Here is a 43,185-nt window from a genome sequence, read left to right on the forward strand (position 1 = left end):
GTGCCGAGAAGCGCAGGGCCTGGGGTGAGCGCGTGCCGAAGGACACGCGCATCGTTGTCTGACTCACCGTGGATGTTCGAGCGGAGTTCACCCGCAGGGGGAACGTAGAGAGTTCCACGGTGCACCCCAGGACCGAGCATCGCAGGCTGCCCCCTCGTACGAAGTGCGAGGGGGACACGGGCAGCGGGGCCGCCTTCTCTTTGGTGACTTTCTCTTGGCGGCCCAAGAGAAAGTTACTCCGCCGCCGGGCGGACATCCCGGCTCCCGCCCTCAACCAAGGCACGCGGCAACCACGACCAAGACCAAAAACTCAAGGCCGAAGCAAAGCAGCAAACTCCAAAGCCGCCCGACTCCGAGAAGCCCCCTTGCGCCACAAAATCCCCGCATGCCGCACCATCCCCGGCGAATGCAGATTGATGGCATGCAAATCCGCCGCCTGCAAGGCAGCGCGCTCCGGAGCGATGCTCGCCAGATCCCCCCACCGGCACACATCGAGCAACCCCTCCACCGACTCCATCTCCACCCGCACCACCGGCACCACCCCAACGGCACGCAGGCTCTCATCGATCAGGCGCCGCGTAGTGAACGCCCGCGGCAACATGGCCAGCGGCACCCCCGCCAGGTCCTTCAAGGCCAGCGTGCGGCGCCGCGCCAGGGGATGCGCCCGGTTCACCACCAGCTGCAGCCGCTCCTCGAACAAGGGCTCGGTCTCGATCTCCTCACGCTCGGTGGGATAGAAGGCGATGCCCACATCAAGCTGCCCCTCCACCAGTTGCTCCTCGATGGGCCCGGCACGCAGGTCGCGCACCACCACGTTGACACCGGGGTAGGCGCTGCTGAACGCCGCCACGGCCGCCGGTACCAGGGTGTGCAGAAAGGTGGGGATCACCCCCACGGTCAGGGAGCCCGATTGCAGCGCCCCCATGTCGGCCAGGGCCATGCGGCCGGCCTCGATCTCCTGCAACGCGCGCGCGGCGTAGGTGCGAAAGGCCAAACCGGCCTGCGATAGCTTGAGTCCGCGGCCCAAGCGGTCGAACAGGGCCACGCCCAGCTCTTGCTCCAGTTGGCGCAGGCCGTGCGACAGCGTGGACTGCGTGACGAACAGGTTCTGCGCCGACTGCGTCAGGTGCTCGGTGCGCGCGATGTCGAGGAAATAGCGGAGCTGGCGGATTTCCATGGGGTGGCCTTCGTGGGACGGAACAGGAATCCATCGATGGTATCGAACAATGCATTGCAAATGAATCATTGGATTTGCAGACGGGCAGAAACTAACCTTTGGCCTGTACCGTTTTCCGCTTACCGACCGAAGGCCTTCCCCATGCACAACCACCCCGGTGGTTTCACCATTGAGCGCATTGAAGCGCGCATCCTGGACATCCCCACCATCCGGCCGCACAAGCTGTCGTTTGGCGCCATCAGCCGGCAGAGCCCGGTCATCGTGCAGCTGTGGCTGGCCGACGGCGCCTGCGGCTTCGGCGAGGCGGCCACCATCGGCGGCCCCTCGTGGAACGAGGAATCGCCCGAGAGCATCCACCACGCCATCACCCAGTACCTGGCACCTGCCCTGCGCGGCCAAGGCGCGGGTGGCTTCGAGGCGGCACTGGCGCGCATGGACAAGGCCTGCAAGGGCAATGCCTTCGCCAAGAGCGCCGTGGAGATGGCCCTGGTCGACGCCGTGAGCCGCACGCTGAGCCTGCCGGCCTGGCAACTGCTGGGCGGCAAGGTGCACGCCAGCCTGCCACTGGCCTGGACCCTGGCCAGCGGCAACGTGGAGCGCGACCTGGAGGAGGCCCAGCTGCGCCTGGAGCAGCGCCGCCACCACATCTTCAAGATGAAGATCGGCGCCAATGCCCCGGCCGACGACGTGGCCCATGTGACCCAGATCGCCCGGGGCCTGGCGGGCCGCGCCACGCTGACGGTGGACGTGAACCAGGCCTGGGACGGCAACACCGCGCGCCGCTACCTGCCGCAGCTGGTGGAAGCCGGCGTGACGCTGATCGAGCAGCCGGTGGCCCACTGGAACGTGGAGGCCCTCAAGGGCTTGACCGCCACGCTGGGGCGCGATGCGCTCATCATGGCCGACGAGACCGTGTGCACCCCGCAGGACGCCATGGCCCTCGCGCGTGGCCAGGCCTGCCACGTGTTCTCGCTCAAGGTCGCCAAGCACGGCGGCCTGCTGCGCACGCGCAAGGTGGCGGCGGTGGCCGAGGCGGCCGACATCGGCTGGTACGGCGGCACCATGCTGGAGACCTCGCTGGGCAGCGCCGCATCGGCCCATGTGTTCTCCACCCTGGGCCACCAGCACCATGGCTGCGAGCTGTTCGGCCCGCAACTGCTGGTGGATGACATCGTGGAAAACCAGATGCCTATCACCGACTTCGCGCTGCAGTTGCCCGATGGCCCGGGCTTTGGCGTGGAGGTCTCGCTCGCGCAGCTCGACCGCTTCGACCGCGCAAACGCAGGCAAGGCACCCGTGCACATCGACCTGGGCCGCCAGGCCACCACCGTTTAAGCAAGCAAACAAGGAGACCCCCGCATGCTGTTCCTCGTCCGCATGGATGTGCACATTCCCCACGACCTGCCCGCCGAGCAGGCCAACGAGATCAAGGCCCGCGAAAAGGCCTACTCCCAGGACCTGCAGCGCGACGGCCGCTGGCCCCATATCTGGCGCGTGGTGGGCGAGTACGCCAACTACAGCATCTTCGACGTGGCCTCCAACGACGAGCTGCACCAGCTGCTGCAGGGTCTGCCACTGTTCCCATTCATGAAGATCTCCGTGACGCCACTGGCAAAGCACCCCTCGGCCATCTGACCGCCATCCCCCAAAAGAGTACCGGAGACAAGACGAATGAAGCGACAAACCCTGTTGGCCCTGCTGGCCGCTACCACCGCGCTGGCGGTGCTGCCCACAGCGCATGCCCAGGCCCCGGGCGCCAACTGGCCGAAAAAGCCCATCCGCTGGGTCGTGCCCTTCCCGCCCGGTGGCGCCATGGACGCGATTGCCCGCACCCTGGGCGAGAAGGTCGGCCAGGCGCTGGGCCAGCCCTTCGTGGTGGAGAACAAAGCCGGCGCGGGCGGCAACATCGGCGCCGAGTTCGTGTCCAAGCAGCCGGCCGACGGCTACACGCTGATGATCACCTCCATCGGCATGGCCACCAACAAGCCGCTGTACGGCAAGCTGGCCTACGACCCCATCAAGGACTTCGCCCCCGTGAGCCTGCTGGCCGTGGTGCCCAACGTGCTGGTCACCAATGCCACCCAGCCCGATGTGAAGACCGCAGCCGACGTGATCGCCGCTGCACGCAAGGCGCCGGGCAAGCTCACCTATGGCTCGGCCGGCAACGGCACCTCGATCCATTTGGCGGGCGAGGTTTTCAACTCGCTCGCGCAGACCGACATGCTGCACATCCCCTACAAGGGCAGCGGCCCGGCCGTGGCCGACCTGCTGGGCGGGCAGATCCACTACATGTTCGACAGCATCACCTCGGCGCGGCCGCACCTGCAGTCGGGCAAGCTGCGCGCGCTGGGCGTGACCACGGCCAAGCGCTCGGCCACCCTGCCCAATGTGCCCACGCTGGCCGAGGCCGGCCTGCCGGGCTACGAGGTCTCGCCCTGGTTCGCGGTGTTCATGCCGGCGGGCACGCCGGCGCCCATCGTCAACAAGCTCAACGCCGCCCTGCGCGATGCGATGAAGCAGCCCGACGTGGTGGCGCGCTTCGAGACCATCGGCGCCGAGCCCGTGGGCTCCACGCCCGCCGAACTGACCACGCACCTGGCCAGGGAGTCCGATCGCTGGGCGAAGCTGATTGCAGAGCGCCACATCAAGCTCGACTGACCGGGCATCCCCTTTTCTTCCCCACGAACCACCCCACAGAGGAGACAAGAACATGGCAGAACTCACCCAGGCCCAGTTGCTCGAACTGGTCAACACCAAGAAGATCGCCCCCGGCAACCCGCGCGTGCGCCAGCTCACCGAGCGCATCGTCACCGACCTGTTCAAGAACATCGACGAGCTCGATGTCACCCCCGACGAGTTCTGGGCCGCCACCGCCTGGCTCACGCGCCTGGGCGCTGCCGGACAGACCGGTTTGATCACGGCGGGCCTGGGCTTTGACCGCCTGCTCGACATCCGCGCCGACGAGGCCGACCAGAAGGCCGGGCGCGAAGGCGGCACGCCGCGTGCCATCGAAGGCCCTCTGTTCGTGGCCGGTGCCCCCACGGCCAAGGTCGAGGTGCGCGTGGACGAGGGCGAGCCCAAGGGCGAAGTCTTCGTGATGGAGGGCCAGGTGCTGGACCTCGATGGCAAGCCTGTGCCCCATGCCATGGTGGATGTATGGCATGCCAATGAGAAAGGCGGCTATTCGCACTTCTTCCCAGGCATGCAGCCCTACGAGCTGCGCCGGCGCATCGAGACCGATGCCAAGGGCTTCTACCGCTTTCGCAGCTTTCTGCCACCGGGCTATGCGATTCCGCCGACCGGCCCCGTTGCCGAACTGTTCGCCGCCCTGGGCCGCCATGGCCAGCGCCCGGCGCACATCCACTTCCTGGTGGCAGCACCGGGCATGCGCACGTTGACCACGCAGGTGAACATTCCGGGCGACAGCTATATCGATGATGACTTCGCCTTTGCCACGCGCGACGGGTTGATCGTTGCGCTGGAGCGCAACGTGGCGCCTGCAGGCTATGAGTCGCTGGGCGTCACCGCGCCGTTCACGCGCTCGGTGTTCAACTTCGTGCTGCCCAGGGCGGCCAGCGAAGACGAGGCACTGCCGCTGACGCGCATGGAGCGGGTGGCTACGCCGGGCTGATACGCCAGCGCCCCAACGCCAAGCTGCCTCCAAAAGGGGCGGCTTTTTTGGCGTTGGCGCTGGGCTTCAACTGCCCCGCGCCGCTGCAGGAAAAACCCCGTGGCGCCGGCAGGCGCAATGGCGCACCATACCCGCACCATCCGCCAAAAGGCAGCCCGGCTGCCGCAAAGCGGAATGCTGGAGACTCCCTTGGCCAATCCCCTCTCGCTGCTGCGCTTCAATGCCGACACCGGCCATATCTGGCTCGATGAGCAGCGCATGCTGCTGCTCCATGCCCGCGCCCTGGCGGCGCTGCGCAAGGAACTGTTCGACTCGCTGGGCGTGGAACGCGCGCGCGGCCTGCTCATCCGCATGGGCTTTGCCTCGGGCCAGCGCGATGGCGAGCTGGCCGTCAAGCAGCGGCGCGCCGGTCTCAAGACGCACGATGCCTTTCTGCTCGGGCCGCAGCTGCACTCCATCGAAGGCGTGGTGTCGGTCGAGAAGGTGCAGCTCGACATCAACCTGGCCCAGGGCCACTTCTATGGCGAGTTCCTGTGGACCAACTCCTGGGAGGACGAGGTCAACATCAGTGACTTCGGCTTTGGCGACGACCCGGCCTGCTGGACGCAGATCGGCTACGCCTCGGGCTACACCAGCACCTTCATGGGCCAACTCGTGGTCTACAAGGAGGTGGAATGCCGCAGCCAGGGCGATGCGCTGTGCCGCATCGTGGGCCAGCCGGCAGAGCGCTGGAACGACGATGCCTACGTGGCCTACTTCCAGCCCCAGCCCTTCGCCGCGCAGTTGATCGACTACCAGATCGGCCTGGACCAGCTGCGCAGCGTGCAGGCGCGCCGGCGCTACGACAGCAAGCTGGTGGGCGTGTCGCCGGGGTTCCGCGAGGCCTTCGAGCTGCTCAGCCGCGCGGCCGACAACGCCATCACCGTGCTGCTGCTGGGCGAGACCGGCGTGGGCAAGGAGGTCTTTGCGCGCTGGCTGCACGAGAACGGGCCGCGCGCCAAAGGGCCGTTCATCGCCGTCAACTGCGCGGCCATTCCGCACGAGCTGATCGAGGCCGAGCTGTTCGGCGTGGAGAAAGGCGCCTACACCGGCGCCCACCTGGCGCGGGCCGGGCGCTTCGAGCGGGCGCACGGCGGCACGCTGTTCCTCGACGAGATCGGCGACCTGCCACTGGCCGCCCAGGTCAAACTGCTGCGCGCCCTGCAGACCGGCGAGTTGGAGCGCCTGGGCGCCGAGAACAGCACGCCCTTCGACGTGCGCATCGTCGCCGCCACCAACGTGAACCTGCAGCAGGCCATGCAGGCCGGGCGCTTTCGGGCCGACCTGTTCTACCGCCTGAACACCTTTCCCATCACCATACCGCCGCTGCGCGAGCGCACGGCCGACATCCCGGCCCTGGTGGACCGCTTCGTCGAGCGCTACGGCGAGCTGTACCGCAAGAAGGTGCTGGGCCTGACCGACAAGGCCATGCGCGCGGTGCTGGGCCACCCCTGGCCCGGCAACATCCGCGAACTGGAGAACGTGATGGAGCGCGCGGTGCTGCTGGCGCCGGACAAGGGTTTCATCGAGGCATCGCACCTGTCGGGCGTCGCGCCCCCCGCCCAGGGCGGGCAGCTCGACGGGCGCGGTGCGGTAACCCGCGGCGCGCCCAGCGATGCCATCGACGGCATCTGCACCGAGGTGCTGGACCGCAACGTGGACCTGGCCCAGCTGGAGCAGCGCCTCTTGCAGACGGCCTTGCAGCGTGCGGGCGGCAACCTCTCGCAGGCAGCGCGCCTTCTGGGCATCACGCGGCCGCAGCTGGCCTATCGCCTCAAGAAAGAAGGCGTGCCGGCGGCCTGATCCGCGCGCGGGCCCTGGCGTTCCCGGGCCTGGCGCCCGCCCCTTCCCACCTGTCTCCCGCAGCCTGCGCCGCCTGCCGCGCAGGGGCAGCCACGCCCGTTCGCCACTTCACCATTTGATCAAGCTGCACTGCAGCATTTGATGATTTGAGGCTTCAGGAAAACCCTGGCAACGGGGTGACGGCATGGGGCCATCCCATGCAAATCAAGGGCTTGCGTGCGCTGGCACAGCGTTTGCCCTTTCTACACCGCCCGGGCCCTTGGCCCCTACTCGATTGGTGTAGTGAACAAATGAACCCCACCCACGGTGCAACTCCATCGGCATCGGCCACCACGCTGACCGGCCTGCCCTGCTATGTGCGCGTGACCGGCACGCTGGAGCAGCGCTTCGTCGAATTCGAGTTCGCCATCGGCGACCCCGAGTTCGCGGTGGAGCTGGTTCTGCTGTTCCCCCAGTTCCACGCGTTCTGCGCCCAGCACCAGGCCATCCACCTCGACGCCGAAGAAGGTGCGCGGCTGGACTACGAACGCCTGAAGTGGCGCTTCGGCGCGCCCGGCATCGACCACTGAGATTTGCTTTCTTTCCGATTTCCCAACCCCACCACGACCAGGAGACAACACGATGCATGTCGACATCCAGACCACCAGCGTCAAGCCGATACGGCAGACCTTCTCGTTCATAGCGCGCCGCCTGGGCGCGGACAAACCGGCCTCGCGCTACCAGGAGGCCACCATCGACATGCAGCCCGAGGCCCACTTCCACTACCGCCCGCTGTGGGAGCCCGAGCGCGCGCTGTACGACAAGCGTCGCACGGCCATCGTGATGGAAGACTGGTACGCCTTCAAGGACCCGCGCCACTTCTACTACGGCGTGTATGTGATGGCCCGCGCCAAGCAGCAGGACGCCACCGAGAAGCAGTACGAGTTCGTGGAAAAGCGCCAGCTGCTCGGCCAGCTCGACGCCGCCACTCGCCAGCGCATCCAGGCCGCGCTGGTGCCGCTGCGCCACTACGAGTGGGGCGCCAACATGAACAACTGCACCATCACCGCCTACGGCTGGGGCGCGGCCATCACCCAGGCCACCATGTTCGCCACCATGGACCGCCTGGGCATTGCCCAGTACCTGACCCGTGTGGGCCTGATGCTCGATGCCAACGGCGACGCCGCGCTGGCGCAAGCCAAGGAGGACTGGCTGCACGCACCGGCTTGGCAGGGCGTGCGCCGCCTGTTGGAAAACCTGTTCGTCACCAAGGACTGGTTCGAGGTGTTCGTGGCGCAGAACCTGGTGTTCGACGGCCTGCTGTACCCACTGGTCTACCGCCACCTGGAGGCCGACCTCAACCCGGCCACGGGCAATGCCCTGTCCATGCTCACCAGCTTCATGAACGACTGGTACGACGAGACCACCCGCTGGGTGGACGCCACCGTGAAGACCGCCGTCGAGGAATCGCCCGCCAATGCGCAGCAACTGAGCGCCTGGGCCGCCACCTGGCGTGGCGAGATCCTGCGCGCGCTGGCACCGCTGGCCACGGCCGGCCTGGGTGCGGAAGCCGGCGCCGCGGCACTGGCGCAGGCCGATGCCGCCCTGGTCGCCCGCATGGCCAAGCTGGGCATCGCTGCCTGAACCCTCCCGACGAAAGACCTTCATGACCACCACCAACACCGCCCTGCAGGACCGCCCCAGCGTCTTCATCGCGCTGCAGGCCAACGACGAAACGCGCTTCATCATCGACGCCATCCTGGCCGACAACCCGCTGGCCACGGCCGCGGAGTTTCCGGCCATGGTGAAGATCGACGCGCCCGGCCAGATCGTCATCCACCGCGAATCGGTGCAGGACCGCATGGGCCGCGACTGGGACGTGCAGGAGCTGCACCTGAACCTGATCTCGCTGTCCGGAAACATCGACGAGACGGACGACGCCTTTCGCCTCACGCGCGGCGAGACCGCCTGACGCAGCCCCCATTTATTTCCAGGAGACACCATGAGCCAGAACAACAACCACAACGCCAGCGCCCGCCGCCTGGGCATCAAGGAAAAGTACGCACTGATGACGCGCGGCCTGGGCTGGGACACCACCTACCAGTCCATGGACGATGTGTTCCCCTTCGACCAATTCGAGGGCATCAAGATCCACGACTGGGACAAATGGGAAGACCCGTTTCGCCTGACGATGGACGCGTACTGGAAGTTCCAGGGCGAGAAGGAGAAAAAGCTCTACGCGATCATCGACGCCTTCGCGCAGAACAATGGCCAGTTCAACGTCACCGATGCGCGCTACGTCAACACCCTGAAGCTGTTCCTCACGGGCGTGTCGCCGCTGGAGTACGCGGCGCACCGCGGCTACGCCATGGCCGGGCGCTCGCTGCGCGGCGTGGGCGCGCGCATCGCCGCGCAGATGCAGTCCATCGACGAGCTGCGCCACGCGCAGACGCAGGTGCACACCATCAGCCACTACAACAAGTATTTCAACGGGCTGCACGACTTCCACCACATGCACGACCGGCTGTGGTACCTGTCGGTGCCCAAGTCCTACTTCGACGACGCGATGACGGCGGGGCCCTTCGAGTTCATCACCGCGATCTCGTTCTCGTTCGAGTATGTGCTCACCAACCTGCTGTTCATGCCCTTCATGAGCGGCGCGGCCTACAACGGCGACATGGCGACCGTGACCTTCGGCTTCTCGGCCCAGTCGGACGAGTCGCGCCACATGACGCTGGGCCTGGAGGTGGTGAAGTTCATGCTGGAGCAGGACCCGGACAACCTGCCCATCATCCAGAAGTGGGTGGACAAGTGGTTCTGGCGTGGCTACCGCCTGCTGACCCTGGTAGGCATGATGATGGACTACATGCTGCCCAAGCGCGTGATGAGCTGGGCCGAGGCCTGGGAGATGTACTTCGAGAAGAACGGCGGCGCGCTGTTCGAGGACCTGGCGCGCTACGGCGTGAAGCTGCCCAAGTACGCCGACGTGGCAAAGCTCGAAAAGGAGCACATCACCCACCAGGCCTGGGGCATCTTCTACAACTACACCCACGCCGCGGGCATCCACACCTGGATCCCCACCGACGAAGAGATGGACTGGCTGTCTGCCAAGTACCCCAACACCTTCGACAAGTACTACCGCCCGCGCCTGGTGCACCTGCGCGAGCAGGAGCAGGCCGGCAAGCGCTGGGTGAACAACAGCCTGCCCATGCTGTGCCAGATCTGCCAGATCCCGATGGCCTTCACCGAGATGGACAACCCGACCCAGATCGCAGCGCGCAAGTCCACTTACCACGGCATGAAGTACCACTTCTGCTCCGACGGCTGCAAGGACGTGTTCGACGGCGAGCCCGAGAAGTTCCGCCAGGCCTGGCTGCCCGTGCACCAGATCTACCAGGGCAACTGCTTCCGCGAAGGCACCGACCCCACCCAGCCCGGCTTCAACCCGCTGGCCGAAGTGCTGGCCTGGTACCACCTGGATACCAGCGCCGACACCGGCGAATACAACGCCAGCCCCGACCGCGCCAACTGGGAACGCTGGACCGGCCGCAGCCACCTGCCCGCAGAAGGCGCACCGACATCCCCTGCCAAGGCGGCCTGACCCCGAACGAACGAAAGGAGATACAACATGCCTGTCATCGCACTGCAGCCCGGCTACGAGGGCACAGCCGCCGACGCCGAAGACAAGTTCCACGGCAACCGCCTGCTCTACATCGGCTGGGAAGACCACCTGCTGTTCTGCTCGCCCGTGTGCCTGCCCCTGCCCGCGGCCATGCCCTTCGGGGCCCTGGTGAGCGAGGTGCTGCCCGGCGTCTACGGCAGCCACCCGGACTTTGCGCGCATCGACTGGGGCCGGGCCGAATGGCGCGACTCGGGCAAGCCCTTCACGCCCGACCCGGCGCGCTCGCTGGCCGACAACGGCCTGGTGCACAAGTCCTTCATCCAGCTGCGCACGCCGGGCCTGGCCGGCATCGCGGGCTCGGGTTCGTGAGGCGGCCATGGGCTACCAGATCACGATAGAGCCGCTGGGCCAGACGGTGGAGATCGCCGAGGGCCAGACGGTACTGGACGCCTGCCTGCGCGCAGGCGTGTGGATCCCCCACGCCTGCTGCCACGGCCTGTGCGCCACCTGCAAGGTGCAGGTGCTGGACGGCGAGTTCGAGCACGGCGAGGCCTCGCCCTTCGCACTGATGGACTTCGAGCGCGACGAGAACAAGGTGCTGGCCTGCTGCGCCACGCCGCAATCTGACCTGGTGATCGAGGCCGAGGTGGACGAAGACCCCGACGCCCGCTACCTGCCCCTGCAGGACTTCCTGGGCCAGGTGGTGCGCCGAGAGATGCTCACGCCCACCATCCTGGGCCTGTGGCTGCAGCCGGACCGGGCCATCGCGTTCCAGGCCGGCCAGTACGTGATGCTGCAGGTGCCGGGGGTGCAGGGCGCGCGTGCCTTCTCCATCGCCAGTGCGCCGGGCGATGCGCTGATCGAGCTGCACATCCGCAAGGTGGACGGCGGGCCTGCGACCACCTGGCTGCACGAGCATGCGGTGGTGGGCGAACGCCTGGACCTCTCGGGCCCCTTCGGCCGCTTTTTCGTGCGCAAGTCGGCCACGCGCCAGGCGATCTTCCTGGCGGGCGGCTCGGGCCTGTCCAGCCCCAAGTCCATGGTGCTGGACCTGCTGGCCGAGGGCGTGGACTACCCGATCACCTTGTTCCATGGCGCACGCACGCGGCAGGAGCTGTACTTTGCCGAGCTGTTCGAGGCCCTGGCCACAGCGCACGCCAACTTCCGCTACGTGCCCGTGCTGTCGGCCAACGACGACGCTGCATGGACCGGCGCCACCGGCTATGTGCATCAGGCGCTGCAGCAGCACCTGGGCAACGACTTCCGGGGCAGCAAGGCCTACCTGTGCGGGCCGCCGCCCATGATCGAAGGCTGCATCGCCACGCTGATGCAGGGCCGCCTGTTCGAGCCCGACATCTACACCGAGAAATTCTTCACCGCAGCCGACGCGGGCGCGCCCGCACGCCGTAGCCCGCTGTTCAAGAGCCTCTGAACACCCAACGATTTCATTTCTCTACCCCACCACAAGGAGACAACCCCATGGCCGAATTCACCCAATCGCAACTGCTGGAGCAGGTCAACTCCCGCCAGATCGCCCCCGGCAACGCCCGAGTGCGCCAGCTCACCGAGCGCATCGTCACCGACCTGTTCAAGACCATCGACGAACTCGATGTCACCCCCGACGAATTCTGGGCCGCCACGGGCTGGCTCAACCGACTGGGCGCTGCCGGCCAGGCGGGCCTGATCACCGCCGGCCTGGGCTTCGATCGCCTGATCGATATCCGCGCCGATGAGGCCGATGCCCGCGCCGGCCGCGCGGGCGGCACGCCGCGCGCCATCGAGGGCCCGCTGTTTGTGGCCGGTGCCCCCACGTCCAAGGTGGAGGTGCGCGTGGACGAGGGCGAGCCGCGTGGCGAGATCTTCGTCATGGAAGGCCAGGTGCTGGACCTCGATGGCAAGCCGGTTCCCAATGCCATGGTGGATGTCTGGCATGCCAATGAGAAGGGCGGCTATTCGCACTTCATGCCGGGCATGCAGCCCTATGAGCTGCGCCGGCGCATCGAGACCGATGCCAAGGGCTTCTACCGCTTTCGCAGCTTCTTGCCTCCGGGCTATGCGATCCCGCCCGTGGGGCCAGTGCACGAGCTGTTTGCCTTGCTGGGCCGCCATGGCCAGCGGCCGGCGCATATTCACTTCCTGGTGGCGGCACCCGGCATGCGCACGCTGACCACCCAGGTGAACATTCCGGGCGACAGCTACATCGACGATGACTTCGCGTTTGCCACGCGCGATGGGCTGATCGTTGCGCTGGAGCGCAATGTGGCGCCCAAGGGCTATGAGTCGCTGGGCATCACCGCGCCGTTCACGCGTTCGGTGTTCAACTTCGTGCTGCCCAGGGCGGCCAACGAGGATGAGGCGCTGCCGCTGACGCGCATGGAGCGCGTTGCTACGCCGGGCTGACCGGTTGACCTCAGCGTGTCGCGCGAGGACCAGTGTGCACACGCAACCAGGCTGCGAAGGCGTCTTCAGTCCACTCCCCAGAGGCCACGGCCAGCATGGCCACTGTGGCCTCGGCCTGGGTGGCCTGCAGCCGCAGGCCGTTCAGGTACAGAAACAAACCCACGGCCAGAAACGCTGCACGTTTGTTTCCATCCACGAAAGGGTGGTTCTTCGCCAGCCCCACGCCGTAACTGGCCGCCAGCATCGCCGCGTCGGGCGGCTCGGCTGCATCTGCATAAGCCACGATGTTCTGCGGGCGCATCAAGGCGGATTCCAGCAATCCCTCGTTGCGCATACCTTCCCGGCCACCATGGGTGGCAAGGCTTTCCCCGTGCAGAAGCATCAAGGCCTGTTTGCTAACCCAGCGCCAATTCATTTGGCGAGCTGGTGGAAGGTGTCCTTGAAGTCCTGCATGAACTCACGCCCCGCCTTGATTTCCTCTTCCAGGGTTGGGTCGTAGGGGGTCAGAGCGTATCCATCGGGAGTCTCGGTCAAAAAGATGGATTCGCCTTTGCTGAGCTTGAGCCTCGCCAGCGCCTCTTTGGGCAGCACCACCCCGACGGAATTACCGATCTGGGTTAGCTTGAGCATGTGCATGGCGGTTCTTTCAGTTATTACAGATGTAATACTAAAACAGGCCGTGCATAGAGTCAAATAGCTACGAAACGGCCTTCAGACCCAGCGCCGCCATCTCGCCCGACACCCCCTCCCACGCCACATCGAACGCCGGCGCGCTGCGCTCGGGTGGCACGGCGTTGGCGCGCAAGGCCCAGTGGGCGCCGGCGACCACGCTGTCGATCACGGGCACGCCCACCTGGGACTGCACGGCCGCGGCCATGCCGGCCAGGCCGGCGCCGCCCAGGATGACGGACTGCACGCCCATCTGGCGCACCACGTCGCGGCAGGCCTGGGCCAGCAACGCGCGCGCGGCCACAGGGTCGGCCGCGAGCTGGGCGCCCGTGGGCGCCACGGTGTGGATGCCGGCCAGCGCATGGGCATGGCCCAAGGCCTGGGCCAGGCGCTGCAGCATGGGGCCCCAGCGCTCGCCGCCGGTCACGATGGCATAGCGGCCGTGGCGCGCGGCCTCGATGAAGGAGGCCTCGGCCAGGCCGGTGACGGGCACGGGGCTGCTCTCGCGCAGCGCCATCAGGCCCGGGTCGCCGAAGCAGCCGATCAGCACGGCGCTGGGCGGCGATGCCTCGGTGGAGACGTCCAGCGCCCAGGCGTCGAGCGCGGCATGCGCGGCCACGGCGTAGCTGGCCTCGCAGGCGATGTAGGGTGCACCAAAGCGCGCGGTGGCGGTGCGCACGGCCACGTGCGAGCCTGCGGCAGCCTGCACATGTTGCTGCAGCAGCGCGCTGACCTTGGGCGAGGTGTTGGGGTTGATGACGAGCAGGTGGCGCATGGACTCAGGCCCCCAGCAAGGTGGCCAGGTCCGGCACCTCGCTTGCGGGCGGGGTGAATTCCAGCTGCGTCTCGATGCGCGCCAGATGGTCGAGCATACGGCGCGCGGCCTCCTGGGGATCGCGCAGGCGGATGGCGTCGATCAGTGCGCGGTGCTCGCGGCAGCCGCAGGCAGTCGCCTCCTCGCGCTCGCGCGCGTGGCTGGGGCTGTAGGTCATGAGGATCAGCGAGGTGCGCGACACCAGTTCGCGCAGGATGCGCCCCAGCGTCTGGTGCCCGGCCGCCTGCGCGATGTGCAGGTGGAAGTCGCCCGACAGGCGGATGGCGCGGCGCATGTCGCCGCCGGCGCGGGCGGCCTCCTCTTCGTCCACGCAGGCGCGCAGCGCGGCGATGTGCGCATCGGTGGCGTTGGCGATGAACAGCTCCACCAGGCGCGGCTCGATCAGGCGGCGTGCCTCGAAGACCTCCAGCGCCTCCTCGGGCGTGGGCTGGGCGATGGAAGCGCCGCGGTTGGGCGTGAGCGTGACCACCTGCTCGTTGGCCAGGCGCACCAGCACCGGCCGCACGCGTGTGCGCGAGACACCGAAGGCCGCCGCGAGCTTGTCCTCCACCAGCTTGGTGCCCGGGGGCAGGCGGTGGTCGAGGATGGCCGAGACCATGCGCTCGTACATGTCGTTGTCGCTGAGCAGGCCAGTGGAGGGCAGCTCGGCTTCTGCCGGCGCAGCAGCAACGGCAGCGCGCGCGCGGCGTCGAGGGGTGGGGGCGGCAGTCATGGGTTCGTCGGTACGCTGGCGCATGGAGGCTGTCTCATGGCGGCTAGTGGGCCCGCCCCTTCTTGCGCTGGCCCAGGGCCCAGACCAGGGCTAGGGTGATGCCCATGACCACGAAGGAGACCACGGTGGTCAGCGTGCCCAGCGCGTAGATCGAGGGCGTGGTCACCGTGCTGGTCAGGCCCTGCAACTCCAGCGGCAAGGTGTTCACATCGCCAATGGCCTGCGAGGTGCGGGCGATCTCGTCCCAGCTGAGCGTGAAGCCGAACATGCCGATGCCCACGACCGAGGGCGCGATGAGCGGCAGCACCACGTGGGCAAAGCCCTGCCAGGGCGTGGCGCCCAGGTCGCGTGCGGCCTCTTCGTACGATGGGCTGAAACGGTTGAACACCGCGAACATGATGAGCAGGCCGAAGGGCAGCGTCCAGGTCAGGTGCGCGCCCAGGGCCGAGGTGAACAGGCCCAGGGAGGTGCCATAACCCTCCAGCGTGCTTTCCATGCCCAGCCATTCAAGGGCAGACTTGATGGCGGTATCGACCAGGCGGAACTCCAGCCCGATGCCCAGCGAGACGATGATGGACGGCATGATGAGGCTGGCCACGACGATGAAGAACAGCGTGTTGCCGCCCGCCAGCCGCTTGCGAAAGGCCAGGCCGGCCAGCACCGACAGCACCACCGTGCACAACATCACCGCCACGCCCAGGCCGAGCGAGCGCCACAGCGCCGCGCCGATGTCCACCACGCCCAGGCCCTCGGCCAGTTTGCCGAACCAGTGCAGCGACACGCCGCGCATGGGAAAGGTCAGCCCGCCCTCGGGGCCCTGGAAGCTCAGGATGAAGATGACGAACATGGGCCCGTACATGAACAGCACGAACAGGCTGAACACGATGGCCAGAATCCAGAAACTGGCCGGGCGGGATTCGCGGATGCGGGCTTTCATGCGGTTGTCCTGTCGGTGTTGGCAGCGTGGTTCAAAGCTCTTTGCGGATGTCGACCAGGCGCGTCAGCCCCCAGATGATCATCAGCACCACCGCGAGCAGGATCACGGCATTGGCCGCCGCCAGCGGGAACTGCAGGTACGAGGTCTGCACCTGGATGATCTTGCCGATGGAGGCGATCTGCTGGCCACCCATCACCCCGATGGTCACGAAGTCGCCCATGACGATGGTGATCACGAAGATCGACCCGATGATGATGCCGGTGCGCGACAGCGGCACGATCACGTTCCACAGCGTCTGCCAGCCGCTGGCACCGCTGTCGCTGGCGGCCTCGATGAGGCTGCGGTCGATGCGCATCATGCTGTTGAAGATGGGCACGATCATGAACATGGTGTACAGGTGCACGAAGGCCAGCACCACCGAGAAGTCCGAGAACAGCAGCCACTCCACCGGCTGGTCCACCAGGCCGGCACCCATCAAGCCCTGGTTGACCAAGCCATTGCGCCCCAGCAGCGGCACCCACGAGATCATGCGGATCACGTTCGAGGTCCAGAACGGGATGGTGCACAGCACGAACAGCAGCGTCTGCATGCCCGAAGAGCGCACATGGAAGGCCAGGAAATAGGCCACGGTGAAGCCGATCACCAGCGTGATCAGCCACACAAGAAAACTGAACTTGAGCGTGGACCAGTAGGTCTTGAGCGTGACGCACAGCCCTTCCGACGCATCGCCACAGCCCGCAAAAATGGAGATGTAGTTCTTGAACGTGAAGCCCGGCAGCAGCTCGTACTCATTGAAGTCCCAGAAGCTGACCATCACGATCAGCGCCAGCGGCACCAGGAAGAACAGCGCAAACACCAGCGAGAACGGCGCGGCCTGCCACCAGGCGGCAATGCCGCGCCCCGGAACGGCGCTGGCAGGCAAGGTCGGTGTGTTGGGTGTGCTCATGGTGTTTGCAAATCAGATATCCATCGCTTCGGGCGGCGTCCGTCGAAACCGGCGCTGCCGAAGACCAGTGCTCCCGCGCAAGGGCCGCCCCGCCGCGCTGGGAGCGTCCCCCTCCCGAACCGCGCAGCGGTTCGAGAGAGGGGTGAAGGCGCGCAGCGCCTCAGGGGGTGCCTTCTATGCCGCGACGAACTCGTTCCACTTCTGGACCATGTAGTTGTTCTCGTCCATCAGCGCATTCCAGCAGGCAATGCCGCCCATGCGCGACTCGTAGCTGCCGCCGTCGCGCACCGCGCCGGACTTGGCCAGCACGTCGCCGTTGGGGCTCTTGATGTCCTGCGTCGCGGGCTTGCCTTCCATCCAGTAGGCCCACTCGTAGGCTTCCATCTTGGACTTGGCGGTGTCCAGCACGGCGCTGTAGTAGCCCTGGCGGTTCAGGTAGGCGCCGGCCCAGCCGTCCAGGAACCAGTTGATGAACTCATAAGCGCCATCGAGCTTGCGGCCCGACAGGGTGGCCGGCAGGCCAAAGCCGGCGGCCCAGGCGCGGTAGCCTTCCTTGAGCGGCTGGAAGTTGCAGGCGATGCCCTTGGTGCGCACGGCCGTGACGGCGGGGCTCCACATCGACTGGATCACCACCTCGCCCGACGCCATGAGGTTGACCGACTCGTTGAAGTCCTTCCACAGCGCGCGGAACTGGCCCTGCTTCTTGGCCTCGATCAGGGTCTTGATCGTGAGATCGATCTCCTTCTTGGTCATGTTGCCCTTGTCGGGGTACTTGTACAGGCCCAGGGACTCGACCACCATGGCAGCGTCCATGATGCCGATCGAAGGAATGTTCAGGATCGCGGCCTTGCCCTTGAACTCGGCGTTGAGCAGCTCGGCCCAGGAGTTGATGGGGCGCTTGATCAGGTCGGGGCGGATGCCCAGCGTGTCGGCGTTGTACACGGTGGGGATCAGCGACATGAACTGCGTGGGCGCGGTCGCGAACTTCTTGGACTTCTCGCCCTCCAGGTAGATCACCTTCTTGGGCGCGGTGCCCTGGTCGCCCACGGGCTTGCCGCCCACCATGCCGGTGGTGAACAGCGTGGTGATCTTGTCGGCGTTCTTGATGCGCTTGGTGTCGATGCCCTTCAGGTTGCCCGTGGGCACGATCTTCTTGAGCGAGAAGTACTCGGTGTCGATCAGATCGAAGCTGTTGGGCGCGGTCACGGCGCGCTTGGTCACATCGTCCGTGGTCACGGCCACGTACTGGATCTCGATGCCGGTGTCGGCCTTGAACTTTTCGGCAATCGCCTTGTCCTGGTTCACGGCCGTGCCCAGGTAGCGCAGCACGATCTTTTCCTGCGCATGCACGGCCGGAAACACGCCAGCGGCTAGGATACCCGCCGTGCCTTTGAGCAGCGAGCGGCGCTGCACACCGCCGGTGGTGTCGGATGCGGCAACAGCGGGGGAATCAGCACGAGAGTCGTCGGACATGGGAAAGCTCCTTGGGTTTGCGGGTGGAGGGTTGGGAAACAGACAACAACAACGGACAAAGAAAACAGGTCAGGCAGGCACCGCCTGCGCGGTGGCGGTGGCCACCGCCGGTGCAGCGGCTGGCGCCGCAGCGGGCCGGGTCAGCGGGTGGGCCTGCTCGGGCGTCCAGTGCAGTTGCACGCCCTGTCCTACTTCGTAGGGCTGGGCGGCAAAAGCGGCCTCGGACACCATCACCGAATAGGCGGCCGTGGCATTGGCCGACAGGGCCACGCCCTGCTTTTGCAGGCCCAGCAGCACATAGGTGCCCTGGTATTCCACATCGGTCACCACGGCCTGCATGTGCTGGGCGCCCCAGGGCAGCGGCATGCCCTGCGGCAGCACCTGCAGGTGGTCGGTGCGCACGCCGACCTTGCCATCGGGCGTGTCGATCACGTTGTGGCCGCCCATGAAGCGCGCCACAAATTCGCTGGCCGGGCGGTTGTAGACCTCATGGGGCGAGCCCACCTGCTCGATCACGCCGTGGTTCATCACCACCATGGTGTCGGCCAGGGCCATGGCCTCTTCCTGTGAATGGGTCACGTGGATGAAGGTCAGGCCCAGCTCCTTCTGCCAGCGGCGCAGCTCGGCGCGCATCTGGATGCGCAGGAACGGGTCCAGCGCGGACAGCGGCTCATCGAGCAGCAGCACGCGCGGCTGGGTGATGAGGGCGCGCGCCAGCGCCACGCGCTGCTGCTGCCCGCCCGAGAGCTCGGCCGGCTTGCGCTCGGCCAGGTGGCCCATGGCCACGCGCTCCAGCAGGTCACGCGCCTTGGCCTGGCGCTCGGCCTTGGCCACGCCCTTCATCTTGAGACTGAAGGCCACGTTGTCCAGCGCCGACAGGTGCGGGAACAGCGCAAAGCTCTGGAACATCATGGCCGTGCCGCGCGCGGCGGCGGGCAGGTCGGTGATGTTGCGGTTCTCGAGCAATATGTCGCCACTGGTCACCGACTCATGCCCCGCGATCATGCGCAAGGTGGTGCTCTTGCCGCAGCCCGAAGGGCCCAGCAGGCAGCAGTAGCTGCCGCTGGCGATGCGCAGGTTGATCGCATCCACGGCGGGCTTGCCGCTGGCATAGCGCTTGGTGAGCGCCACGATCTCGATGGCGGCCGGTGGCTGGGCAGGCGTGGTGTCTTGCATGCCTGGGCATACGCAAACCACGTGCCAGGTTTTGCGCACAATGTTTGGTGCAGTTTGTATACAAAATGCACCGTTGCTGTGCGCAAGCCCGCCCGGAGCGGGTGCAGGCGGCACCAAAATCGACCGCAGCGCCCGTCGCGCAAGCACCACATACGCCATTCGGCACCAACGCCGTTCCTCGGACAAGTGTCCTGCCGGTCCGGTCGCTGGCTATACTGCCTGTTCACGGAAACATTTCTTTACGTCCGCCCGCCCCGCGTTCCCCACCCTCCCCGCAGGATGACGAACCTCGACCCTCGCTCCATGATCGCCCTGGCGGGGTTCATGTCCGCCCTGATGGCCATCGTGCTGGCCTGCATGCGGCGCTACTATCCACCCCACATCCGGGGCATCGGCGCCTGGGCGGCGGCCCCCGTGTTCTGGCTCGCCTCCACCGCCCTGTTCAGCTCGCGCGGCCTGGTGCCCGACTGGCTAGGCCTGGTGGGTGCCAACACCCTGCTGGTGCTGGGCACCATGACCTACTACATGGGCACGCGCGCCTTCCTGGGGCACCGCCACACCTGGCGCATCTGGAGTGGCGTGCTGCTGCTGTGCCTGGGCGTCTTCACCTGGCTGTCTTACGGCTGGCCCAACTACGAGGCCCGGCTGACCTTCTTCACGCTGGTGATGTCGTGCATCTACGGCGCACAGCTGCGCTTTTTGCTGCGCTTTGGCGGCAGCAACTTTCCGGTGCGGCTGGTGGAGGTGGTGCTGGTGCTGCACCTGGCAACCCTGCTGATGCGCCTGGGCTCCATCTTTGCCGGGCATACAGGCGCCAACCTCATGGAGCCGTCGATCTACCAGAACCTGTACATCGGCGCCTACGCACTCACGGTGCTCATGCTCTCCATCGGCGCGCTGCTGATGGCTACCGACCGGCTGCGCACCGAGCTCGAGCACCTGGCCACGCACGACTCGCTGACCCCGGCGCTCAACCGGCGCGCGCTGCTGCAGCGCTGCGAGGAGGAGATCGAGCGCGCACGCCGCTACGGCGGCGGCCCCTCGCTGATGATGCTGGACCTGGACCACTTCAAGGCCGTGAACGACAGCTGCGGCCACCAGCACGGCGACGCCGTGCTGGTGCACTTCGTGGGCCGCACCCTGGCCGTGCTGCGCACGCCCGACCGCATGGGCCGCTATGGCGGCGAGGAGTTCATGGTGCTGCTGCCCGGTACCGACGCGGCGGCCGCACTCAACGTGGCGCGGCGCATCCACGCCACGCTGGCCGTGGGCCATGCGCTCGACTGCAAGGTGAGCATCGGCCTCACGCAATGGACCGGGCCCGAGGACACGCTGGATGCCATGCTCGCGCGTGCGGACGCGGCGCTGTACCGCGCCAAGGCGCAAGGCCGCAACCAGACCGTGGTCGGATAGCGCCTCAGGCCCGCTCCACCAGGCGTGCCGCCAACGCCAGCACGGGCGCATCGACCATGCGGCCATCGAGCCGGAACACGGCACCTCCATGGATGGGCGCTGCCTCCAAAACGCGCCTGGCCCATGCCAACTCGTCCGGCCCGGGCGCAAACGCCGCCTCCACCGGCGCCACCTGGGCGGGGTGGATGCACAGCTTGCCGCCAAAGCCCATGCGCCGGCTGCGTGCCGTGTCTTCGGCCAGCCGCGCCAGGTCGTCCGTGGCCGTGGTCACGCCATCCACCGGCGCGGCCAGCCCGGCGCGGCGCGAGGCGCGCACCAGCGCCAGGCGCACGGGCAGCAGCTCCGCCTCGTCGGGGCCGCATTCCATGCCCAGATCGACCTGGAAGTCGAGGTGGCCAAAGGCCAGTCGCACCACTTGCGGGGCCCGGGCCAGGGTGTCAAGCGCATCCAGCCCGGCATTCGATTCGACCAGCGGCACCAGCAGCCCCTCTGGGCCGAGGCCGCTGGCCACGGCCCGAAGCACCGCGGCTGATTCGGCCTTGGCCACCATGGCCCCCGCCAGGCCCTGGGCCACGCAGGCGGCCACCGCGGCCACGTCGTCGGCATGCCAGGGGGTGCCCGCGGCATTGGTGCGCACCAGCAGACGAGCGCACTCGTCCGGCTCCAGGCCCTGCACGGCGGACAGCAAAGCGGTGCGCGCCGCAGCCTTGTCATCGGGTGCGACTGCATCCTCCAGGTCCACGACCACCGCGCCCGCACCACTGGCCAGGGCCTTGGCAATGCGCTCGGGCCGCGTGGCGGGGACGAACAGGAAGGTGGTGGCGCGGGCAATGGCGCCTTGCACTGAAGGCACGCCCATCAGATGGCCTTGCTGGCGCGCAGTGCGGCCACTTGTTCGTCATTGCGCCCCAGGGCGCGCAGGATGGCCTCGGTGTGCTCGCCCACGGCGGGAATCGGGTCCATGCGGTAGTCAAAGCTGCTGTGCGCACCGGGGGGCAGCAGGGCGTCCAGCGGACCTTCGGGCGTTTCCACCTGCTGCACCCGGCCGCGCGCCTGCAGTTGCGGGTGGGCCCAGACCTCGGCCATGGTGTTCATGCGCGCGTTGGCAATGCGCGCCGCCTCCAGCCGCTCGATGACCCCGGCGGCGGTGAGCGTGCCGAACACCTCGAGGATCAGCGCCTTGAGTTCGGCGCGGTGCTCGTTGCGCCGGGCATTGCTGTCGAAGCGTGGATCATCGGCCAGTCCCGGCTGCAGCAGCACATGCTCGCAGAACAGCTTCCACTCGCGCTCGTTCTGCAGACCCAGCATCACCGTGCCGCCGTCGCCGGCCACGAAGGGGCCATAGGGGTAGATGGTGGCGTGCGAGGCCGCATTGCGCGGCGGCGGCGTAGCGCCGCCATAGGCGTAGTACATGGGAAAGCCCATCCACTCGGCCAGCGATTCGAGCATGGAGACGTCGATGCGCGAGCCCTGCCCCGTCTTCTCGCGCTGCATCAGCGCGGCCAGCACGCTGGTATAGGCATACATGCCCGCCGCAATGTCGGCAATCGAGTTGCCCGACTTGCAGGGCTCCTCGGGCGTACCCGTCACCGAGAGGTAGCCCGCCTCGCTCTGGATCAGCAGGTCATAGGCCTTCTTGTCGCGGTAGGGTCCATCGCAGCCGTAGCCTGAGATATCGCAGACGATGAGGCGCGGGTTGTGCACCTGCAAGGCCTCCCACGACAGGCCCATGCGCGCGGCCGCGCCGGGCGCAAGGTTCTGCACAAGCACGTCGGCCGTGGCCAGCAGCTCCCACAGCACGGCCAGGGCCTCGGGCTGCTTGAGGTCGAGCGTGAGGCTTTCCTTGGAGCGGTTGACCCAGACGAAGTGCGAAGCCATGCCCTGGGCGCGCGTGTCGTAGTCGCGCGCAAAGTCGCCGCCACCCGGGCGCTCGACCTTGATGACGCGCGCACCCAGGTCGGCCAGCTGGCGGGTGCAGAACGGGGCGGCGATCGCATGTTCGAGCGACACCACGGTGATGTGGTCCAGGGGGCGGGTCATGGCAGTGCTCTTCAACTCAGTCAATCAACTGTCGCGCCGGAGGTCTTGACCACCTTGGCCCACTTCGTGAGGTCTTCCTGCAGCAAGGCGGCAAACTGATCAGGCGTGGTCTTGGGCGCGATCTCTACGCCCTGCAGCTCCAGCTTGTCGCGCAGGTCCTTGGCCGCCAATGCGGTGGCCATGCCATCCTGCAATTTGGACTGGGTGTCGGCCGGCAAGCCCGCGGGAGCGAACAGGCCAATCCACAGCGTGCCGTTGTAGCCGGCGACGGTCTCCGCGATGGTGGGCACGTCGGGCAACACGGGCGAGCGCGTGGCGCCGCTCACGGCCAGGGCGCGCAGCTTGCCGGCCTTGATGTGAGAAAGCGCCGACGGCATGCTGGCGAACACGATGGGCAACTGGCCGCCCAGCACGTCGTTGATGGCCGGGGCCACGCCCTTGTAGGGCACATGCTGCAGCTGGATGCCGGCCATGCTGTTGAGCATTTCACCGAGCAGGTGGTTGAGCGTGCCGTTGCCAGCCGATGCGTACTGGTAGTGGCCAGGCTTGGATTTCGCCAAGGCCACCAGGTCCGCCATGGTGCGCGCAGGGAACGATGGGTTGACCAGCAGCACGTTGGGCACGGCGCCGATCAGGCCCACGGGCTTGAAGTCCTTGACCGGATCGAAGCCCGGGTTTTTGAACAGCGCCGGGTTGATGGCCTGGCTGCTGCTGATGGTCATGAGCAGGGTGTAGCCGTCCTTGGGCGCCTTGGCAACGAGCTGCGTGCCGATGTTGCCGCCCGCGCCGGGCCGGTTCTCCACCACGGTGGCGCCGCCCAGCACCTCGCCGAGCTTCTGGCCCACCAGGCGGCCCACGATGTCGTTGGTGCCACCGGCGGCCTGGGGCACGACCAGGGTGATGGGGCGGTTGGGGTAGCTGGCCTGGGCGGTGGCCAGCAAGGGTGCGGCCAGCAGGGCAGCGAGGGCGGTGCGGCGCGAGGCGGTGAACTTCATGCGGTGTGTCTCCAGCGTGTTCTCGGAAAGAGGCGCATGTTCGCCCGCCAGACCGCTTCGCACAATCACGCATTTCGGAACCGGGCCTTCGGAATTCACGAAACCTCGCGACCCTGGGCGGTACCATGGTGCCATGCAGTTCGACCTGACAGACCTGCGCCTGTTCGTGCTCACGGCCGAGCAAGGCGCCCTCTCCCGTGCCGCTGCTGCGCGCCACCTGTCACTGGCAGCAGCCAGTGCGCGCATCAAGGCCCTGGAGGAACAGGCGGGCATGCCCCTGCTGTACCGCGAGGCGCGCGGCATGCGCACCACACCCGCGGGCGAGGCCTTTCTGCACCATGCGCGCGGCGTGCTGCGCCAGACCGAGCAGTTGCGCGCCGACCTGCAGGAGTACAGCGGCGGCCTGCGCGGCCATGTGCGCGTGTTCGCCAACACCACGGCGGTGACGGACTTCATGCCCGATATCCTGCCCGCCTTCCTCGCCGCGAACCCGCGCGTGAACGTGGAGCTTCAGGAAACACCGAACGCCGAGATCCCGCGCGGCGTGCGCGACGGGCGGGCCGACATCGGCATCGTCGCCGGCCAGGTGGACACGCTGGGCCTGCATTCCATCCACTTCAGCACCGACCGCCTGGCCCTGGTCGTGCCGCGCGGCCACCGTTTTGCGCGGCGCAAGCGCATGGCCTTTGCGCAGACACTGGACGAACCCATGGTGGGTATGCACCCGGCCAGCACGCTGCAGACCTTTCTGGCCCAGGTGACCGAGCAGCTCGGCCAGCCGCAGAAACTGCGCGTGCAGTTGTCGAGCTTCGACGCCATGTGCCGCATGATCGGCGCCGGGGTGGGCATCGGCATCGTGCCCGAGAGCGCCGCGCGCCGCTACCTCGATCCCATGGGCCTGGTGCTGATCGACCTGGAAGACGCCTGGAGCGTGCGCGAGCGCTATATCCTGGTGCGCGAGGAGGGGCGCATACCGGCGTATGCGCAGGCGCTCATCGACCTGTTGCGCGCACACCACCAGGCCCCGGCCGAAAAACCCATGCGCCGCAAGCGCTGAGCTGCGTTCAGCTCTTGTTGTCCACGCCAGCTGACTCGAAGCTCGCCATCTCCGCCAGCACCGCGCAGGCCGACTGCAGCAGCGGCCAGGCAAGCGCTGCGCCCGAGCCCTCACCCAGGCGCAGGCCCAGATCCAGCAGGGGTTCAGCCTGCATTTGCGCCAGCATGAGGCTGTGGCCACGCTCGCCCGAACGGTGGGCGAACACGCAGCGCTGCAGCACAGCCGGCTGCAGGCGGCTGGCCACCAGCACGGCGGCGCAGGTGATGAAGCCGTCGACCACGATGATCCGGCGCTCGGCCGCGGCCTGCAGCACGGCGCCCACCAGGGTCGCGACCTCGTAGCCGCCCAGTGCGGCCAGTGCCTCCAGCGGGCTGGTGGCTTCGGCATTCACGTCCAGTGCCTGCTGCAGCACGGCGCGCTTGCGCTCGATGCCGGCGGCATCCAGCCCCGTGCCGGCACCCGTCACCTCGGCCAGCGGCAGGCCGGCCAGGCGCGCCAGCAGCAGCGATGCGACCGAGGTGTTGGCAATGCCCATTTCGCCCAGCAGCAGCGCATTGCCCGGCAGCACCCGCACCACCTCCATGCCGTTGGCGATGGCCTGCTGGCACTGTTCGGCCGTCATGGCCGGGCCCACCGAGGCGTCGGCCGTGCCGGGTGCCACCTTGCGCAGCAGCAGCTGGGGCGCGCCCTCGGTGGCCACGCGCGGCGCAATGGGCTTGGCCACGCCGCAGTCCACCACGGTGAGGGCCAGGCCGTGCTGGCGCGCGAGCACGCTCACGGCCGCGCCGCCGGCCAGGAAGTTCTCCACCATCTGCCAGGTCACGTCGCTCGGAAAGGCCGATACGCCGCGCGCGGCAATGCCGTGGTCGCCCGCGCAGACCAGCATCTGCGGCTGCACGAGGGCGGGAGCCTCTGTGCCCAGCACCTGACCGATGCGCAGGGCCAGGGCCTCGATGCGGCCGAGCGAGCCCAGGGGCTTGGTCTTGAAATCGATGGTGTGCTGCAGGCGCGCGGTGAGGGCGGCGTCGGTGAGGTCGGCAATGGCGGGGATGGCAAAGGACATGGGGATCGTCAAAAGGAGAAGTGAAAAGAATCAGGCCACCAGGGCTTGCAGCACGCCAGGCTCGAAGTGCGCATCCACGACGCGGGCCAGGCCCTCCATCACGGCGTCGAGCGTGGGCACGGGGGCCGCGCCCTCGCGGCCGAACAGGGCCTGAAGCGCGGCCGGGTCTTCGAAGAGGCCGTGCAGGTAGAGCCCGAGCACATTGCCCGCGCCGTTCTGCCAGGCCAGGCCCGGCACCACTTCGCGCGCCACATCGCCGCCGGCCGCCATGGCCGGGTGCTGGGCGGTCTGGCCATGGTGGATCTCATAGCCGCTGGCCTGCACGCCCGACAGCGGCGCCCAGGCGCCCTGCACCGCACCGAACTGCGCGGTGCTGCGCCGCACGGTCTTGGCGGGCTCGAAGGTGGTCACCAACGGCAGCAGGCCCAGGCCGGGCGCGTTGCCGTCGATGCCGGCGGTGTCGATCAGCGCCTCGCCCAGCATCTGCAGGCCGCCGCACACGCCCAGCACGGTGCCGCCCTGCCCTGCATGCGCGGCAATGGCCTCATCGAGCCCCTGCGCGCGCAGCCAGGCCAGGTCAGCCGCCGTGGCCTTGGAGCCAGGCAACACGACCCAATCCGTGGGCTTCAGGCCCGCCAGCTCGGCCGGGCTGCGCGCCCAGACAAGGCGCACGCCGGGCACGTTCTTGAGCGGCTGGAATTCGTCGAGGTTGCTGATGCGCGGGTAGGCGATGACGGCCACCGTGGTGTGCACGGCCCCGGCCGCGGTGCTGCGGTCGTCGAACACGCCGTCTTCCTCGGGCAGGCCGTGGTGCCACTGCATGGGGATGGTGGCCACCGTGGGCACACTCGTCATCTCCTGCAGCATCTGCGGCGCCGGGGCCAGCAGCGTGGCATCGCCGCGGAAGCGGTTGAGCACAAAACCGTGGATCAGCGCCCGCTCGTCCTCGGGCAGCAGGGCCCAGGTGCCGTAGAGGTGGGCAAAGGCACCACCGCGGTCGATGTCGGTCACCAGCAGGCAGCGCGCGCCACTGTGCCGCGCCACGCGCATGTTCACCACATCGCTGGCGTGCAGGTTGATTTCGGCGGGCGAGCCCGCGCCCTCGATCACCACCACGTCGTTCTCGGCCCGCAGGGCATCGAGCGCGGCAGCAATCTGCGGCCACACGCGTTCGCTGCGGCCGCGCCAGGGCAATGCTGTCAGCTCGGTGCTGACCTGGCCGAGCAGCACCACCTGGCTCTTCGTGTCGGCCTCGGGCTTGAGCAGCAGCGGGTTCATGCGCACGTCGGGCACGGTGCGCGCCGCTATCGCCTGGAAGTATTGCGCGCTGCCGATTTCGCCGTTGCCATGGTCGCTGGCCACCACGCGCGCGTTGTTGCTCATGTTCTGCGCCTTGAAGGGCGCCACCTTGTAGCCCTGGTTGGCGTACCAGCGGCACAGGGCCGTGGCCAGCCAGCTCTTGCCGGCGCCGCTGGTGGTGCCCAGCACCATCACGCAGTGGGCGAGCTTCGCAGAGGGCGGTGCAGTCAAGGCAGGGGCCGCACCATGCGGTCCATGATGTGTTCGAGCGCCGCCGCTGCATCGGTGCAGCGCCCGGTGTGCGCCGGCGAGGTCTGGATGATGGCGCTGCGCTTGGCCGTGAGCCAGTGGAAACGCTGGCGGAAGGGCAGCTGTGCGATCGGCCCGCAGCCCGCGTCCCCCGCGCAGATGGCGACGATGGCCGCCAGGTGGCGGCGCACGGTGTCGATGTCCACGTGCGGGTCCATGGCCAGCAGGCGCTCTTCATCGAGCGCGATGGCGGCCTGCAGAAAGCCGCTTCTCTGGCACGAGAGGATCACGCCCGCGTTGATGAACTCCTCGCGCTCCACGCGCGGCACCACGCGCACGACCGCGTAGTCGTAGACCAGCACCTCAGCCGCGGGCATCGATGGCTCCCTTCACCCAGGCTTCACGGCCGGCCAGGCGTGCGCAGAAATGCCCCACATAGGCCTGGCGGTGGCTGGCCGGCTGCGACAGCGGGCCCTCGGTGTGCTCGGCCCCGGCCAGGGCCAGGAACTCGTCGGGCACGTCGGCCAGGATGCCGGCGAGCACCTCGCGCGTGAGCAATGCGGCCAGCTCGGCATCGACCTGGGCAATGGCCGTGGCGCGGTGCAGCAGCACGTGGTCGGCAATCGGCGCGAAGGCCTTGGCCGGCTGCGCCACCGCGCCGTTCCAGGCGTGGTGGAAGGTGAGCGAGGCGCCGTGGTCGATGAGCCAGGGCTTTCTGTGCCACATGAGCAGGTTGGTGTTGCGCGCGGTGCGGTCCACGTTGGCCACCAGGGCGTCGAACCAGACCAGGCGCGAGGCGAAGTCGTCGCTGACCTCGTCCACCGCGGGATCGAAGTTGAGCGCGCCCGAGAGGTAGTCGAGCCCCACGTTGGTGCCGCCGCTGGCGCGCACCAGGTCCTGGATCTCGGGGTCGGGCTCGGTCTGGGCCAGGGCCGGGTCGAGCTCGGCCAGCACGATCTCGGGCACGGGCAGGCCGAGCGCCCGGGCGATGCCGCCCGAGATCATCTCGGCCAGCAGGGCGCGCACGCCCTGCCCCGCGCCGCGGAACTTGAGCACGTACAGGCCCAGGTCGTCGCCTTCGACCACGGCGGGCATGGAGCCGCCTTCACGCAGCGGCGTGACATAGCGGGTGACGGTGATGGTTCGCATCAGGGAGTGTCGCTTTCTTGGGGTTGTGCGCCAGATCGTACGGCCAACCAGGCCTGGCACAAGGCGTCCTGCGCCTCGGGTGCCAGCACCCCCATGCGGACCCCGCCGGGCAGGCCGAACGAGGTGGTGTCGCGCAGCTTGATGCCGGACACGCGCAGGGCCGCCAACGCGGCCGGCAGATCGGCGCACGCGGGCTGGGCGCAAAAGTAATTGGCCAGGCTGCCCGCATGCACGGGCCAGCCCAGGTCCAGGCACAGGGTCATCTGGCGCTGCTTCCAGTCGCGCAGCACATCGAGGCTGTGCACCAGCCAGCGCTGCACACCGGGCTGCACCCAGGCTTGCAGCAAGGCCACACCATGCGCGCCCACGGCCCAGGATGGCGCCAGGGACTGCAGTGCCTGCACATCGCCATCCGCCCCCTCGGGCGCCACGGCATAGGCGGCGCGCACGCCCGTGAGGCCCAGGGCCTTGTTGGGCGTCCACAGCTGCCAGGCATGCCGCAGGTCGGGCAGCGCGGGCCGGCCGGCCCAGGGCCTGGCACCGCCCAGCTGCAGCGGCGCATAGGCGCAATCGAGCACGCGCAGCGCGGCATCGCCGCGCCCGGGCATGGCAACCCAGGCGGGCAGCACCAGGTCTTCACGGCCCAGGGGACTGGAGGGCTCGCAGGCCCATTGCAGGCCCGCAGCCGTGTCCCCGACGTCGGTGCGCCGTGCCAGGGTGAGTCCGCGCGCCAGCGCGGCCTGGGCATAGTCGCCATAGCTGTGCAGCGGCAGCAGCGCCTGCACGGCACCCTGCTGCACGGCGAGCGCGGTGATGCGGTGGATGAACTCGCTGGAGCTGGCCGCCAGCACGATGCGCCTGGCCGCCACGCCGTGGAAGGCGCCCAGCGCCTCGCGCAGCGCCGTGTAGTGCGGGTCGGGGTAGCGCGCGGCATCGGCCTGCTGCACGGCCTGCAGCGCATCGGGGCAGGGGCCGCAGGCATTGCTGTTGGTCGAGAAGTCGTGCGCCGGCGCCCCCTGCGCATCGGGGCCGCCGTGGTGGTGCAAGGCGCCGGTCTGCCCGCTCATGCGCCCACCCACGTGGTGAAGATGGTGATCAGCATGTGGGCGCCCACGCCCACGGGGATCAGCGCCAGCGCCAACAGCGTGCCCAACTTGGCAGCCCGGTGGGTGTCGAGCGGACCGGGGTCGCGCGCGTCGGCGTTGAGCACATACACCCCGGGCTTGGCCAGGCGCACGCCCAGCGCCAGCGCCATGGCCGCCATGGGCCAGCCGCTGTTGGGCGAGGGGGTGCGGCGCGCCAGGCGCGCCACCGTGGACAGCTGCACCCCGCGCCCCAGCACGGCCAGCAGCAGTGCGCTGATGCGCGCCGGCAGCCACGAGAGCACATCGTCCGCACGCGCCGCCCACTTGCCGGCCCATTGCCAGTAGCGCCCGCCGCGCATGCCCGGGTAGCCCCACATGGCATCGGCCGTGTTGGCCAGGCGGTAGAGGGCAGCACCGGGCAGGCCCAGCAGCACGAACCAGAACAGCGGTGCCACCACCGAGTCGTTGAGGTTCTCGGCCAGCGACTCGATGGCCGACTCGCGCACCTGGCCGGCCGTGAGCGCGCTCACATCGCGGCTCACCAGGCGTGCCAGCTGCTCGCGGCCCTCGGGAAGCGAGCGGGCCAGCGCCGCCTCCACCGCCAGCACCTCGTCGTGCAGCATGCGCCAGGACAGGAGCGGCTTGAGCAGCAGCCCGAGCAGCGCGGCCGCGATCACGTCGTGAAAGCGCAGCGCCAGCCACTGCAGGCCCCAGGCCGCAGCCATCACCGTGGCCGCCAGGGTGCACCAGGCCAGGGCCATGGACCAGAAGGCCCGCCAGTCGTTCGGCACGGGCGACAAGGGCGCCCAGCGCTCACCGCACCAGCCCAGGGCCTTGCCCATCCACACCACGGGGTGGATGGAGGCCGGCGGCTCGCCACGCCACCAGTCGATGGCCAGGGCCACGAAAGGTGCCCAGATCAGCGCGCGCAGGGCATCCCATTGCGTGCCGGGCAGCAGCAGATCGCTCAGACCGTCCATGCGCCCCCCGAAGAGTCACCCACCACGCGCCGCGGCTTCGCGCTGGGCACAGGGCGGCGTCGCGCCGGCACGAACACGCGCCAGGCGATCACGCACGAGGTGATGCACAGCGCGATGCCCAGCAGCGACAGCCCCACCACCAGAGCGGTGCGCAGCAGCGGGCGCGCCAGCAGCGGCGCGAAGTCCAGGCTGTGCAGACCGTTGTAGAGCACGCGCTGCCAGGGCGTGGTGGCATCGGCGCGCAGCACGATGCGGGCAGAGGCGGGGTCGGCGTACACGGTCACGTCGTCACCCGCCCAGTGGGCTCGCCAGACGGGCAAGGGCCGGTTGAAGGATGTGGATGCATCATGGTGGCGCGCATAGTACAGCCCGTCGTACTGCGTGAGCTGTTCGACGGCCGGCGGCGGGCTGCCGGGGCGCAGGCCCTGCAGGGCCGCGAGCACGGCCGCATCGGGCACGGCCCAGGCCAGCGTGGCCTCGGGCCCGTCGGCACGCACCAGGCGCTGCACGGCGCCCTCACCCTGCCCGCGCACCCGGTACCAGGCCTGGCCGGCAATGCGCAGCGTGTCGAGCTCCAGCGGCACGATGCCGTCGGCCGCCGCCAGCGCCACGGCCTCGGCCGGGCCGCGCGCCATGCGCGGTGCCTCGCCGGCCCACTGGGTACGTGCCTGCGGATCGGCCGCACGGCCGGTGAACACGCCGAACGGGTTCATCGACATCAGGCCCGAGAACATCCAGGTGAGCGTGAACACCGCCGCCACCAGGCCCAGGATATGGTGCCAGCGCATCCAGAATTTTCGGTAGGGAATCCAGCGCCGCTGGTTCAGGAACAGCTGCCAGATGCCCAGAGCGATGCCCGTGGCCGCCAGCAGCACACCGGGGATGGAGAGCCACACCACCACGTGGTGCCAGGCCTTGGGGAACTGGCGCAGCACCGTGGGGTAGATCCAGTGCGGCACGGCGCCCAGCCAATTCCAGAAGCGCTCGGCACGGCGCGTGTCGCGCACCACCTCGGCGGCGCCGGGCGATACGTAGAGCTCCAGCCCGTCATCGCCATCGAGCAGCACCTTGACCAGCGGGCGGTGCGCATCCAGACCCTGGGGCACGGTCCACTGGTCGCGCTCCAGCCGCTCGGTACCCGTGGCACGCCGGCCACTGAAGGCCTCGGCCACGGCGGCGGCCTGCACATCATCGAGCGGCGGCACCAGCGCGCCCGTGCGCGCATCCACCGTGTGCCAGCGCGGGCGCGGCGCAGCAGCGTCGCCGCCAACGGCCGCCGTAGCCTGCATGCGCCACACGGGGGCATCGCCGAGCATGCCCAGGCGCGCTTCGCCCGCCCCCGGGCGCAGGCCCGCACGCTCTGCCGCCTCGGGTGCGGGCAGGCAGCAGCCGGCCGGCAGCGCCAGTGGTGGCAAGGCCGCCAGCCGCTCGGCCTGCGTGAGACTGGGAAAAGGCACGTAGTACAGCACCACCCCGCTCGCGACCCACATGAGGAAAAACAGCGCCAGCACCACGCCCAGCCACTTGTGCACAAAGATGACGAGCTTTTTCAGCATGCGCCGTTCTCCAGTCGCTCCAACCGGCTCAGAACGTGGCGCGGGCCGTGAGCTGCACCGTGCGCGGCGCGCCCAGCAGCCAGCGGGTGTTGGCCGTGCCGGCGAGCGCGTAGTCGCGGCTGGCCAGGTTCTTCACCGACAGGCCGAGCTTGAGGTGGCGCGAGTAGTCATACGCCAGCGAGGCATCGAACACCGCATACGACGGCAGCTTCGTGGTGTTGGCCGTGTTGCCCTGGCGCTCACCCACATAGCGCGCACCGAAGCCGGCCTGCCATTGCGGCAGGAAGCGGTACGCGGTCCAGATGCTGGCCGTGCGCTCGGGCACGCCGGTGGGCGTCATGCCGTCGCGCGACACCAGGGCGCCCGAGACCAGTTCCTTGAAGTCATCGTAGCGCGCACGCAGGAAGGCGGCGTTGGCATCGATGGTCCAGCCGCGCAGGGGCTCGGCCGCAAAGGCCAGCTCGATGCCGGTGGAGGACTGCTGGCCGATCTGCTGCGTGATGGTGGGGTTGCTGGCATCGCGCGAGAGCAGGTTGCGCTTTTCGATCTTGTACAGCGCCACCGTCCACTCGCCGCGCAGGGCGGGCACGGCGCCCTTGGCGCCGACTTCCACCTGGCGGCCGCGGGTCAGATCGAAAGTGTTGCCGCCACCGGGCAGCGAGAGCGCACCCGACAGCGGATCGGTGCCGGTGCCGAACTGGCCGTAGAGCGACAGTGCCTCGCTGGGCGACCACACGGCGCCCAGGCGGCCGGTGACGGGCGAGTATTTCTTGAGCATGCGCACGCCGCCGCGCAGGTCGGTGGTGTCGAGCTCCATGTGGTCGCTGCGCAGGCCGGCGACCAGCTTCCACTCCCTGGAGAGGTCGAGCACGTTCTCGGCGAACAAGGCCGTGGTCTTGAGCTCCGACGCCCGGCCAGGAATGGTGGGCACGGGGCTGATGAAACCGCCGGGCGCAAAGTTGAACGGGTCCACCGTGCTCGCGCCGCCATAGGGCGAATTGTTGGTGTGCACGAGCTTGGTGCGGTACCAGTCCAGGCCCACGATGAAACGGTTCTTCATGCCGCCCAGGTGGCCGTTGAAGGCCGCGTCGAAGCGGTTGCCGGTCTGCTCCTGGTCGTGCAGGATCTCCAGGTAATCGCTGCGGTTCACGGCCGTGCCAGCGGCGTTGAAGGCATAGGCTTCGGCATTGCGCCAGTGGCGGTCGGTCGTCAGGTGGTAGGTCTCGTTGCGCAGGCGCACACCGGCGGCGGCTTGCCAGTCGACCTTGGCGCGCCAGACGCGGTCATCGTACTTCACCACCGCATCGGCCACGTTGAAGTTGGTGCGGCGCAGGCGTTCATCGAGCACGCCATTGCGCAGTGGCGTGCCGAAGTAGCGTGCATCGTCGTTCACGCCGCCATCGGCCGAGAGGGTGATGTTCAGATCGCGGCTCGGGCGCACGGCCAGGGCCAGCGCGTAGTTGTGGCGCTGCGTGTCCATGAGGGCGCGGTAGCCATCGCTCTTTTCCGCGTCGAGGTAGACCGAGTAGGCCAGCACATCGTTGATGGGGCCGCGCAGGCCCACGCCGCCCTGCGCCGTGCCGTAGGAGCCCACGGAGAAGAAGGCCTCGCGCTGCGCGGTGTCGAAGCTGGGGCGCTTGCTCACATAGTTCACGGCCGCACCGATGGCGCCGTCGCCGTACAGCACCGAGGCCGGGCCGCGCAGCACCTCGACCGACTCCATGGGCCAGGTCGAGAACGGGTAGGTGATGGTGCCCGAGGCGACGATGAGGCGCGTACCGTCCACCATCTGTGCCACCGAGTTGTGGCCGGCAAAGCCGCGCGCCACCAGGCTGGTGCCGCCGTTGCCGGGGGCTGGCGCCTCGGTAATGCCGGGCATGCGCACGGCCACGTCCTGCGCGCGCGTGAGGCTGCGCTCGGCGATGTCGGCCGCGCCCAGACTGCTCACGCTGGCCGGGGTTTCACGCGCCGTGAGGCCCAGGCGCGAGCCCGTGGCGCTGGGAGCATCGAGCGACAGGGTGCTGCCAGACGCAGTCTGGGTGTCCGTGACCTGCACGGCGGGCAACTGGGCGGTGGTGGACTGGGCATGGGCTGCCGTTTGCGCGATGCAGGCCAGCAAGGCCAGGGACAAGGGGGTGAGATGTCGGTGCATGGGAAAGGAAACTCCAAAAGGCAGAAACAGGAAAACGCGAGAACGAGGGACAGATGCGTTCCTGGATCAGCCCGTAGGGTTCGCACCCAAGGGCGGCAGCCGGGCCACGATGCCGCTCTTGAGGCGCGCGGGCCGTTCGTTGCGCTGGAGCATGCCGTCGCTGGCACGCGCGTGCATGGCGCCGCACTCCAGCACGTGGCGGGCGGTCTCTTCATCGGGCTTCAGGTCGCCAAACACAAAGGTGTATTTGCCCGGCGCCTGGAAGGCCACGGAGCAAGCACGCCCGCAGCTGCTCAGGCAGGCCACGCCGCGCACGCGCACCTGGGCCCAGGCGCTGGCATCGTCACCCAGTTGGGCCATCTGCACGGCCTCGAACAACAGCTCGCCATCGGCTGGCAGCTCGCGCGAAGCGCCGGCTGGGCGGCAGGTGGTGCAGACGATCACATCGGTGGTCATGGAGTCGGACATCGGGAAAGGCTCGTTGTTCTTTTCAGGAAGAAAGGGGTTCGGGCAGACGGTGCTCAGCCTGCCAGCGCGCCGCCCAGGCCGCGCAACGGCCCACAGGGCGCAGCGGATCGTCGAAGTCCACCAGCACGACCTGCGTCGCCGCGGCCGGCGCAGCAGGCTGCTCCAAGGTGCGGCCATCGGTCAGCAGCCACAGGCACGAGCGTGCGCCTGCGCCGCGCTGGCGCCGTGCGGTGCGCAGCAGGCGCTCGGCCTCGGCCAGACCCGCCACCAATGGTGTGCCCCCACCGCCACCCAGGGGCCGCACACGGGCCGTACCGGCCGTGCGCGCGGGGCCCGGGGGCAGCAGCAGCTCCACCCCCTGACCACCAAAGCACAAAAGCGCCACCTCGTCCCCCGCCCGTGCGGCCTGCTCGATCAGCCGCGCCGCATAACCCTTGGCCCAGGCCAGTCGCCCGCCCTGGCGCATGGAGCCCGAGGTGTCCAGCGCGATCAGGTGCAGGCAGGGCTGCACGGCACTGGCGGGCCGGCGCCGCACATGCGCCGCCTGCAGGCGCGCCGGGCCCTTGGCCGCCAGCGTGCGCAGCCAGTCGATGCCCAGGCCTTGGTCATCGGCGGGCCGGGCCACGGGCTGCGGTGTGCGCAGCCAGGCGTTGCGGGGGGCTTGCCACCGCCAGCCTGCGCTTGCCTTGGTGGATGGACCAGGAATGCGCGGGCCGGGGTGGCTCAGGCTTTTTTTGGCGGCCATGCCCCCGTGCTGCGCACCCGCGCCATGGCCTGCGGCTCGGGTGGCAAGGCACCCCAGTCGCCCTCGGGCGCATTCTGGCCCGATGCTGCAGCGCCCTGCCCACCTGCGGGTGCCGGGCTGCGGGCGGACGACGGTGGTTGCGCTGCGGCCGAAGGGGGTACCGAGCCCGCCGCGGCGTTCTCGGTGCGGCGGTGCGCCAGCGCCAGTTCGGCCACAGCGTCCACATCCTGCACGCGCACGCTGCCGCGTTGCTCCAGCGCGGCCAGCGCACGCGCCGCGCGCAGCATCACGAGGTCGGCGCGAATGCCGTCGACACCCGCCTCCAGCGCCCGCTGGGCGGCGTACTGCACCACCTCGTCAGTCCACGCCAGAACCGCCAGGGCCCCGCGGGCGCGCGCCACCGATTCCGCCAGCCCGGCCTGCGCGGCGGCATGCTGCGCCACCATGGCCTCTGGGTCCATCTCGAAGGCCAGGCGCGCGCGCACGATGGCCTGGCGCACGGCAGGGTCCGTGGGGTTGGCCAGCGCCACCGACAGGCCAAAGCGGTCCAGCAGCTGCGGCCGCAGTTCGCCCTCTTCGGGGTTCATGGTGCCCACCAGCACGAAGCGCGCCGCATGCTGGTGCGACACACCGTCGCGCGCCACGGTGTTCACGCCGCTGGCGGCCACGTCGAGCAGCGCATCCACCAGCGCATCGGGCAGCAGGTTGACCTCGTCCACATAGAGAACACCGCCATGCGCGCGTGCCACCAGGCCGGGCGCCAGGCGCACCTGGCCGTCGCGCAGCACGTCTTCGAGGCTGAGCGTACCCACCAATTGCTCCAGGCTGGCGGCCAGCGGCAAGGTGATGAAGGGAGCATCGGGCAACAGTGCGGCGAGCGCCCGCGCCGAGGTGGACTTGGCCGTGCCGCGCGGTCCGCTGATCAGCACGCCGCCCATGCCGGGGTCGACAGCGGCCAGCAGCAGCGCCAGTTGCAGCGTGTCGTGGCCGACCAAGGCGGTGAAGGGGAACACGATGGAAGGCACGGGGGCCAGAGAAATGGTCGTCGTCATGTCAGAGGTCCTTCGCCTTGGGTCTCCAGGCGGTGTTCGAGCGCCAGCAGGTGCTGCTCGATGCGCTCGCGGTGCTCACCGGGCTCGGCCCACAGGCCGCGCTGCATGGCTTCGAGCAGGCGCTCGCCCACGCTGCGCAGGGCCAGTGGGTTGTGTTGCTGCAGAAAGGCGCGCGTGTCGTCGTCGTGCAGGTAGGCATCGGCCACCAGCGCGTACTGGTGGTCGGCGACCACGCCCGTGGTGGCGTCGAAGGCGAACAAATAGTCCACCGTGGCCGCGATCTCGAACGCGCCCTTGTAGCCGTGGCGTTTCACGCCATCGATCCACTTGGGGTTGACCGCGCGCGAGCGCACCACGCGCGCCAGCTCTTCACCGAGCGTGCGGATGCGCGGCGCACCGGGCACGCTGAAGTCGCCGTGGTACAGCGCTGCGGGCGCTCCGGCCAGTTGCTGCACGGCCGCGGCCATGCCGCCCTGGAACTGGTAGTAGTCGTCGGAGTCGAGGATGTCGTGCTCGCGGTTGTCCTGGTTGTGCAGCACCGCGTCCACCGCCGCCAGGCGCTGCTCGAAGGCCGCGCGCGCCGCCTCGCCATGCTGGCCCTGGCCGTAGGCAAAGGCCCCCGCACGCAGATAGGCCTGGGCCAGGTCGTCGGCCGTGCTCCAACGGCCGCTGGCCATCACCTCCTGCAGGCCGGCGCCATAGCCGCCCGGGCGCGGGCCGAACACGCGCCAGGTGGCACGGCGCTCGGCCTCCTGCGCATCCATGCCCTTGGCCTGGGCCTCGGCAGCCTCGCGTTGCACACGCACGCGGATCGGGTTCACCTCGTCGGGCTCATCCTCGGGCGAGATGGCCGCGACCGCACGCACGGCGGCATCGAACAGGTCGATCACGCCCGGGAAGGCGTCGCGGAAGAAGCCCGAGACGCGCAAGGTCACGTCGATGCGCGGGCGGTTGCGGATCGCCATGGGCAGCACCTCGACGTCCACCACGCGGTGGCTGCCGGGTGCCCATTTCGGGCGCACGCCCAGCAGGGCAAAGGCCTGGCCGATGTCTTCACCGCCCGTGCGCATGGTGCTGGTGCCCCAGACGGACAGGCCCACTGCCGTGGGAAAACTGCCATGGTCCTGCAGATGGCGTTCCACCACGCGGTCGGCCGCCAGCGCGCCCATGCCATAGGCCGTGGGTGTGGGCACGGCACGTGTGTCCACCGAGTAGAAGTTGCGGCCCGTGGGCAACACATCGGGCCGCCCGCGCGAGGGCGCACCGCTCGGCCCCGGGGATACGAATCGGCCCGCCAGGCCGCGCAGCAGCTGGCCCATCTCGCTCGGGCCGCAGGCATCGAGCCGGGGCGCGAGCACCGTGCGCATGCGCGCCAGCACCTCGGCGGCCTGCGGCCACTGCGCCGCGTCGAGGGGAGCGGCGTCGGCGAGCAGGTGGCGCTCCACGCACTGCGCGGCCAGTTGCTCCAGCCGCTCGCGCGTGTGGCCCGTGTGGCGCCAGGGCTCGTCGCCCAGGGCCTGCAGCGCGGCGGGGCGCGGGCCCGTCCAAGGCGCGGCCCATTCGGGGTTGAGGGGGTCGAAGTCCACCAGGCCCATGTCCTGCGCCAGCGCCACCAGCAGGCTGCCCTGCCCTGGCGCCACGCCCCCGGGGAAGCGCGCCAGCGCTACCAGCGTGTCGGTGCGCTGGCGCCCCTCGGGCGAGCGGCCCAGGATATGCAGACCATCGCGGATCTGCGACTCCTTGATCTCGCAGAGGTAGGCATCCAGCCGCTGCAGCAGCGCCTCGCGCCCGGCGTCGTCGGCCGGCGGGGCAAAGCCCAGCTCCTGGTGCAGGCCGTGCTGCAGCACCTGGTCGAGGATGCCCTGGCGCAGCAGCCGGGCGCGGCGCGGGTCCAGCGACAGGGCCTCGTAGTACTCGTCCATCGAGCGTTCGAGCTGCTGCAGCGGGCCGTAGGTCTCGGCGCGTGTGAGCGCGGGCATCAGGTGGTCGATGATGACGGCCTGCGTGCGCCGCTTGGCCTGGCTGCCCTCGCCCGGGTCGTTGACGATGAAGGGGTACAGGTGCGGCAGCGGGCCCAGGATGGCATCGGGCCAGCAGTCGGCGCCCAGCGCCACGCTCTTGCCCGGCAGCCATTCGAGGTTGCCGTGCTTGCCCACATGCACCACGGCATCCACCGCGAACACGCGGCGCAGCCAGAAGTAGAAGGCCAGGTAGCCATGGGTAGGTACCAGGTCGGCATCGTGGTAGGTGGCCACCAGGTCCAGGTCGCGCCCGCGCGCAGGCTGTATGCCCACGAAGACATGGCCCAGGCGCACGCCAGGCACCATGAAGCGGCCGCTGCGCACCATGGGGTCTGCACCGGGCGGGCCCCACAGCGCGTTCACCGCCGCCTGGTTGTCGGCAGACAGCGCGGCAAAGTCGGCCAGGTAGTCGTCCATCGCCAGGCTCTGGCCCGCGGGACGGTCGGGGTTGGCATCGAGGTTGTTGGTGACGCCGTCCACCAGTTGGGCGATCAGCGCGTCGCCGCTGGCAGGCAGCTCGCCGGTGGTGTAGCCCGCATCGCGCAGGGCCTGCAGGATGAGTACCGTCGAAGCTGGCGTATCGAGGCCCACGCCATTGGCCAGGCGCGCATCGTCGTTGGGGTAGTTGGCCAGCACCAGGGCCACGCGCTTGCCCACCGGTGGCTTGCTGCGCAGCGCGCACCAGCGGCGCGCGAGCTCGGCCACGAAGGCGATGCGTTCGGGATCGGGCTGGTAGCGCACCACATCGACCTCGGTGCGCTCGCAGCGCCAGGCCAGGCCCTTGAAGCTGATGGCGCGCGCGCCGATGCGCCCGTCCACCTCGGGCAACACCACCTGCATGGCCAGGTCGCGCGGCGCCAGGCCATGCGGGTCGTCCTGCCATTGCTCCTGCGAGCAGCCGGCGGTGATGAGCTGCAGCACGGGGGCATCGCCGGCCAGGGCCACCGACGGGGCCTCTTCGCTGCCATCGATGGAGGCCACGGCAAAGCTCGTGGCATTGAGCACCACGGCCACGCCCTGCTCTGCGGCCAGGGCCTGCAGCGTGGCCAGGCTTTCGGGGTTCTTGAGCGAATCGACCGCCACAGCCAATGTGTTGAGCCCGGCCTCGGCCAGCGCTGCCTGCACGGCATCGAACACCGCCGTATTGCCTGCCTGCAGGTGCGCGCGGTAGAACACCAGCATTGCCACCGGCGCACCGGGCATCCAGGGCGCGGCCTGCGCGGGGATGTAAGGCATCGCCGGCGGCAATGGCCGCGGTGCGGGCGGGCGTGGGCCGATGCCGAAGGCCGCATGGCCGATCAGCGCAAAGAACGCCAGCGCATTCTCGCGCCCGCCCTCGCGCAGGCAGCGCCACAGCTGGTGGCATTCGGCCGGGCTGGCGGTGCTGCGCATCAGCAGTTGCGGGTCTTCCACGTTGTCGCCCGAGAACAGGGCCAGCCACTGGCCATAGCGTGCCGCCAGGGCCTGGGCCTGCTCCACCACATAGGCCCAGTCGCTCGGGCTGCCCAGGTGGTCGATGACGACCACGCGCGCATGGCGCAGCACATCGTCCACGTACAGGTCGGTAGACGCGGGCTGGCGCAGCCACATCAGGTTGGCCAGGCGCACGCGCGGGAAACCCTCCCCCAGGCTGGCCGCCGCATCGGACAGCAGCGACAGCGTGGTGTCGGCCGCGCTCAGGACGACGACGTCGCCCGGCGTCTGCTCCACGCGCACCAGACCCTGGCCCCCGTCTTCGACGTAGCCACCGGGGCGTGTGGACAACAGATGCATGCGGCGGACCTCAGGCGGCGACTGCCGACAGCGCCGACTGCACCTCGGCCTGCAGGGCCGCGGCATCCAGGTGGTCGCCGATCACCACCAGGCGCGTGGTGCGGGTGTCGCCGGCACGCCAGGCGCGGTCGAAGTGGCTGTCGAAGCGCTGGCCCACGCCCTGCACCACCAGGCGCATGGCCGCGCCCGGCAGGGCCACAAAGCCCTTGATGCGGTAGATCTCGTGGCGCTGCACCAGGGCGACCAGGGCATCGACCAGGCGCTGGCGGTCGGTCACGTCGAGCGTGATCTGGACCGACTCGAATTCGTCGTGGTCGTGGTCCTCTTCCTCGTCGTGGTGGGTCTTGCGCGCGTCGATCACGTCTTCCACCGCGTTGCCCAGGCCCAGCAGCACACCGGGGTCGATGCGGCCATGCTGGGCGTGCACGAACTTCACGCCGGGCAGGGTCTCGCCGCGCACGATCTCTTCCACCTTGGCCAGGGCCTCGGCATCGAGGCCATCGGTCTTGTGCAGCACCACCAGGTCGGCGGTGGCGAGCTGGTCCTCGAACAACTCGTGCAGGGGCGATTCGTGGTCCAGGTTCTCGTCGGCGCGGCGCTGGGCGTCCACGGCCACCGGGTCATCGGCGAACTGGCCGGCGGCCACGGCGGGGGCGTCCACCACGGTGATCACCGAGTCCACCGTGAACACATTGCGCAGCGCGGGCCACTGGAAGGCCTGCACCAGCGGCTTGGGCAGCGCCAGGCCCGAGGTCTCGATGACCAGGTGGTCGATCTGGTCGCGGCGCGCGGCCAGCTGCTCCATCACGGGAGCGAATTCTTCCTGCACGGTGCAGCACAGGCAGCCGTTGGCCAGCTCGAACAGTTGGCCGTTCTCTTCGCCGTTTTCGTCGCAGCCAATGCCGCAGCTGCGCAGCAGCTCGCCGTCGATGCCGAGCTCGCCGAACTCGTTGACGATGACCGCAATGCGCTTGCCCTGTGCGTTGGTCAGCAGGTGGCGCAGCAGCGTGGTCTTGCCGCTGCCCAGGAAGCCGGTGACGATGGTGGCGGGAATCTTGTTCACTTGCATGGAAGGAATCTCCAGTCGGAAAAATCGGTGTGAAAGAACTGCGGTTCAGCGCAGCACTTGAGGAAGGCCGGTGAGGCAATCGACCAGCATGTGCGCCGCCTCGCCCAGGCGCGGACCGGGGCGCGAGAGCAGGTCCATGCGCTCGGCATCGAGCTGACAGACCTGGTGCTGGCGCAGCGCCTTCATGCCGGACCAGCCGGGCCGCTCGGCCAGGTTCATGAGCGAGGCCGCCGGGCCGATGACCAGGTCGGGCGCACCGCGCACCACCATCTCGGAGCTGACGCGCGGGAACAGCCCCATGTCCCCTGGCACGATGTTCACCAGGCCCAGGCGCGCGATGGTTTCGCCGATGAAGCTGGCCGCACTGGCCGCCGTGGGGCCGACGCCCACCTCGACGTACACGCTGCGCCCGCGCAGGTGCGCCGGCATGCGGCGCGCCGCGGCGTCGAGCTCGCGCTCGATGCGCGCCACCAGTTCGGCCGCGCGCGCCGACTCGCCCAGCGACTGGCCCACGCTGAGCAGCATGCGCTTGAGGTCGGCATGGGTGCGCGCATCGAACACCTGCACCGGCACGCCCAGGGCGGCCAGGCGCTCGCCTGCGCGGCTGCGCGGGCCCAACAGCACCATGTCGGGCCGCAGGGCCACGATGCGCTCGATCTGCGCGTCCTGCAGGCCACCCACCTTGGGCAGTTTGGCTACGGTGCCGGGCCAGCTCGAATAGCGGTCGGTACCCACCAGCTCCGCGCAGTGGCCCAGGGCGCAGACGGCCTCGGTCAGCGACGGGGACAGGGTGACGATGCGGTGCTGTTGCTGCGCCTGCGCGATCGGCGCAGCCAGGCCGCCCAGCAGGCCGAGCACGGCCAGCGCCGGCACCGTGGGGTGCAGGCGGCTGCGGGTTGCCAGCGGAAGGGAAACGGAGGGGCTGCCCATCAGTCCTCGATGCCGCGCTGGGCAGGCACACCGGCCTTGAAGTGGTGCTTGACGAGCGTCATCTCGGTCACGGTGTCGGCCAGCTCGATCAGCTCGGCCGGGGCATTGCGGCCGGTGAGCACCACGTGCACGTGCGGCGGGCGTTCGCGCAGGCAGGTGAGGATGGTCTCCAGCGGGATCCAGCCATAGCGCAACGGGTACATGATCTCGTCGAGCACGACGAGGAAGTGCTCGCCCGCGCGGATGGTGGCCTCGGCCTTGGTCCAGCCGTCCAGGGCCAGTTGGGCGGAGTGGTCGAGGTCGCGGCTCTTCCAGCTGAAGCCATCGCCCAGACCTTCGATGGGGATGCCCAGTTGTTCGAACAGGCGGTGTTCGCCGAACCTCGCCGTGGGGACCTTCATGAACTGGTAGATCTTGACGGTTTTGCCTCTTCCATGCGCTCGGATGGCGAGGCCGAAGGCGGCGGTGCTTTTGCCTTTGCCGGTGCCGGTGTGGACGAGCACAAGCCCCCGGCGTTCGCCTTGGGGTTTGGGGGTGTCGCGGAGGATAGGGGGGGATTCGATTTGCATTTCTCTGCTCTGCCGGTGGTCGTGGTTGCTGCTTGCTCGTGTTACGGGCGGGAGCCGGGTCTCGGCCCGGCGGCCGAGGTACTTGTTCTTTGCTTCGCCAAAGAAAAGTACCCAAAAGAAA

General features: G+C 68.8%; 42 protein-coding genes. 15 read left to right on the forward strand and 27 right to left on the reverse strand.

The window, feature by feature from the left end; all coding sequences use genetic code 11:
• Nucleotides 1–310: 310 nt before the first annotated feature.
• Entirely contained in the window at nt 311–1,177 is an 867-nt protein-coding gene (gene cynR, locus AC3WOH_RS30670) for a transcriptional regulator CynR (RefSeq protein ID WP_492233088.1), read from the reverse strand.
• A gap of 141 nt (nt 1,178–1,318) precedes the next feature.
• On the opposite strand from cynR, the gene AC3WOH_RS30675 reads away from it, so the two are divergent.
• The 12 genes from AC3WOH_RS30675 to AC3WOH_RS30730 all read left to right on the forward strand — a co-directional run bounded on the left by AC3WOH_RS30675 (nt 1,319) and on the right by AC3WOH_RS30730 (nt 12,651).
• On the forward strand, nt 1,319–2,512 hold the full coding sequence (locus tag AC3WOH_RS30675) for a muconate cycloisomerase family protein (protein ID WP_492233089.1): 1,194 nt from the start codon (nt 1,319–1,321) through the stop codon (nt 2,510–2,512).
• Between the two features lie 24 nt (nt 2,513–2,536).
• Nucleotides 2,537–2,812, forward strand: a complete 276-nt coding sequence (gene catC / locus AC3WOH_RS30680; protein WP_492233090.1) for a muconolactone Delta-isomerase — start codon at nt 2,537–2,539, stop codon at nt 2,810–2,812.
• Between the two features lie 36 nt (nt 2,813–2,848).
• The gene (locus AC3WOH_RS30685) at nt 2,849–3,835 is read left to right on the forward strand and encodes a tripartite tricarboxylate transporter substrate binding protein (RefSeq protein ID WP_492233091.1); all 987 of its coding nucleotides are present in this window, start codon (nt 2,849–2,851) and stop codon (nt 3,833–3,835) included.
• 52 nt (nt 3,836–3,887) lie between these two features.
• On the forward strand, nt 3,888–4,808 hold the full coding sequence (locus AC3WOH_RS30690) for a dioxygenase family protein (protein ID WP_492233092.1): 921 nt from the start codon (nt 3,888–3,890) through the stop codon (nt 4,806–4,808).
• 174 nt (nt 4,809–4,982) lie between these two features.
• Nucleotides 4,983–6,650 carry a sigma 54-interacting transcriptional regulator gene (locus AC3WOH_RS30695; RefSeq protein WP_492233093.1) on the forward strand — a complete coding sequence of 556 codons (1,668 nt, stop codon included), beginning with the start codon at nt 4,983–4,985 and terminating at the stop codon, nt 6,648–6,650.
• A 290-nt stretch (nt 6,651–6,940) separates the two neighbouring features.
• The gene (locus tag AC3WOH_RS30700; protein WP_492233094.1) at nt 6,941–7,219 is read left to right on the forward strand and encodes a phenol hydroxylase subunit; all 279 of its coding nucleotides are present in this window, start codon (nt 6,941–6,943) and stop codon (nt 7,217–7,219) included.
• Nucleotides 7,220–7,271: 52 nt separating this feature from the next.
• Complete coding sequence (locus tag AC3WOH_RS30705) at nt 7,272–8,273, forward strand: aromatic/alkene monooxygenase hydroxylase subunit beta (protein WP_492233095.1); 1,002 nt, start codon at nt 7,272–7,274, stop codon at nt 8,271–8,273.
• 22 nt (nt 8,274–8,295) lie between these two features.
• Nucleotides 8,296–8,601, forward strand: a complete 306-nt coding sequence (locus AC3WOH_RS30710) for an MmoB/DmpM family protein (protein ID WP_007856809.1) — start codon at nt 8,296–8,298, stop codon at nt 8,599–8,601.
• Nucleotides 8,602–8,631: 30 nt separating this feature from the next.
• Nucleotides 8,632–10,230: an aromatic/alkene/methane monooxygenase hydroxylase/oxygenase subunit alpha gene (locus AC3WOH_RS30715; RefSeq protein ID WP_492233096.1), complete on the forward strand. Its 1,599-nt coding sequence runs from the start codon at nt 8,632–8,634 to the stop codon at nt 10,228–10,230.
• A gap of 27 nt (nt 10,231–10,257) precedes the next feature.
• Nucleotides 10,258–10,620 (forward strand): phenol hydroxylase subunit P4, encoded by a 363-nt coding sequence (locus tag AC3WOH_RS30720; RefSeq protein WP_492233097.1) that lies wholly within the window; start codon nt 10,258–10,260, stop codon nt 10,618–10,620.
• A 7-nt stretch (nt 10,621–10,627) separates the two neighbouring features.
• A complete protein-coding gene (locus AC3WOH_RS30725; protein ID WP_492233098.1) occupies nt 10,628–11,683 on the forward strand; it encodes an NADH:ubiquinone reductase (Na(+)-transporting) subunit F in 1,056 nt (351 codons plus the stop codon).
• A 47-nt stretch (nt 11,684–11,730) separates the two neighbouring features.
• Nucleotides 11,731–12,651 (forward strand): dioxygenase family protein, encoded by a 921-nt coding sequence (locus AC3WOH_RS30730; protein WP_492233099.1) that lies wholly within the window; start codon nt 11,731–11,733, stop codon nt 12,649–12,651.
• A gap of 10 nt (nt 12,652–12,661) precedes the next feature.
• On the opposite strand, the gene AC3WOH_RS30735 is transcribed toward AC3WOH_RS30730, so the two are convergent.
• From AC3WOH_RS30735 to AC3WOH_RS30770, 8 genes are all read right to left on the reverse strand, one after another.
• Complete coding sequence (locus AC3WOH_RS30735) at nt 12,662–13,066, reverse strand: type II toxin-antitoxin system death-on-curing family toxin (RefSeq protein ID WP_492233100.1); 405 nt, start codon at nt 13,064–13,066, stop codon at nt 12,662–12,664.
• Nucleotides 13,063–13,287, reverse strand: a complete 225-nt coding sequence (locus tag AC3WOH_RS30740) for an AbrB/MazE/SpoVT family DNA-binding domain-containing protein (RefSeq protein ID WP_145696226.1) — start codon at nt 13,285–13,287, stop codon at nt 13,063–13,065. Before AC3WOH_RS30740 ends, AC3WOH_RS30735 begins: the two co-directional genes overlap by 4 nt.
• Before the next feature lie 61 nt (nt 13,288–13,348).
• Nucleotides 13,349–14,095 (reverse strand): aspartate/glutamate racemase family protein, encoded by a 747-nt coding sequence (locus AC3WOH_RS30745; protein WP_492233101.1) that lies wholly within the window; start codon nt 14,093–14,095, stop codon nt 13,349–13,351.
• 4 nt (nt 14,096–14,099) lie between these two features.
• Nucleotides 14,100–14,891, reverse strand: coding sequence for a GntR family transcriptional regulator (locus AC3WOH_RS30750; RefSeq protein ID WP_492233102.1), 792 nt, complete (start codon nt 14,889–14,891; stop codon nt 14,100–14,102).
• A gap of 19 nt (nt 14,892–14,910) precedes the next feature.
• The gene (locus AC3WOH_RS30755; protein WP_492233103.1) at nt 14,911–15,804 is read right to left on the reverse strand and encodes an ABC transporter permease; all 894 of its coding nucleotides are present in this window, start codon (nt 15,802–15,804) and stop codon (nt 14,911–14,913) included.
• A gap of 31 nt (nt 15,805–15,835) precedes the next feature.
• Nucleotides 15,836–16,750: an ABC transporter permease gene (locus tag AC3WOH_RS30760; RefSeq protein WP_492233104.1), complete on the reverse strand. Its 915-nt coding sequence runs from the start codon at nt 16,748–16,750 to the stop codon at nt 15,836–15,838.
• 174 nt (nt 16,751–16,924) lie between these two features.
• Entirely contained in the window at nt 16,925–18,223 is a 1,299-nt protein-coding gene (locus AC3WOH_RS30765) for an ABC transporter substrate-binding protein (protein ID WP_492233105.1), read from the reverse strand.
• Nucleotides 18,224–18,292: 69 nt separating this feature from the next.
• Nucleotides 18,293–19,399: an ABC transporter ATP-binding protein gene (locus AC3WOH_RS30770; protein WP_492233106.1), complete on the reverse strand. Its 1,107-nt coding sequence runs from the start codon at nt 19,397–19,399 to the stop codon at nt 18,293–18,295.
• 279 nt (nt 19,400–19,678) lie between these two features.
• Between AC3WOH_RS30770 and AC3WOH_RS30775 the strand changes: the two genes are divergently transcribed.
• On the forward strand, nt 19,679–20,812 hold the full coding sequence (locus AC3WOH_RS30775; protein WP_492233107.1) for a GGDEF domain-containing protein: 1,134 nt from the start codon (nt 19,679–19,681) through the stop codon (nt 20,810–20,812).
• Nucleotides 20,813–20,816: 4 nt separating this feature from the next.
• Here the strand turns inward: AC3WOH_RS30775 and AC3WOH_RS30780 are convergent, their stop codons facing one another.
• From AC3WOH_RS30780 to AC3WOH_RS30790, 3 genes are read right to left on the reverse strand one after another with little or no spacing between them, the layout of a single operon-like run.
• Nucleotides 20,817–21,671, reverse strand: a complete 855-nt coding sequence (locus AC3WOH_RS30780; RefSeq protein WP_492233108.1) for an HpcH/HpaI aldolase/citrate lyase family protein — start codon at nt 21,669–21,671, stop codon at nt 20,817–20,819.
• Nucleotides 21,671–22,852: a CaiB/BaiF CoA transferase family protein gene (locus AC3WOH_RS30785; protein WP_492233109.1), complete on the reverse strand. Its 1,182-nt coding sequence runs from the start codon at nt 22,850–22,852 to the stop codon at nt 21,671–21,673. The genes AC3WOH_RS30780 and AC3WOH_RS30785 overlap by 1 nt, the downstream gene beginning before the upstream one ends.
• A gap of 20 nt (nt 22,853–22,872) precedes the next feature.
• Nucleotides 22,873–23,847, reverse strand: a complete 975-nt coding sequence (locus tag AC3WOH_RS30790) for a tripartite tricarboxylate transporter substrate binding protein (RefSeq protein WP_492233110.1) — start codon at nt 23,845–23,847, stop codon at nt 22,873–22,875.
• Between the two features lie 133 nt (nt 23,848–23,980).
• Here AC3WOH_RS30790 and AC3WOH_RS30795 point away from each other — a divergent pair, with 133 nt between their 5' ends.
• Nucleotides 23,981–24,904, forward strand: coding sequence for a LysR family transcriptional regulator (locus AC3WOH_RS30795; RefSeq protein WP_492233111.1), 924 nt, complete (start codon nt 23,981–23,983; stop codon nt 24,902–24,904).
• Nucleotides 24,905–24,911: 7 nt separating this feature from the next.
• On the opposite strand, the gene cobT is transcribed toward AC3WOH_RS30795, so the two are convergent.
• The 15 genes from cobT to cobO form a co-directional block, all read right to left on the reverse strand.
• Complete coding sequence (gene cobT, locus AC3WOH_RS30800) at nt 24,912–25,967, reverse strand: nicotinate-nucleotide--dimethylbenzimidazole phosphoribosyltransferase (RefSeq protein WP_492233112.1); 1,056 nt, start codon at nt 25,965–25,967, stop codon at nt 24,912–24,914.
• A gap of 30 nt (nt 25,968–25,997) precedes the next feature.
• Nucleotides 25,998–27,458 carry a cobyric acid synthase gene (locus tag AC3WOH_RS30805; RefSeq protein WP_492233125.1) on the reverse strand — a complete coding sequence of 487 codons (1,461 nt, stop codon included), beginning with the start codon at nt 27,456–27,458 and terminating at the stop codon, nt 25,998–26,000.
• A 35-nt stretch (nt 27,459–27,493) separates the two neighbouring features.
• Entirely contained in the window at nt 27,494–27,892 is a 399-nt protein-coding gene (locus tag AC3WOH_RS30810; protein WP_492233113.1) for a DUF3037 domain-containing protein, read from the reverse strand.
• Nucleotides 27,879–28,664, reverse strand: a complete 786-nt coding sequence (locus tag AC3WOH_RS30815) for a HipA family kinase (RefSeq protein ID WP_492233114.1) — start codon at nt 28,662–28,664, stop codon at nt 27,879–27,881. The genes AC3WOH_RS30810 and AC3WOH_RS30815 overlap by 14 nt, the downstream gene beginning before the upstream one ends.
• Nucleotides 28,664–29,731: an aminotransferase class I/II-fold pyridoxal phosphate-dependent enzyme gene (locus AC3WOH_RS30820; RefSeq protein WP_492233115.1), complete on the reverse strand. Its 1,068-nt coding sequence runs from the start codon at nt 29,729–29,731 to the stop codon at nt 28,664–28,666. Before AC3WOH_RS30820 ends, AC3WOH_RS30815 begins: the two co-directional genes overlap by 1 nt.
• Complete coding sequence (gene cbiB / locus AC3WOH_RS30825; protein WP_492233116.1) at nt 29,728–30,729, reverse strand: adenosylcobinamide-phosphate synthase CbiB; 1,002 nt, start codon at nt 30,727–30,729, stop codon at nt 29,728–29,730. Before cbiB ends, AC3WOH_RS30820 begins: the two co-directional genes overlap by 4 nt.
• Complete coding sequence (locus AC3WOH_RS30830; RefSeq protein ID WP_492233117.1) at nt 30,717–32,285, reverse strand: PepSY domain-containing protein; 1,569 nt, start codon at nt 32,283–32,285, stop codon at nt 30,717–30,719. Before AC3WOH_RS30830 ends, cbiB begins: the two co-directional genes overlap by 13 nt.
• A gap of 28 nt (nt 32,286–32,313) precedes the next feature.
• Nucleotides 32,314–34,437, reverse strand: coding sequence for a TonB-dependent receptor (locus AC3WOH_RS30835; RefSeq protein WP_492233118.1), 2,124 nt, complete (start codon nt 34,435–34,437; stop codon nt 32,314–32,316).
• A 66-nt stretch (nt 34,438–34,503) separates the two neighbouring features.
• Nucleotides 34,504–34,905: a DUF1636 family protein gene (locus AC3WOH_RS30840; RefSeq protein ID WP_492233119.1), complete on the reverse strand. Its 402-nt coding sequence runs from the start codon at nt 34,903–34,905 to the stop codon at nt 34,504–34,506.
• Between the two features lie 22 nt (nt 34,906–34,927).
• The gene (locus tag AC3WOH_RS30845) at nt 34,928–35,650 is read right to left on the reverse strand and encodes a vWA domain-containing protein (RefSeq protein WP_492233120.1); all 723 of its coding nucleotides are present in this window, start codon (nt 35,648–35,650) and stop codon (nt 34,928–34,930) included.
• A complete protein-coding gene (locus tag AC3WOH_RS30850) occupies nt 35,629–36,702 on the reverse strand; it encodes a magnesium chelatase ATPase subunit I (protein ID WP_492233121.1) in 1,074 nt (357 codons plus the stop codon). Before AC3WOH_RS30850 ends, AC3WOH_RS30845 begins: the two co-directional genes overlap by 22 nt.
• Nucleotides 36,699–40,496, reverse strand: a complete 3,798-nt coding sequence (cobN, locus tag AC3WOH_RS30855) for a cobaltochelatase subunit CobN (RefSeq protein WP_492233122.1) — start codon at nt 40,494–40,496, stop codon at nt 36,699–36,701. Before cobN ends, AC3WOH_RS30850 begins: the two co-directional genes overlap by 4 nt.
• A gap of 10 nt (nt 40,497–40,506) precedes the next feature.
• A complete protein-coding gene (gene cobW / locus AC3WOH_RS30860; RefSeq protein WP_492233123.1) occupies nt 40,507–41,565 on the reverse strand; it encodes a cobalamin biosynthesis protein CobW in 1,059 nt (352 codons plus the stop codon).
• A 45-nt stretch (nt 41,566–41,610) separates the two neighbouring features.
• Entirely contained in the window at nt 41,611–42,495 is an 885-nt protein-coding gene (locus AC3WOH_RS30865) for an ABC transporter substrate-binding protein (protein ID WP_492233124.1), read from the reverse strand.
• Nucleotides 42,495–43,043 (reverse strand): cob(I)yrinic acid a,c-diamide adenosyltransferase, encoded by a 549-nt coding sequence (gene cobO, locus AC3WOH_RS30870; protein WP_492233126.1) that lies wholly within the window; start codon nt 43,041–43,043, stop codon nt 42,495–42,497. The genes AC3WOH_RS30865 and cobO overlap by 1 nt, the downstream gene beginning before the upstream one ends.
• Here cobO and AC3WOH_RS30875 point away from each other — a divergent pair.
• Nucleotides 42,930–43,185 (forward strand): hypothetical protein (locus AC3WOH_RS30875; RefSeq protein ID WP_492233127.1); only part of this gene is annotated, 256 nt, incomplete at its 3' end. The two genes, cobO and AC3WOH_RS30875, sit on opposite strands and share 114 nt — an antisense overlap.

This window comes from Acidovorax sp. FW305-C-20-28, from assembly GCF_058783375.1.

Coding starts and splice junctions, on each gene's coding strand:
- AC3WOH_RS30725 (WP_492233098.1), top strand. CDS start 10,628: ATGGGCTACCAGATCACGATAGAGCCGCTGGGCCAGACGGTGGAGATC.
- AC3WOH_RS30760 (WP_492233104.1), bottom strand. CDS start 16,750: ATGAGCACACCCAACACACCGACCTTGCCTGCCAGCGCCGTTCCGGGG.
- AC3WOH_RS30675 (WP_492233089.1), top strand. CDS start 1,319: ATGCACAACCACCCCGGTGGTTTCACCATTGAGCGCATTGAAGCGCGC.
- AC3WOH_RS30785 (WP_492233109.1), bottom strand. CDS start 22,852: ATGACCCGCCCCCTGGACCACATCACCGTGGTGTCGCTCGAACATGCG.
- AC3WOH_RS30715 (WP_492233096.1), top strand. CDS start 8,632: ATGAGCCAGAACAACAACCACAACGCCAGCGCCCGCCGCCTGGGCATC.
- AC3WOH_RS30745 (WP_492233101.1), bottom strand. CDS start 14,095: ATGCGCCACCTGCTCGTCATCAACCCCAACACCTCGCCCAAGGTCAGC.
- AC3WOH_RS30690 (WP_492233092.1), top strand. CDS start 3,888: ATGGCAGAACTCACCCAGGCCCAGTTGCTCGAACTGGTCAACACCAAG.
- AC3WOH_RS30740 (WP_145696226.1), bottom strand. CDS start 13,287: ATGCACATGCTCAAGCTAACCCAGATCGGTAATTCCGTCGGGGTGGTG.
- AC3WOH_RS30840 (WP_492233119.1), bottom strand. CDS start 34,905: ATGTCCGACTCCATGACCACCGATGTGATCGTCTGCACCACCTGCCGC.
- AC3WOH_RS30835 (WP_492233118.1), bottom strand. CDS start 34,437: ATGCACCGACATCTCACCCCCTTGTCCCTGGCCTTGCTGGCCTGCATC.
- AC3WOH_RS30770 (WP_492233106.1), bottom strand. CDS start 19,399: ATGCAAGACACCACGCCTGCCCAGCCACCGGCCGCCATCGAGATCGTG.
- AC3WOH_RS30750 (WP_492233102.1), bottom strand. CDS start 14,891: ATGCGCCAGCGTACCGACGAACCCATGACTGCCGCCCCCACCCCTCGA.
- AC3WOH_RS30710 (WP_007856809.1), top strand. CDS start 8,296: ATGACCACCACCAACACCGCCCTGCAGGACCGCCCCAGCGTCTTCATC.
- AC3WOH_RS30830 (WP_492233117.1), bottom strand. CDS start 32,285: ATGCTGAAAAAGCTCGTCATCTTTGTGCACAAGTGGCTGGGCGTGGTG.
- AC3WOH_RS30790 (WP_492233110.1), bottom strand. CDS start 23,847: ATGAAGTTCACCGCCTCGCGCCGCACCGCCCTCGCTGCCCTGCTGGCC.
- AC3WOH_RS30730 (WP_492233099.1), top strand. CDS start 11,731: ATGGCCGAATTCACCCAATCGCAACTGCTGGAGCAGGTCAACTCCCGC.
- AC3WOH_RS30685 (WP_492233091.1), top strand. CDS start 2,849: ATGAAGCGACAAACCCTGTTGGCCCTGCTGGCCGCTACCACCGCGCTG.
- AC3WOH_RS30795 (WP_492233111.1), top strand. CDS start 23,981: ATGCAGTTCGACCTGACAGACCTGCGCCTGTTCGTGCTCACGGCCGAG.
- AC3WOH_RS30805 (WP_492233125.1), bottom strand. CDS start 27,458: ATGGTGCTGGGCACCACCAGCGGCGCCGGCAAGAGCTGGCTGGCCACG.
- cobN (WP_492233122.1), bottom strand. CDS start 40,496: ATGCATCTGTTGTCCACACGCCCCGGTGGCTACGTCGAAGACGGGGGC.
- AC3WOH_RS30695 (WP_492233093.1), top strand. CDS start 4,983: ATGCTGGAGACTCCCTTGGCCAATCCCCTCTCGCTGCTGCGCTTCAAT.
- AC3WOH_RS30780 (WP_492233108.1), bottom strand. CDS start 21,671: ATGGGCGTGCCTTCAGTGCAAGGCGCCATTGCCCGCGCCACCACCTTC.
- AC3WOH_RS30755 (WP_492233103.1), bottom strand. CDS start 15,804: ATGAAAGCCCGCATCCGCGAATCCCGCCCGGCCAGTTTCTGGATTCTG.
- AC3WOH_RS30720 (WP_492233097.1), top strand. CDS start 10,258: ATGCCTGTCATCGCACTGCAGCCCGGCTACGAGGGCACAGCCGCCGAC.
- AC3WOH_RS30845 (WP_492233120.1), bottom strand. CDS start 35,650: ATGGCCGCCAAAAAAAGCCTGAGCCACCCCGGCCCGCGCATTCCTGGT.
- AC3WOH_RS30765 (WP_492233105.1), bottom strand. CDS start 18,223: ATGTCCGACGACTCTCGTGCTGATTCCCCCGCTGTTGCCGCATCCGAC.
- AC3WOH_RS30705 (WP_492233095.1), top strand. CDS start 7,272: ATGCATGTCGACATCCAGACCACCAGCGTCAAGCCGATACGGCAGACC.
- cynR (WP_492233088.1), bottom strand. CDS start 1,177: ATGGAAATCCGCCAGCTCCGCTATTTCCTCGACATCGCGCGCACCGAG.
- catC (WP_492233090.1), top strand. CDS start 2,537: ATGCTGTTCCTCGTCCGCATGGATGTGCACATTCCCCACGACCTGCCC.
- cobT (WP_492233112.1), bottom strand. CDS start 25,967: ATGTCCTTTGCCATCCCCGCCATTGCCGACCTCACCGACGCCGCCCTC.
- AC3WOH_RS30775 (WP_492233107.1), top strand. CDS start 19,679: ATGACGAACCTCGACCCTCGCTCCATGATCGCCCTGGCGGGGTTCATG.
- cbiB (WP_492233116.1), bottom strand. CDS start 30,729: ATGGACGGTCTGAGCGATCTGCTGCTGCCCGGCACGCAATGGGATGCC.
- AC3WOH_RS30865 (WP_492233124.1), bottom strand. CDS start 42,495: ATGGGCAGCCCCTCCGTTTCCCTTCCGCTGGCAACCCGCAGCCGCCTG.
- AC3WOH_RS30850 (WP_492233121.1), bottom strand. CDS start 36,702: ATGACGACGACCATTTCTCTGGCCCCCGTGCCTTCCATCGTGTTCCCC.
- AC3WOH_RS30820 (WP_492233115.1), bottom strand. CDS start 29,731: ATGAGCGGGCAGACCGGCGCCTTGCACCACCACGGCGGCCCCGATGCG.
- cobW (WP_492233123.1), bottom strand. CDS start 41,565: ATGCAAGTGAACAAGATTCCCGCCACCATCGTCACCGGCTTCCTGGGC.
- AC3WOH_RS30700 (WP_492233094.1), top strand. CDS start 6,941: ATGAACCCCACCCACGGTGCAACTCCATCGGCATCGGCCACCACGCTG.
- AC3WOH_RS30815 (WP_492233114.1), bottom strand. CDS start 28,664: ATGCGAACCATCACCGTCACCCGCTATGTCACGCCGCTGCGTGAAGGC.
- AC3WOH_RS30810 (WP_492233113.1), bottom strand. CDS start 27,892: ATGCCCGCGGCTGAGGTGCTGGTCTACGACTACGCGGTCGTGCGCGTG.
- AC3WOH_RS30735 (WP_492233100.1), bottom strand. CDS start 13,066: ATGAATTGGCGCTGGGTTAGCAAACAGGCCTTGATGCTTCTGCACGGG.